40 protein-coding genes, 1 tRNA gene and 1 pseudogene (1 of these 42 running past the window's edge) are annotated in these 43114 nt (G+C 54.8%); 27 read left to right on the top strand and 15 right to left on the bottom strand.

The features are described 5' to 3' along the window. The 5 genes from GOV91_RS08815 to rfbA all read left to right on the top strand — a co-directional run. Window positions 1-816: hypothetical protein (locus GOV91_RS08815; protein ID WP_217352022.1), on the top strand; the 816-nt coding region annotated here is incomplete at its 5' end. A 337-nt stretch (window positions 817-1153) separates the two neighbouring features. After that, a complete protein-coding gene (gene rfbC / locus GOV91_RS08810; RefSeq protein WP_171235224.1) occupies window positions 1154-1723 on the top strand; it encodes a dTDP-4-dehydrorhamnose 3,5-epimerase in 570 nt (189 codons plus the stop codon). Beyond that, the gene (rfbB, locus tag GOV91_RS08805; RefSeq protein ID WP_171235211.1) at window positions 1720-2760 is read left to right on the top strand and encodes a dTDP-glucose 4,6-dehydratase; all 1041 of its coding nucleotides are present in this window, start codon (window positions 1720-1722) and stop codon (window positions 2758-2760) included. The genes rfbC and rfbB overlap by 4 nt, the downstream gene beginning before the upstream one ends. Further along, window positions 2757-3620 (top strand): dTDP-4-dehydrorhamnose reductase, encoded by an 864-nt coding sequence (gene rfbD / locus GOV91_RS08800; RefSeq protein WP_171235210.1) that lies wholly within the window; start codon window positions 2757-2759, stop codon window positions 3618-3620. Before rfbB ends, rfbD begins: the two co-directional genes overlap by 4 nt. A gap of 18 nt (window positions 3621-3638) precedes the next feature. After that, complete coding sequence (rfbA, locus tag GOV91_RS08795) at window positions 3639-4505, top strand: glucose-1-phosphate thymidylyltransferase RfbA (RefSeq protein WP_171235209.1); 867 nt, start codon at window positions 3639-3641, stop codon at window positions 4503-4505. Between the two features lie 33 nt (window positions 4506-4538). Here rfbA and GOV91_RS08790 read toward each other — a convergent pair whose 3' ends face one another. Further along, window positions 4539-5402, bottom strand: coding sequence for a glycosyltransferase family 2 protein (locus GOV91_RS08790; protein WP_171235208.1), 864 nt, complete (start codon window positions 5400-5402; stop codon window positions 4539-4541). Between the two features lie 650 nt (window positions 5403-6052). Here GOV91_RS08790 and GOV91_RS08785 point away from each other — a divergent pair. Together GOV91_RS08785 and GOV91_RS08780 are read left to right on the top strand one after the other, a co-directional pair. Further along, window positions 6053-7318, top strand: a complete 1266-nt coding sequence (locus tag GOV91_RS08785; protein ID WP_171235207.1) for a glycoside hydrolase family 99-like domain-containing protein — start codon at window positions 6053-6055, stop codon at window positions 7316-7318. Window positions 7319-7453: 135 nt separating this feature from the next. After that, window positions 7454-8731, top strand: a complete 1278-nt coding sequence (locus GOV91_RS08780; protein WP_217352021.1) for a glycoside hydrolase family 99-like domain-containing protein — start codon at window positions 7454-7456, stop codon at window positions 8729-8731. Between the two features lie 209 nt (window positions 8732-8940). Here the strand turns inward: GOV91_RS08780 and GOV91_RS22695 are convergent, their stop codons facing one another. Both GOV91_RS22695 and GOV91_RS22885 read right to left on the bottom strand, forming a co-directional pair. Then, complete coding sequence (locus tag GOV91_RS22695) at window positions 8941-9093, bottom strand: hypothetical protein (protein ID WP_254440631.1); 153 nt, start codon at window positions 9091-9093, stop codon at window positions 8941-8943. An 86-nt stretch (window positions 9094-9179) separates the two neighbouring features. Next, window positions 9180-9254, bottom strand: a pseudogene (locus tag GOV91_RS22885) (hypothetical protein); the annotation flags it as partial. A gap of 43 nt (window positions 9255-9297) precedes the next feature. On the opposite strand from GOV91_RS22885, the gene GOV91_RS22880 reads away from it, so the two are divergent. Further along, window positions 9298-9837 carry an ATP-binding cassette domain-containing protein gene (locus GOV91_RS22880; protein ID WP_171235205.1) on the top strand — a complete coding sequence of 180 codons (540 nt, stop codon included), beginning with the start codon at window positions 9298-9300 and terminating at the stop codon, window positions 9835-9837. A 351-nt stretch (window positions 9838-10188) separates the two neighbouring features. On the opposite strand, the gene GOV91_RS08765 is transcribed toward GOV91_RS22880, so the two are convergent. The 3 genes from GOV91_RS08765 to GOV91_RS08755 all read right to left on the bottom strand — a co-directional run bounded on the left by GOV91_RS08765 (window position 10189) and on the right by GOV91_RS08755 (window position 12061). Beyond that, window positions 10189-10374 (bottom strand): hypothetical protein, encoded by a 186-nt coding sequence (locus GOV91_RS08765; RefSeq protein ID WP_171235204.1) that lies wholly within the window; start codon window positions 10372-10374, stop codon window positions 10189-10191. A 386-nt stretch (window positions 10375-10760) separates the two neighbouring features. Then, window positions 10761-10837: transfer RNA gene (locus tag GOV91_RS08760), tRNA-Pro, on the bottom strand. A gap of 108 nt (window positions 10838-10945) precedes the next feature. After that, window positions 10946-12061: a class I SAM-dependent RNA methyltransferase gene (locus GOV91_RS08755; protein WP_171235203.1), complete on the bottom strand. Its 1116-nt coding sequence runs from the start codon at window positions 12059-12061 to the stop codon at window positions 10946-10948. A 297-nt stretch (window positions 12062-12358) separates the two neighbouring features. Between GOV91_RS08755 and GOV91_RS08750 the strand changes: the two genes are divergently transcribed. From GOV91_RS08750 to nqrF, 6 genes are read left to right on the top strand one after another with little or no spacing between them, the layout of a single operon-like run. Next, window positions 12359-13702: a Na(+)-translocating NADH-quinone reductase subunit A gene (locus GOV91_RS08750; RefSeq protein ID WP_171235202.1), complete on the top strand. Its 1344-nt coding sequence runs from the start codon at window positions 12359-12361 to the stop codon at window positions 13700-13702. Window positions 13703-13707: 5 nt separating this feature from the next. Beyond that, entirely contained in the window at window positions 13708-14916 is a 1209-nt protein-coding gene (locus tag GOV91_RS08745) for an NADH:ubiquinone reductase (Na(+)-transporting) subunit B (RefSeq protein ID WP_171176840.1), read from the top strand. Continuing rightward, window positions 14909-15736 (top strand): Na(+)-translocating NADH-quinone reductase subunit C, encoded by an 828-nt coding sequence (locus tag GOV91_RS08740; protein ID WP_171176842.1) that lies wholly within the window; start codon window positions 14909-14911, stop codon window positions 15734-15736. The genes GOV91_RS08745 and GOV91_RS08740 overlap by 8 nt, the downstream gene beginning before the upstream one ends. Then, the gene (locus GOV91_RS08735) at window positions 15736-16389 is read left to right on the top strand and encodes an NADH:ubiquinone reductase (Na(+)-transporting) subunit D (protein WP_152460184.1); all 654 of its coding nucleotides are present in this window, start codon (window positions 15736-15738) and stop codon (window positions 16387-16389) included. The genes GOV91_RS08740 and GOV91_RS08735 overlap by 1 nt, the downstream gene beginning before the upstream one ends. Further along, complete coding sequence (gene nqrE / locus GOV91_RS08730; RefSeq protein ID WP_050603817.1) at window positions 16389-16997, top strand: NADH:ubiquinone reductase (Na(+)-transporting) subunit E; 609 nt, start codon at window positions 16389-16391, stop codon at window positions 16995-16997. Before GOV91_RS08735 ends, nqrE begins: the two co-directional genes overlap by 1 nt. Window positions 16998-17007: 10 nt before the next feature. Continuing rightward, on the top strand, window positions 17008-18231 hold the full coding sequence (nqrF, locus tag GOV91_RS08725; RefSeq protein ID WP_171176844.1) for an NADH:ubiquinone reductase (Na(+)-transporting) subunit F: 1224 nt from the start codon (window positions 17008-17010) through the stop codon (window positions 18229-18231). 56 nt (window positions 18232-18287) lie between these two features. Here nqrF and GOV91_RS08720 read toward each other — a convergent pair whose 3' ends face one another. Further along, window positions 18288-19301: an NAD-dependent epimerase/dehydratase family protein gene (locus GOV91_RS08720; RefSeq protein WP_171176846.1), complete on the bottom strand. Its 1014-nt coding sequence runs from the start codon at window positions 19299-19301 to the stop codon at window positions 18288-18290. A gap of 184 nt (window positions 19302-19485) precedes the next feature. Between GOV91_RS08720 and GOV91_RS08715 the strand changes: the two genes are divergently transcribed. Further along, window positions 19486-20250 carry a metallophosphoesterase family protein gene (locus tag GOV91_RS08715; protein WP_171176848.1) on the top strand — a complete coding sequence of 255 codons (765 nt, stop codon included), beginning with the start codon at window positions 19486-19488 and terminating at the stop codon, window positions 20248-20250. A 2-nt stretch (window positions 20251-20252) separates the two neighbouring features. Here GOV91_RS08715 and GOV91_RS08710 read toward each other — a convergent pair whose 3' ends face one another. Then, complete coding sequence (locus GOV91_RS08710; protein ID WP_171235201.1) at window positions 20253-20777, bottom strand: CBS domain-containing protein; 525 nt, start codon at window positions 20775-20777, stop codon at window positions 20253-20255. A 124-nt stretch (window positions 20778-20901) separates the two neighbouring features. Here GOV91_RS08710 and GOV91_RS08705 point away from each other — a divergent pair, with 124 nt between their 5' ends. The 7 genes from GOV91_RS08705 (at window position 20902) to GOV91_RS08675 (ending at window position 28265) form a co-directional block, all read left to right on the top strand. Then, window positions 20902-21087: a hypothetical protein gene (locus GOV91_RS08705; protein WP_171235200.1), complete on the top strand. Its 186-nt coding sequence runs from the start codon at window positions 20902-20904 to the stop codon at window positions 21085-21087. Window positions 21088-21153: 66 nt separating this feature from the next. Continuing rightward, window positions 21154-22179, top strand: coding sequence for an FAD:protein FMN transferase (locus GOV91_RS08700; protein WP_254440624.1), 1026 nt, complete (start codon window positions 21154-21156; stop codon window positions 22177-22179). A gap of 14 nt (window positions 22180-22193) precedes the next feature. Next, window positions 22194-22430 (top strand): (Na+)-NQR maturation NqrM, encoded by a 237-nt coding sequence (nqrM, locus tag GOV91_RS08695; RefSeq protein ID WP_171094920.1) that lies wholly within the window; start codon window positions 22194-22196, stop codon window positions 22428-22430. A 70-nt stretch (window positions 22431-22500) separates the two neighbouring features. Continuing rightward, the gene (locus tag GOV91_RS08690; protein WP_171235198.1) at window positions 22501-24171 is read left to right on the top strand and encodes a sulfatase-like hydrolase/transferase; all 1671 of its coding nucleotides are present in this window, start codon (window positions 22501-22503) and stop codon (window positions 24169-24171) included. Window positions 24172-24273: 102 nt separating this feature from the next. Next, entirely contained in the window at window positions 24274-25791 is a 1518-nt protein-coding gene (gene gpmI, locus GOV91_RS08685) for a 2,3-bisphosphoglycerate-independent phosphoglycerate mutase (RefSeq protein ID WP_171176857.1), read from the top strand. After that, window positions 25788-26918 carry a murein hydrolase activator EnvC gene (locus GOV91_RS08680; protein WP_171235197.1) on the top strand — a complete coding sequence of 377 codons (1131 nt, stop codon included), beginning with the start codon at window positions 25788-25790 and terminating at the stop codon, window positions 26916-26918. The genes gpmI and GOV91_RS08680 overlap by 4 nt, the downstream gene beginning before the upstream one ends. 6 nt (window positions 26919-26924) lie before the next feature. Continuing rightward, window positions 26925-28265, top strand: a complete 1341-nt coding sequence (locus GOV91_RS08675; protein WP_171176860.1) for a S41 family peptidase — start codon at window positions 26925-26927, stop codon at window positions 28263-28265. A 111-nt stretch (window positions 28266-28376) separates the two neighbouring features. Here GOV91_RS08675 and GOV91_RS08670 read toward each other — a convergent pair whose 3' ends face one another. From GOV91_RS08670 to GOV91_RS08660, 3 genes are all read right to left on the bottom strand, one after another. Then, window positions 28377-29903: an MFS transporter gene (locus GOV91_RS08670; protein WP_171235196.1), complete on the bottom strand. Its 1527-nt coding sequence runs from the start codon at window positions 29901-29903 to the stop codon at window positions 28377-28379. A 77-nt stretch (window positions 29904-29980) separates the two neighbouring features. Further along, entirely contained in the window at window positions 29981-30340 is a 360-nt protein-coding gene (locus tag GOV91_RS08665) for a hypothetical protein (protein ID WP_171235195.1), read from the bottom strand. A gap of 11 nt (window positions 30341-30351) precedes the next feature. After that, window positions 30352-31128 carry a DUF6478 family protein gene (locus tag GOV91_RS08660; protein ID WP_371732290.1) on the bottom strand — a complete coding sequence of 259 codons (777 nt, stop codon included), beginning with the start codon at window positions 31126-31128 and terminating at the stop codon, window positions 30352-30354. A gap of 232 nt (window positions 31129-31360) precedes the next feature. Here GOV91_RS08660 and GOV91_RS08655 point away from each other — a divergent pair, with 232 nt between their 5' ends. The 4 genes from GOV91_RS08655 to GOV91_RS08640 are packed head-to-tail and all read left to right on the top strand — an operon-like array spanning window position 31361 to window position 37606. Beyond that, a complete protein-coding gene (locus GOV91_RS08655; RefSeq protein WP_171235194.1) occupies window positions 31361-34468 on the top strand; it encodes an ABC transporter transmembrane domain-containing protein in 3108 nt (1035 codons plus the stop codon). Further along, window positions 34461-35345 (top strand): CPBP family intramembrane glutamic endopeptidase, encoded by an 885-nt coding sequence (locus GOV91_RS08650; protein ID WP_171235193.1) that lies wholly within the window; start codon window positions 34461-34463, stop codon window positions 35343-35345. Before GOV91_RS08655 ends, GOV91_RS08650 begins: the two co-directional genes overlap by 8 nt. Before the next feature lie 60 nt (window positions 35346-35405). Next, complete coding sequence (accD, locus tag GOV91_RS08645) at window positions 35406-36335, top strand: acetyl-CoA carboxylase, carboxyltransferase subunit beta (RefSeq protein WP_171235192.1); 930 nt, start codon at window positions 35406-35408, stop codon at window positions 36333-36335. Continuing rightward, a complete protein-coding gene (locus GOV91_RS08640; protein ID WP_171235191.1) occupies window positions 36332-37606 on the top strand; it encodes a folylpolyglutamate synthase/dihydrofolate synthase family protein in 1275 nt (424 codons plus the stop codon). Before accD ends, GOV91_RS08640 begins: the two co-directional genes overlap by 4 nt. A 59-nt stretch (window positions 37607-37665) precedes the next feature. On the opposite strand, the gene zapE is transcribed toward GOV91_RS08640, so the two are convergent. After that, window positions 37666-38724: a cell division protein ZapE gene (gene zapE / locus GOV91_RS08635; protein WP_171235190.1), complete on the bottom strand. Its 1059-nt coding sequence runs from the start codon at window positions 38722-38724 to the stop codon at window positions 37666-37668. Between the two features lie 149 nt (window positions 38725-38873). On the opposite strand from zapE, the gene GOV91_RS08630 reads away from it, so the two are divergent. Beyond that, window positions 38874-40109 carry an MFS transporter gene (locus tag GOV91_RS08630; RefSeq protein ID WP_171235189.1) on the top strand — a complete coding sequence of 412 codons (1236 nt, stop codon included), beginning with the start codon at window positions 38874-38876 and terminating at the stop codon, window positions 40107-40109. Window positions 40110-40187: 78 nt separating this feature from the next. Here the strand turns inward: GOV91_RS08630 and mtnA are convergent, their stop codons facing one another. The 3 genes from mtnA to sthA all read right to left on the bottom strand — a co-directional run. Further along, complete coding sequence (gene mtnA, locus GOV91_RS08625) at window positions 40188-41282, bottom strand: S-methyl-5-thioribose-1-phosphate isomerase (protein ID WP_171235188.1); 1095 nt, start codon at window positions 41280-41282, stop codon at window positions 40188-40190. Window positions 41283-41404: 122 nt separating this feature from the next. Next, on the bottom strand, window positions 41405-41860 hold the full coding sequence (locus GOV91_RS08620; RefSeq protein WP_171235187.1) for a YaiI/YqxD family protein: 456 nt from the start codon (window positions 41858-41860) through the stop codon (window positions 41405-41407). Beyond that, on the bottom strand, window positions 41857-43114 hold the 3' portion of the coding sequence (gene sthA, locus GOV91_RS08615) for a Si-specific NAD(P)(+) transhydrogenase (RefSeq protein ID WP_171235186.1). It continues 200 nt past the right edge of the window; the window shows 1258 of its 1458 coding nt (coding positions 201-1458); its start codon lies off the right edge, out of view — the gene reads right to left on this strand; its stop codon occupies window positions 41857-41859. The genes GOV91_RS08620 and sthA overlap by 4 nt, the downstream gene beginning before the upstream one ends.

Here is a 43114-nt window from a genome sequence, read left to right as displayed (position 1 = left end):
GGATGGCAGGCCCTGCAGGCCGAAGCTGATGTCAGTGGCTTCCGGGTGCTTTGGCGGAAAAACGATGGCACTTATAGTGAATGGACCGTGGACGCGACCGGTCAATACGTCAGCGGCAAAGTTGTTTCCAACGTTGTAGATGTCGAGGTGTTCTACAACGTCGATCTGAACGGTGACAACACGATCGGTCACGTGACAACAGCGATCGAGTCAAATGGCGCGACGACACTCGGCTCCTCAACACGTGGTGCCTATGTGATCGATGGCACCATCGATCTGACCCGAAACGGGGCAGACGCCGGCCCCAACAGCTATCCCGGATGGCAGGCCCTGCAGGCCGAAGCTGATGTCAGTGGCTTCCGGGTGCTTTGGCGGAAAAACGATGGCACTTATAGTGAATGGACCGTGGACGCGACCGGTCAATACGTCAGCGGCAAAGTTGTTTCCAACGTCGCGAATGTTGAAGCCTTTTACGGTGCCGACATTGATGGCAGCGGTAGCATCGGTAATGCACTGCCGAGGCTGGCAGCGCCTACTTCGCCGGAACCAAGGCTGGTTTCTATCGACAACGCAATCGATGTTTCCGACTGGGACGAGAGCTCCGACCATCTGAAGTTTATACCTGAATTAAGCATCGATGAAGACGTTGAAGACGCTTACACACTGGTCGAAATGCTCAATGCCCGTGGCCCAGGGCTTCCCGGTTTCGAGGGCCAAGATGAGTTGACATGGTTTAGTCTTCCCAAGATCGAAGACAAGGAAGACTTCGACCTGGCGCTTGCAGCCCTGTGGGAAGAGGACAGCTTCCTTCTGTAATTGGCCACTGTGCTGGAAATTGCTGAATCTCTTACGGCTCAGCGATTTCTTCCCGTTTATTTGGTATCTCCGAAGCCACGAGATGCTCGGTCAGCATGAAGACTCTGCCTGAGAGGTCGGTGCCATCTTGCAACAGCGCTATCCCCGCGACCTAATTTTTGCTGACCGTCAAACTTAGCAAACAGCGGCCTTAACTTGAGCGACGAAAAAAACGCCGCAACCAAGGCCATACAGCCAAAAATTGCCGATTATTGAATATGGCATGTGGCGAAACCAGGCCACATGTGACATAGCTCTTGAGACCTAAAGACTACTTAAAGAGAAGAAATTGGCATCGATGGAAATAGTCGCGCTTTCCATTCCGGACGTGAAGTTGATTACCCCGAGGCGCTTTGGCGATCATCGCGGGTTCTTCGAAGAAACCTACAATGTAGACAGCTTTGCCGCTGCCGGGATTACCACCCAGTTTGTTCAGGACAATCACTCGCTCTCAAGCGCGATGAACACAGTGCGGGGGCTGCATTTCCAGTCCCCACCCCGTGCCCAGGCCAAACTGGTGCGCTGCGGGCGAGGCAGGCTGTTCGATGTGGCGGTGGACATTCGAAAAGGGTCTCCAACCTTTGGTAAATGGGTTGGTGAGGAGTTGAGCTTTGAAAACGGGCGGATGCTGTTGGTCCCCGCAGGTTTTGCACATGGCTTCGTGACCTTGGAGCCGGATACCGAGATCGTCTACAAATGTTCCGACACCTATGCACCTGAGACAGAAGGTGCTGTCCTTTGGGATGATCCTGAAATCGGAATTGACTGGCCAAGCAGTAACTCAACCCCCCAGCTGTCCGAGAAAGACAAGATTGCGCCTTGCCTTCGTGATTTGGAATCCCCTTTTGTTTTTGAGGCTGCTCAATGAAAATTCTTGTCACTGGTGGGGCTGGGTTTATTGGCTCTGCCGTTATTCGACGCGCTATTGTAGACGGACATTCCGTCGTGAATGTTGATGCGCTGACCTATGCTGCCTGCCTGGATAATGTTGCTTCGGTTGCCCAATCACCGGCTTATGCTTTTGAACATGCAGATATCCGCGATGCCGCGGCAATGTCCGCTATCCTGGACAAGCACCAGCCCGATACAATCATGCATCTGGCTGCAGAAAGCCATGTGGACCGTTCAATCGATGGGCCAGCTGCCTTTATCGACACAAATATTACAGGTACTTACGTCTTGCTGGAAGCCGCGCGCGCCTATTGGCAAAACGCAGGCCGGCCAGAAGGTTTCAGGTTCCACCATATTTCAACGGATGAGGTCTTTGGGTCTCTGGGAGCGACTGGCTTTTTCACCGAAGACAGCCCATATCAACCAAATTCGCCCTATTCCGCGTCGAAAGCGGGGTCGGATCACCTTGTACGCGCCTGGCGGGAAACCTATGGCCTGCCTGTTGTTTTGACGAATTGCTCTAACAATTACGGGCCCTACCAATTCCCGGAAAAGCTGATCCCCGTGGTGATCCTGAATGCCCTGTCCGGGCAACCAATCCCGATTTACGGGAAAGGCGACAACATTCGCGACTGGCTGCATGTCGAAGATCATGCCGAAGCACTGCTGTTGGTGCTGGACAAAGGCGAACTTGGTCGCAGCTATAATATCGGCGGTGAAAACGAGATGACCAATCTCGACCTCGTTAGGATGCTGTGCAAAATCCTGGATCGGCTGAAACCGGGCTCTGCGCCCTACAGCGATCTAATCACGTTTGTCACGGATCGCCCGGGTCACGATCGCCGTTATGCCATCGACCCGACCCGTATCCGCGAGGAACTGAACTGGCGCCCGTCATACACTCCTGAAACCGGGCTTGAACAAACTGTTCAGTGGTATTTGGATAACACAGACTGGTTGCAGGCCTTACAGGCACGCAGTGGTGTAGGTGAGCGATTGGGGACCGGTCGATGAAAGCACTGGTTTTTGGCCATAGTGGTCAGGTGGCGACCGAACTGCGCCGCCGTGCACAATACCATGATGTCACGGTTGAGGCTTTAGGTCGTGCAGGGGCGGATTTGTCCAATCCTTCGCAATGTGCGGACGCTATCCGAGGTACTGATGCCGACGTCATTATCAATGCGGCGGCATACACAGCAGTGGATAAGGCCGAAGAAGACCTCGATCTTGCGCAACTTATTAACGCAGACTCGCCCGGAGCAATGGCGCGCGCAGCAACGGCACGGCGCCTGCCCTTTCTGCATATCTCAACGGATTACGTATTCGGCGGATCTGGCACAACCCCTTGGACAACCGATCACCCTACAGCACCTTTAGGCGCTTACGGCAAAACCAAGTTGGACGGAGAACGCCAGATCGCTCAAGGGGGAGGATGGCACGCCATTCTGCGAACAAGTTGGGTGTTTTCGGCCCATGGGAATAATTTTGTCAAAACCATCCTCAGACTTGCCGAAACCCGCGACATATTGACAATTGTTGCTGACCAGATCGGCGGACCAACACCCGCGGCTGACATTGCCGATGCTCTTCTTGTTATGGCGAAAAGCAAAGCAGGCACTGAAGGCGGGCTATTTCATTTTTCCGGCGCTCCTGATGCAAGCTGGGCAGATTTCGCGCGCGAGATCATTTCGCAGTCAGGCATGACCACACAGGTCGAAGATATCCCGACGGCAGACTACCCTACCCCAGCCCCTAGACCACTAAATTCGCGTCTGAACTGCGATCGACTGAACGCCGTGTTTGGAATTGGCAGGCCGGATTGGAAAGCCGGTCTGAGCGACGTATTGCGCGAGCTGAATTCAGCGACCGGCTGAACCGTGAAAGGACAGAGCATGCAAAGAAAAGGCATTATTCTAGCCGGTGGTTCCGGCACCCGGCTTTATCCGATCACCATGGCGGTTTCCAAGCAGTTGCTGCCGATCTACGACAAGCCGATGATCTTCTACCCGCTTAGCGTTCTGATGCTAGCGGAGATCCGCGAGATTGCCATCATCACAACACCTCAGGATCAGGAACAGTTCCAACGTATGTTGGGCGATGGCAGTCAGTACGGACTGTCGATCACGTGGATTGTCCAGCCATCCCCAGACGGTCTGGCGCAGGCCTATACCTTGGCCGAGGATTTTCTGGCTGGTGCCCCATCGGCACTGATTTTGGGGGACAATATATTCTTTGGTCACGGACTACCTGGGCTGCTTTTGGAAGCGGAGTCAAAGAAACAAGGCGGGACTGTTTTTGCCTATCGCGTTGCCGATCCCGAACGCTATGGAGTGGTGGATTTTGAAGGTACCAAGGCACGCGCGATCATCGAGAAACCCGAAGTTCCCCCATCGAGCTATGCGGTGACAGGGCTATATTTTCTTGATGGAGATGCTCCGGCCCGCGCTCATGAAGTTCAGCCGTCAGAGCGTGGGGAGCTGGAAATCACATCGCTTCTGGAGATGTACCTGCAGGAAGGTCTGCTGGATGTGCAGACCATGGGGCGCGGATTTGCATGGTTGGATACCGGCACGCATGGCTCTCTTTTGGATGCAGGCAACTTTGTTCGGACCATTGAAGCACGTCAGGGTATGCAGACCGGGAGCCTCGACGAAATCGCATGGGCGAATGGCTGGATCGACAATGCAGCCCTTGAAGAGCGCGCGCGTCTCTTCGCCAAATCCACCTATGGGACCTATCTGAAGAAGTTGCTCGACTAGAATGAGAATCCCGACGCGTAGTTGGGGGTACGTTCAGGTCTCCGTAGGCTTAAAGGGAACCGGATGAACGTCACGGCTCTGCCAGACGCCGCGCAAAAAAGAGCATTGCTTTGAACGTTTTCTTGCTGAAAACAAAACGACCGGAGACAGCATTTGCAAAAGAGCAGACGCAAGCGCTCGGCTGAAGGCAAAGGGAACCTTGTGTTTTCGGGCCACGTACACTCTGGACTGTCCCATAAACAAACCCTTTAACCCGGCGACCGCGGCGCTGCTGGGTGAAGACGTGCCTTGAACATGCGTCACTTGCGCATCGTGAATATAATATAAGGGCCCGCAATCCGCTTTGAGCCGAAGGCTTAGGTCGTCGTCTTCGTGGTATAGGAAGATTTCAGGATCAAACCCGCCGACAGCTTCAAAAGCAGAACGACGAACCAACAACGCTGCGCCAAGAAGAACGGGAAGTTCCAGATCACCTTCAGCTGTTTTGGAGCGCAGCGATTCACTGCGCGGTGTGATGACGCTGGAACGACGGAAACTTGGTTTTCCGGATTTACTCAAGATCCTCGGGTTAAAAGCCGATGCGGATGGATAACGATCTGCTCCTGCCTGCATGGCCTCCAACGCGCCCGGCAACAGTCTCGAATCCGGGTTCAAAAACAAAAGCAAATCGGTCTGTGCGTGTTCGGCACCCAGATTACAGGCCGTGCCAAATCCGGTGTTTTTCGCGTTCTTCAGCAAAACAGCCCCGTGCGCCTGTGCCAGTTGCTGAACTGCGTTCACATCATCTGACGCGTTGTCCACCAAGATCGTGCGCACGCCATCCGGGATGGAGCTGAGCATTTCGGGCAAAACACCACTGCTGTTAAAACAAACACTTATGATCGTAATCTGTGACAAACGCGCCTGCTGCCTTGTTTTGAAAAGGTGTACGGTTCGTGATCTTAAACACCAGTCTGGTCAACCCCATTTCTGTCCCGTCACCTTTTTAACCGCTATTTTGAGAACCCAAAACGGTCTTGAGCGAAGCCGAGTTGTATATCTACACCCGTCGTTTCCGAAATGTTGCTTGCATCGCGCCAAATTGATGAAACTGTTGGCGATAATGCGCGCAGCTAACCACTAGGGCCTTGGAATGCTGCAGTGCAGACATTGTTGCTGCTGAATATCTGTGCGAAGGTGTCGGAGGTTCTTCATGGGCATCAGGAGGCGCCAAATGGAGGCGGAAACTTACTTTCAGAGTCTGGGATTGCCGAATGAACCCAAAAGATATAGCAGCCACATTCAAATTAATATCAGCGTCACGGAAGTATTGTTGTGAGCGGAAAACACACCTACGAAAACGGTCTCTACTTGCTGATTCTACCCGTTCAGCAACTCGACAAGGACACGATAGAGCTGAGGACAAACATGAAAGCGGATCTTCTCCTTTCCGAAGATATTGACCTGCATTCTACAATCGGCGAGGTGGCCTCTAAAGCGGTAATTAGATCAGTACCTTTGACCAATAAGAAAAAGAAATCGCCTAGGCGTTTGGAGTGCATGAATTGATGGCCACGAAAACCTTCGATCGTGAGTTCGAAAACATCCGAACGATTGCTTTTTACTTACCGCAATATCATCCAATTCCGGAGAACGACCAATGGTGGGGCAAAGGCTTCACCGAGTGGACCAACGTAACGAAGGCGAAGCCGGTTTTTACCGGGCACTACCAGCCGCATTTCCCAAGCGATCTGGGCTATTATGATCTGCGGGTACGTGAGACGCGTCATGAGCAAATCGCCCTGGCCAAAGCCAACGGGATTGATGGATTCTGCTATCACTACTATTGGTTCTCGGGAAAACGCCTTCTTGAACGTCCTGTCGACGACATGCTGGCAGACCCTGAAAGCGATATACCGTTCTGTCTGTGCTGGGCAAATGAAAACTGGACCCGGCGTTGGGACGGACACGAGAACGAGATCCTCATCGCGCAAGAATACCAACCCGAGGATGACCTTGAGTTCATCAAATCGATCGAACCCTACTTTCGTGATCCACGTTACATCACTATAAACGGTGCTCCGATCCTGATCGTTTATTGCCCTCAACACCTGAAAAATGCGCGAAAGTCTGTGCAGGTTTGGCGTGAATACTGCGCGTCTGTGGGAATTCCCAAGATTCATCTGACATGTGCGCTTACTCACCGAAATTGGGACTACGCCTCTTTCGGATTTGATTCCGGCGTAGAATTCCCCCCGCATGGCATCAACGTGCCAAACCTTTCGGCAAAGGTGGATTTGCACGATGATTTCCAAGGGCTCTGCGTCGACTTCTCGGCAATTGCAGAGCAATACCTTGGTCACAACTATGGGCCGGAAAACAACGTTTACCGCTCGGTTTTCCCGTCATGGGACAATACAGCCAGACGTAAGGAAAACGCGATGGTTGTGATGAACGGGACCCCCGAAAACTATGAATTCTGGCTGTCACGCGCTTTGCGCCAAACTACTCAGGACTTTCCCGGTCAGGAGCGTTTGGTTTTTGTAAACGCGTGGAACGAGTGGGCAGAAGGCTGTCATCTGGAGCCCGATCGTGAATATGGGCATGCGTTTTTGGAGGCTACTCAGGCCGCGCTTCGTGGGTCAAACATGACGCGTTGGACCCATGTGGGCATACCTGAAAAATCACGCCGCAACAAATCCACCAAGGGATCTGCAAAACGTCTTCCTTACGGTGCGCATAAATCATTGCCCAAACGGGCGTTTCGTCTTTTGCGTGACACGGTCAGCGGTCGGTTGTTCAAAGAGTGGTTGGCGGAGGTCCGTACAAAATAACAAACACAGGAGATGAGTTTTTAAAATTCAACGACTGTGCACATGTTGCTGAGAAAGCCTGGATCGGACCAATCCGAAACATATAAGGCGCTCTCATTCACAGACGGCTAGAGGCGCTTTAGTACGAGAATATCAATGCCTATCAAAGATACTGTGCTTTTCTATCTGCTGTCCGCAGCATCAAAATTCAGCCCTCCGCTTTCATCACGTACAGCGCGGCGGTTTCGAAATTCGGCAAAGAAAAGAGACCCAAGACGAACAGATAGCTCCTATCAGCAGCGGGGACGACAGGGGTTTGAAGGTATTGGTCGGGCCGATGAGTTTGTTCCATTCGATCCACAGCCCAAGCCCGAACCAGCAGTACGGGCAATTGCGCACTATTTGCCCCAGTTTCATCCATTCAAAGAAAATAACGAATGGTGGGGCAAGGGTTTCACGGAATGGACTAATGTTGGCAAGGCCGTCCCGAACTTTCCGGGTCACTACCAACCGCATTGTCCCATTCATTTGGGTTATTACGACTTGCGGGTAGCAGAGATCATGGTCGAGCAAGCTCGGATAGCAAAAGCATACGGGATCGGCGGCTTTTCCTATTACTATTATTGGTTTGCCGGGAAGACCCTGATGGAAGACCCGTTAGAACAAATGTTGGGCAACCCTGACGTTGACATGCCCTTCTGCCTGACCTGGGCCAACGAGAACTGGACCCGGCGTTGGGACGGGCGCGAACACGACGTGCTCATTGGACAGAACCACTCGATCGAAGATTCAGTGAACCTTCTTCGGCACATCCGTAAGTATATCGAGGATCCTCGATACATCAGGATAGACGGAAAGCCCGTGTTCATTGTGTATCGTGCAAACATTATTCCAGATATCCGGGAAACGACCAATGCCTGGCGGCAAGAGGCGCAAAGCTGGGGTGAGCAGGACCTCTATCTCGTCGCGGCGCAGACCTTTGACATAGGGAACCCCGAGGACTTAGGCTTTGACGCGGCTATGGAATTCCCCCCGCATCAGGTTAAACGCACGGACATCACAGATGAAATGGGCGTTTACAATCCCGAGTTTACCGGTGCCATTTTAGATTATGACGCTGTAGTGGATGCCGAGCTTACCAAGAGCGAACCAGAGTACAAGCTGTTCCGGTCTTCTACCCTTTCATGGGATAATACTGCCCGCAACCAGGACGCACCGCGCATAATGGGCAGGTTCTCGATTGAAGCCTACAAACGCTGGACAACCCATTTGGCCAGTCAAGTTCTTGAGCAGGAAAAATATAGCGCCGATGAAAAGATCGTTTTCATAAATGCTTGGAATGAATGGGCGGAAGGAACGCATCTGGAGCCCGATCAGAGGTATGGTTTTGCGTATCTTCAAGCAACTTATGATGCGCTTCCCAAGAAACAATGAGCCTGCTGGGTTCACTCGAATGCCCAGAAAGCCTAATTCGTAACCCGCGTATCTTCGAAAGTCACAGGTGTTTGGGGTTCGAAGGACATGGCGTTCGAGACGTCCAAAGCTTGCAGCTTGTTACTCTCAATTCTCATTATTTACTTTACGATACAAGCCTAGGGCCCCGAACTTCGGTCAGGGCACATCAAAGTCTAAAACGGCCTTGCTCATCTGGGTGCTGTTAACGCGGCTTCCAGATTGCCCAGCAAAATAGACGCCATATCCACAATTATTACCCCATCTACCGCTGTGACGTTTGTACCCGTGTCGTATGTGACGTTGTCCTTGGTGATGCCGGACAAATCTGAGTTTTCATCCAAGAATACACATTGCAGATAGGGTGCTGAAGGTTGCCAACAACCACTTGAAGGATTTCAAGCGCATCTAGAGCGTTCACTGCGCCGTCTTGGTTAACATCGGCAGCAATCAGATTCTCTGCTGTTGCGGGCCAAGCTCGAATTACATATCGGAACCTAAACACGCATATGGTGGCCGAAAGCTAACGACCAGAAGGTCGTACGTGGGTGAACCGGCTGTCGTTAAAAGGGTTAATCTCTTTCAAAAACGCGCATTTCTCATATCCGGATCAAAGTGTCGCCGCACGGGGAGGCATCTGTTCTACGATTGAGCCTGGCGAAAAGGTTGCAACCCTCGGCCAAATCGGGTGCGGGAAGAGCACAATTGCACGTCTGCTTTTGGGGTTTTACACGCCCCGCGTCGGATCGGTCGCCCTTGACGGGCTGGACATCCGCCAGATCGACCCCGGTGACGTACACCGCATATCGGCTCAGTGTTACAAGTCGTTTGGCTTTTCTCGTGGTCAGTCAGGGACAACATCGCCAGCGACGCAATCCGACCGAAAGACTACGACCTTATCGAAGCTGGTCGTACATCTGGAGTTGAAGACTTCGTCATCAAGCATCCAAATGGATATGATCTTCAATTGGCTGAGTATGGAGAAGGGCAAGCCATTGCACTTGCCCGGGCTCTCGTTGGACACCCACCAGTCCTTTTGTTGGAAGAGCCGATCAGCGAAATTGATTTTCAAACCGAAGCTCAAGTAATCCAACGTTTGAAGAAGACCGCTGCTGAAACCACGATGGTAATAGTGACACCCCGGACTAGCTTGCTGGTGCTGCTTGATGGGGTCCTCATACTTGAAGACGGTGAAATTGCGGCAGATGCTTGTTGACACAACACGCGCGTCAAAGCAGGAGACACCTGAATGCTGCGGCATCCTGGTCTAGCTGCACTGGCGCGCGAAATATAAGGGCGCTCCCCTGTTCGCGGTTCACTGCTGTTGTTGGTAATCCTGTCGTGCTTGGTATCGGCCATTGTTTGGGTACATTTAACCGAGCTTGACGATGTGACACGCGTAGACAGTCGCATTGTTCCGTCTGGAGACATCCAAGTGATCAATGCAACCAGCCCTGCATCGCCTCTGCTACGAACTCGGGGCCGTTTTCGGATCGGATATACTTTGGGGAACCATGGCGCAGCAGGAGCGGATGGAGCGCTTCAAGAACAACGTCGGCACCCATCTTGGTGCGCACTGTCACCGCCAACGCCTGCTGCGTAAACTCATCGCGAACGGTCAGCATCTTGTAGGTCTGCCGTTGCTGACCTTGTCGTGTATGAAGTCGACAGCGCTGAAATGGTTCGGATGCGTGGGCCTCAAGCGGATGATTGAGCTGTCCTTGTTATTGAGGCGCTTGCGTTTCTTGTGGCGCTGCGGAAGCTGCAGCCCTTCCTCGGCCACAGCTGCTCGACTTTTCTTGTGATCGGCTCGCCAACCCTCGGCGTGGAGCAACTTCGTAATCTTGCGATAGCCACGTCGATCGTATTGCTTCGCTAACCTGATGATTGCCAACCGCACCCCATCGTCACCACTAGTAGCTGGTCGGTATTGCAGGGAGCTCCGCGCGATGCCGATTACGAGGCACGTCCGTCGCTCAGACGTCGCGAGCCTCTGGGCGCCTTGTTTCATTGGTCGGAGTGAGAGGATTCGAACCTCCGACCCCTGCCTCCCGAAGACAGTGCTCTACCAGGCTGAGCTACACTCCGACCGTGGCGGGTGATCTATACCCGGCGGTTCCGATGCGCAAGAGGATTTTGGGGCTTGGACATGGGAAATCGTTGGCGGAATAGGGCACGGCAATTTGATAATCGGAGTCAGCCGAGTGGATCCGTTTTGTACAGGCGAATTTTTGTGCCGCCATGGTCGACCACCGGGCCTGGCGCCAATAGTGGAAGACGGGTTGACCTAGCCAAGGAAGCAGAACTGGTCACTATTCCAACTCTCCAGCCCTGAAACCGGCTCATCAGGGCTTTGCCCAGTGCACCATAGACTGAACGCAGGCGCTTTTCATCCCCGATACGTGCTCCATAGGGCGGATTTACAATAACCAGGCCTTCAGGGCCTTCGGGAGGTTTGATGTCGCTGACAGATCGAGGTTGAAAGCACGTTACGTGGCTGACCTGCGCCCGGTCGGCGTTTGCGATAGCCGCTTCAACGGCACCCGCGTTCCTGTCCGAACCGCAAAAAGTCAGTACATTTTCTTTTTTGGTATCGCTTTCGCGCATCGACTGCCACTGATCGCGATCAAAGCCAGCCAGGTCTTCGAATGCGAAGCTGCGCGATCGGCCGGGCTGTAATCCTAGCGCAATTTCAGCAGCCTCAATTACAAAAGTACCCGACCCGCACATCGGGTCGAGTACAGGCTCTTCCCCTGTAAACCCACATTCTCTCAGGAACATTGCGGCCATCGTTTCTCGCATCGGGGCTTTGGCAATCGCCTCCTTGTGCCCGCGCTTATGTAAAAGCTCGCCCGAACTATCGACAGACAAAGTGCAAATGTCTTTCTCGATGCGCAGCAAGACCCTGAGACCAGCCTCAGAAGAGATTGGAGCGCCCAACGTCTCAGAGATTGCGCGCTCAATTCTTTGCCGGGCGGCCCCTGCGTGGTAAATCCGGGATTTACGGCTGGTAGCCTCTACCTTTACCGGAATGTCGGAACGCAAGAACGCGCCCCAGGGAAATTTGCGGGCGCGTTTGTCCAGCTGAGCCAGATGCACCGCTGGGAAGCTACCCAGACGCACAAGAACCTTGTTTGCGCCCCTTAAGGTCAAATTGGCGCGCCAAACTTCTGACCAGGACCCGCGACACGTCACACCACCGCGAACCGCTTTTGCTCCGGCGAATCCGTGCGCCTGCACCTCAGCGCATAGTGGTGCTTCCAGGCCGGGTGTTGCGATCAAAAAAATGTCGAGGTCTGTGTTTTTTTCCATTCGAGTTGCTTACACCGGAAGTACAGCGGGTGCGACACGCTTTTTTGCGGCTGAAATGTTTCAGTTTGCCGGGGAAATAGCGGGAATGTGTAGTCCCAAGATAACTTTTGGCGGTAACAGGTTTGCGTTTAGAGGCATCCCCGCGTAAAGGGTCCATGATCGGAATAACGCCAGCGGATTCTGGACGCATTTTGACGCTTTTGCGACGAATGGTAAGAATTTCCGCGGTATTGCATGACCCCGAAAGGGCGTCGACAATGCAGGCGCAGCAAAAAAGGCTTGGAAGAACGTAGCAACATGCAAACTTTCAAACTGAAAAAAGGGTTGGATCTGCCGGTTGAAGGCGCTCCTGACCAGACCATCCATCCGGGGCCGGAGTACAAGACTGTCGGTGTGTTGGGGGGTGACTATATCGGCCTGAAGCCAAAGATGTTGGTACAGGAAGGCGACGCGGTGCAGCGGGGGGCTCCGTTGTTCTGTCATAAAGATGCGCCAGATGCGATGATGGTTGCGCCTGTCAGCGGCAAGGTTGTCGCCATCAACCGCGGTGCCCGTCGTGTTCTGCAAAGCGTCGTGATCGAAGTGTCGGACGCAAATGACACAGGAGTGGATTTCTCTGGCGTCGGCGATGCGGATACTGCTGAGGGCGTGACTGCCAAACTGTGCGCAGCTGGTTTGTGGACCGCGTTTCGCACACGGCCTTATTCGAAAATGCCTGAGCCGGGCAGCGCACCGGCTGCGATTTTTGTCACCGCTATGGACAGTGATCCGTTGGCGGCAGATGCGGCGGCTGTTATTCAAGAAGCATCCGACGCGTTCACTGCCGGCCTGAATGCGATCAGCAGGCTGACCGAGGGTGCGACGTACCTCTGCCAAAAAGAGGGTGACGCGATCCCCGGCGCAGACGTGAACGGCGTGGAAACCGCAGCATTCTCGGGGCCCCACCCTTCGGGCCTGGCGGGAACTCATATTCATTTTCTTGAACCCCTTACGGGAGACAAGCAGGTCTGGACCATTGGCTATCAGGACGTCATTGCCATTGGCCGACTTTTGCTGACTGGTCATCTTGATCCGAACATCGTGGTCGCTCTGTCTGGTCCGGGGGCGCGTCAGCCACGTCTGGTCCGTACCGTTATGGGCGCATCCACGGATGATCTTACACGTGACGAGGTGAATGTCGACGGAACACCTCGGATCATTTCCGGCTCGATCCTGTCAGGTCAGCACGCAGATGGCCCGACGGCCTATTTGGGTCGTTTCGCACGTCAGATCAGCATTATCCGAGAAGATCACGACCAAATTCCGATGGGTTGGATTCGCCCAATGCCCTCGAAATATTCGGTCCAGCCGGTATTGGGATCGGCATTCGCCAAAAAACTGTATGCCTTCACGTCCAACTTGAACGGTGGACGTCGTGCGATGGTGCCGACCGGAGTGTTCGAAGAGTTGATGCCGCAGGATTACCTGCCCACACAGCTACTGCGCGCCTTGTTGGTGATGGATACCGACACCGCCCAAGCCTTGGGCGCATTGGAGCTGGACGAAGAGGATCTGGGTCTTGTGGGCTTTGCCTGTCCGGCAAAATATGAATACGGGCTGGCGCTGCGCGACTGCCTGACCAAGATTGAAAAGGAGGGCTGATCCAAATGGGTTTGCGCAGCTTCTTCGATCGGATCGAGCCGAACTTTACCAAGGGCGGCAAGTACGAAAAGTATTTCCCCATCTACGAGATGGTCGAAAGCTTTATCTACACTCCGAAAACTGTGACCACCGTTGCCCCTCATGCACGGTCTTACGTGGATATGAAGCGGATCATGACTTATGTCGTGATCGCAACGATCCCCTGTATTCTGTGGGGGATGTACAATACCGGCTACCAAGCCAATTCGGCTATTGCCACGCTTGGGCCTGACTCGGCCACTGGTTGGCGTATTGCCATTCTGCAGACATTTGGCATCTCGCTGAACCCGGAAAGCATTTTTGCCAACGTCATGCACGGGCTGATGTATTTCCTGCCGATCTACATCGTCACGCTGGTGGCTGGCGGCATTTTCGAGGTTATCTTCGCAACTGTGCGCGGGCATGAGGTGAACGAGGGTTTCCTCGTTACATCAATGCTCTACACGCTGATAATGCCTGCAACCACGCCGCTATGGCAGGTCGCATTGGGTATCATCTTCGGGGTCGTGATCGGTAAAGAAGTGTTTGGTGGAACAGGCAAGAACTTCCTCAACCCGGCACTAGTTGGACGCGCCTTCCTTTACTTCGCCTATCCCGCACAGATGTCAGGAGATGCGGTTTGGACCCCGGTTGACGGATTCTCGGGCGCAACTGCACTGGCGGTCTCGGCTGCGGACGGCGTTCAGGCTCTGGCCGCTGAAGGCATCACCTGGTCAAGCGCGTTCTTCGGACAGATTCAGGGCAGCTTTGGTGAGACATCGACGCTGGCGTGTATGATCGGTCTGGCCTTCCTGCTGACGACAAAGATCGCCAATTACCGCCTGATTGTAGGCTGTCTGGCCGGAACAATCGGCTTTACCCTGCTGCTGAACCTCATCGGATCGGACACGAACCCGATGTTCGCGATGCCTTGGTACTGGCACATCGTACTGGGCGGTTATGCCTTTGGTCTGGCCTTTATGGTGACCGAACCGGTTTCGGCCAGCCATACCAACGTAGGTCGCTATATCTATGGCGCGCTGATCGGTGTCATGGTTGTGATGATCCGCGTGATCAATCCGGCTTTCCCCGAAGGTATGATGCTGGCAATTCTGTTCGGAAACGTCTTTGCACCGCTGATCGACTATTTCGTTGTTCAGGCCAACATTAAACGGAGGGCGCGTCGCCATGTCTGATACGCAATCCCCTGACAACAACGACGCTCCAAAGGGCGCACTGGCCAAGTTTCTGGCAGCTTCGCCAGATTCGGTTGGCAAGACGATCTTCATCGCCGTTGCCGTTTGTCTTGTCGCCTCGATGGTTGTCTCTGCAGCCGCTGTTAGCCTGCGCCCGGTGCAGGAAACCAACCGCCTGAAGGACAAACAGGTCAACGTTCTGCAAGTTGCGGGCGTTTTTGAACCCGGCATCGATGTGACCGAAGCCTTTGCCGCCTTTGAGCCGCATGTGCTGGAACTGTCCACCGGCGACTTCGTCGATGATCAGTTCGACCCGGCCACCTTCGACGACATCGCCGCCGCCAGCGACCCTGAGCTGAGCGTTGCGCTGGACGATGACCCCGCTGGTATTGGTCGCAAGTCGAAATACCGCGTGATCTATCTGCTGCGTGACGACGCAGGCGATCTGGACAAGGTGATCCTGCCGCTGCACGGCTATGGTTTGTGGTCTACGCTCTACGGCTTTATCGCTTTGGAAAACAACGGCAACGATATCTACGGTCTGCAATTCTATCAGCACGGTGAAACCCCTGGCCTTGGGGCCGAAGTGGACAACCCACGTTGGAAAGCGCTGTGGAACGGAAAGAAGCTGCGTGATGATGCGGGTGATCTGCAAATCACCGTTGCCAAGTCCCAGCCTGCTGCCGGACCGGAATTTTATATCGATGCTCTGGCAGGGGCGACACTGACCTCAGTTGGTGTCGATAACCTGGTGAAATTCTGGATGGGCGACGCGGGCTATGCTCCGTTCCTGGCCAAGCTGCAAGCAGGAGAGTTCTAATGTCTCAGACCAAGAAAGAGATGCTGGTCGACCCGCTTGTCGACAACAACCCGATCACCTTGCAGGTGCTGGGCATCTGTTCGGCACTGGCGGTGACCTCGTCGCTGCAGGTGTCGATGGTGATGGCGCTGGCGGTTATTTTCGTGACCTCGTTCTCGTCCTTCTTCATCTCGTGCCTGCGCAACCAGATTCCCGGCTCGATCCGGATCATCGTGCAGATGGTAATCATCGCCTCGCTGGTGATCCTGGTTGACCAGATCCTCAAGGCCTACGCGTTCGAGATCTCGAAAACCCTGTCGGTCTTCGTCGGTCTGATCATCACCAACTGTATTGTGATGGGCCGCGCCGAGGCGTTTGCGATGAAGAACCCTCCGGTCGCGTCCTTCATCGACGGGATGGGCAATGGGATGGGCTATGGCCTGATCCTGCTGTTGGTTGGCTTCATTCGTGAGTTGTTCGGTGCCGGGTCGCTGTTCGGCGTTACCATACTGGAGACCGTCAACAACGGTGGCTGGTACGTGCCCAACGGCATGTTGCTACTGCCACCGTCGGCGTTCTTCATCATCGGTCTGATCATCTGGGCGTTCCGCACATGGAAGCCGAACCAGGTGGAAGAGCGTGAATACAAAATTCAGCAGGTAGAGGCCCACTGATGGAAGGTCTGATCTCACTGGCCGTAAAGGCCATCTTTGTCGAAAACCTTGCGCTCAGCTTCTTCTTGGGGATGTGTACCTTCATCGCCGTTTCGAAGAAAATCTCGACTGCGCTGGGTCTGGGTATTTCTGTCATGGTCGTGCAGGCCATCACCGTTCCCGCCAACAACCTGCTGCTGAACTATCTGCTGAAGCCGGGTGCGCTGGCGTGGGCTGGTTTCCCGGATGTGGACCTGACCTTCCTTGGCCTGATCTCGTATATCGGCGTGATTGCGGCGATGGTTCAAATCCTTGAGATGGTTTTGGATAAGTACTTCCCGCCGCTTTACAACGCGCTGGGGATCTTCCTGCCGCTGATCACCGTGAACTGCGCCATCCTGGGCGGCTCGCTGTTCATGGTGGAACGTGACTACAACTTTGCCGAGGCCGCAACCTATGGCCTGTCTTCGGGCTTTGGTTGGGCGTTGGCGATCACTGCGATGGCGGGTGTTCGCGAAAAGCTGAAATATTCGGACATTCCCGACGGCCTACAGGGTCTGGGCATCACCTTCATCACCGCAGGATTGATGGCCATGGCCTTCATGTCCTTCTCGGGCGTGAAACTGTAAGGAGGCGTCAATGGAAACCTTTACCCTAGGCGTAGCTCTTTTCACCGTCATCGTTCTGGCACTGGTGGCCGTCATCATGGCCGCCCGGTCCAAGCTGGTGTCGACCGGCAACGTGAACATCACCATCAACGGCGAGAAAACCATTTCCGTACCCGCAGGCGGCAAATTGCTGCAAACGCTGGCGGCCGAGAAGCTTTTTGTTCCTTCGGCTTGCGGCGGCGGTGGCACCTGCGCGCAATGTCGGGTGCGCGTGCATTCGGGTGGTGGGTCGATCCTGCCCACTGAGGAAAGCCATATCACCAAACGCGAAGCCTCGTGCGGTGACCGACTGTCCTGTCAGGTGGCCGTGAAACAGGATATGGACATCGAAGTCCCGGAAGAGGTCTTCGGCGTCAAGAAATGGGAATGTACCGTTCGTTCGAACGAAAACGTTGCAACCTTTATCAAAGCACTGACCCTAGACTTGCCGGAAGGCGAGGATGTGAACTTCCGCGCCGGTGGCTACATCCAGATCGAGGCCCCCGCACACCAGTTGAAATACACCGATTTCGATGTGGAAGAGGAATACCGCGAGGATTGGGATCGCTTCAATCTGTGGCAGTATGAGTCGGTTGTCGCGGAACCGATCGAACGGGCCTATTCGATGGCCAACTACCCGGATGAAAAAGGCATGATCATGCTGAACGTCCGTGTGGCTTCGCCGCCTCCGGGCTCGGAAGGCATCCCGCCGGGTCAGATGTCATCCTACATCTTCAACCTGAAACCGGGTGACAAGGTTACAATCTCGGGTCCGTTTGGCGAGTTCTTCGCGCGTGAGACCCAAAAAGAGATGGTGTTCATCGGTGGTGGTGCCGGCATGGCCCCCATGCGAAGCCACATCTTCGACCAACTCAAGCGCCTTGAAAACCGCGATCGCAAGATCAGCTTCTGGTATGGCGCGCGGTCGAAGAAAGAGATGTTCTTTGTCGAGGATTTCGACCAACTGGCCGAAGAGTTCGACAATTTCGAATGGCATGTCGCGCTTTCGGATGCGCAGCCCGAGGATGACTGGAAAGGCTATACCGGATTCATCCATAACGTCCTGTTCGAAGAATACCTCAAGAACCATCCCGCGCCAGAAGACTGCGAGTTCTACATGTGTGGTCCGCCCATCATGAACCAGTCGGTCATCAACATGCTGCTGGATCTGGGCGTGGATCGTGAAGACATCATGCTGGACGATTTCGGCGGTTAATAATAGAAAAACCGGCGCAGCCAGCGCCGGTTTTTTCATTCAACTTTTAGCCAACGCTATTTTCCGTAGTAATCCCGATACCAGGAAACGAACTGGGCTATGCCATCTTTCAGGTCCGTCTGTGGACGGTAATTGGTCAACCGCTGCAACAGGCGGTTGTCAGCCCATGTCGCATGAACGTCGCCCATCTGCATCGGCATAAAGTTCTTGATGGCCGTCTGTCCAACCGCCTCTTCGATGGCTTCGATGAAGTCCATCAGACGCACTTTGTCACCATTTCCGATATTGACGATGCGATAGGGCGCAACCGTTGAAAGGCTATCGCCATCCTCGATGTCTTCACGGCTGGCAGGCCGGACCGGGGGTACATCGATCAGCAATCTGATCCCGCGCACCAAATCTTCAACATGGGTGAAGTCCCGATACATGTCTCCGTGATTGTAAATGTCAATCGGACGGCCTTCGAGAATGGCGGCCACAAACTTGAAATAGGCCAGGTCGGGCCGACCCCAGGTGCCATAGACCGTAAAAAACCGAAACATCGTGGTCGGCAGATTCCACAGATGCGCATAGGAATGCCCCATCGCCTCATTCGCCTTTTTGGTGGCAGAGTAGATGGTCAATTGCGTGTCCGCTTTTTCCGTTTCGGTAAACGGCATCTCTTCGTTGGCACCATAGATGGACGAGGTCGAAGCCATCAACAGATGTCCGACCTCATGCTGGCGCGCGATTTCCATCACGTTGAACGTGCCAACGACATTAGATTCGATATAGCTGCGGGGGTATTCGAGGCTGTGCCGAACACCGGCTTGGGCCGCCAAGTGGACGATGACATCGGGATGGAATTCCTCCGCCACCTGCACCAGCCGGTCATAGTTTTCCAATCGATCCTCGGTCGCGGTAAAGCCCGGGGTTTGTAGCAGGATCTGATGCCTACGCTGTTTAAGCGTCACATCGTAATAGTCGGTCATCCCGTCATAGCCATGCACCTGAAACCCTTCTGAAAGAAGCAGCTTGGCCAGATGGAACCCGATGAACCCCGCAGAGCCCGTAATCAAAACCCGTTTCATAAAACCCTCAGAACGCACCACGAAATCACCGTTGACCGAAAGACTTTGTTTCGCGCCTGAGATCAACGTTTTTCGACCACTTTGAAGGTCATATCGGACAACACGAGGGTGTTGGTCAACACTTTGCCGGTTCAATCAGATGTTCATTGCCGCCATTTGCTCGGAAGGGTAGGGATCAGGGCGCATGGTTACGAAATGGATCAAATCACGGTTCAACCGTTCGGCGCGTCCAGCGACCGAAACAGTGTCTTGCGACATCTCCCCCGGCACGCGCGTGACAGCGGTGGGTGATATTCATGGCCGCCTGGATCTGCTGCACGCGCTTTTGCCTCGTCTAGACGATCAAGATCCATTGGTTTTTGTTGGCGACTATATCGATCGTGGTCCGAACAGTGCTCATGTTTTGCGCCATTTGCTTTATCTGAGCCAAGCGTCAGGTGGACGAGTTCATTGCCTTCTTGGCAACCACGAAGAGATGCTGTTGCGTTTTGTAGATGCCCCAGAGGAATACGCCCCGATTTGGTTTCGAAATGGAGGCGTACAAACGCTTGCCTCATTCGGCCTCAAGCTGACCCCAGACAAAGAAGACACTCAGCAAGCGAAAGAATTGGCAGATGGCCTGCGTCAAGCGATGGGTCAAACTCTGCTTAACTGGCTGTCCGACCGACCGCTGACCTGGACTAGTGGAAACGCTACATTTGTTCACGCAGCGTTGGACCCACGCCAATCGCTCGAAGCCCAGGATCGCCAGATTTGTCTTTGGGGACATCCAATGTTCCCAAGACTGCCGCGCAGCGACGGGCAATGGGTGGTGCACGGCCACACAATCGTAGATCACCCCCGTGTCAGAAATAGGGTATTGTCAATTGACACGGGCGCTTTTGCCTCGGGCCGACTCACGGCAGCTGAAATTCAGGACGGCAGTATCAGGTTCCTTTCGACTGGCTGACCTTAGCCGACGATCATCTGCTTCATGCGCAAGGCTTCATATTCCAGTTCTTTCAGGCGGAAATGAACGACGTCTCCGATAGTGATAACGCCACACAATTTGCCGTCACGCAGCACGGGCATATGACGAAAACGACCTTCGGTCATGGTCTTCAGAACATCGTTCAGCAGATCGTCGGTTGTACAGGTCTTAACCTCTTTGGTCATCAGATCTTCGACGGATTGAGGTAAGGTCTGTCCGGGTGTGTCCGCCATACGCCGCACGATGTCGCGCTCTGACAGAATGCCTTGCAACGCACCGTTCTGATCCGTCACCAAGACGGCACCGATCCGCTTTTCCTTGAGAATGTTGACGACAGAATGAATCGTCTCGTTGGGGCGGACGGAAAACACATCGCCCCCTTTGCCCTCAAGCAGTTTGTACACTGCTGTCTTTGACTGCGCAAGATTGGACCCGGTCGTTTGGCTGTACGTTGTCTTTTCCTCTTTGTCACCGCGCATCGGTGCCTGGTACGAGGTTGGGGCCATGGGCAATCTCCTTCTTCGATCTTGCAATATCTTTCCCTTTCACCTTAGCGCAGCTAAATGACCTGTATAGGGTGCAATTGCTCGAATGAGTGGATTCCGTGGTCAGCAAAGGACGATCAAGCTTGTGAGTGAACTCTATCTTACCCCTCCGGTGGCCGCTTTGATCTTCTTTGCGGTTGTCGTATGCGGTCACAACTTTCGCATGGCCTGGAAACAACAGGCCGCGGGGTGGCAGAAGCGAGCGTGGCTGTTCGGGGTTCCGGCTGGGGTTGGGCTTTTGGCATTGGGTTTTCTGCCGTTAAAGCTTTGATGCCGATTTGACTCTGACAATGGTCACTGGCATATGCCGGGCACAGAAATTCCCGGAGCTCGCCCCATGCGTCTTTTGCCTTTTGTGGCCCTTGTTGCCCTTCTTTCCGGCTGCTTTTTGGACAAGGAGCCCGAAGTGGTCCGGTTGTCCGGTGAAACGATGGGGACAACCTTCAATATCACTGCCATAGGCGAAGATCTGGACGAGACCAAACTTGCGGCCTCGGTCGATGAGACATTGGCTGAGGTAAACGCGAAGATGTCGAACTGGGACCCGAATTCCGAGGTCTCTGTCTTTTCGGCGTCGGCCAGTACAGAGCCAATGACTATCTCAAACGAATTCGCTTTGGTCATCGCTGCTGCCAACGACGTGCACGAAAAAACCGGTGGAACTTTCGATGTGACCCTTGGCCCACTGATCGAATTATGGGGGTTTGGCCCTCGTAAGCCCGAAGATCCGGTGCCATCTGATGCTGACATCCAAGCCGCGTTAAACGGCGTCGGCCAAAGCCGTCTGCTGACGCTGGATACCGAAGCCGGAACTCTTGCGAAATCTGACGCCAGCGTCGGTATCAATCTGTCTGCAATTGCCAAGGGATATGGCATCGATGCGGTTGCCGAAACCTTAAGGGACGCCGGAATCGAGAATTACCTGGTTGAAATTGGTGGTGATCTGGTCGCCATGGGTCAGAACGAAAAGGGCGAAGCCTGGCGCATCGGCATCGAAAAACCGGAAACGGGCAGTCAGAGCATTCAGCTGATCGTGTCAGTGAATGACCTGGGCATGGCCAGCTCGGGCGATTACAAGAATTTCTTCGAACAGGGCGGCGTGCGCTATTCGCATATCATCGATCCGACGACGGGACGCCCGATTACGCACCGGACAACCTCTGTCACTGTTTTGGCCGAAAACGCGATGATGGCCGATGCCTGGGCCACCGCGATGCTGGCTTTGGGTCAGGAAAAGGGCCTGAAACTGGCGGAAGAGCATGAACTTGCCGTGTATTTCATCTCGCGGGATGTGACAGGCGGTGAAGAAGCTTATATTACTGCCCATAGCACCGCGTTCAAAGACGCGCTGGAATCGAACTGACTGGTGGAGCTGAGATGAGCACTTTTATTCTGGCTTTTATTCTTCTCGCCCTCGTCATGGTGGGTATGTCACTCGGCGTCATGCTGATGGGCAAGACCATCAAAGGCAGCTGTGGTGGTCTGAATGCAATCTCGGGTGCTGATAAATGCGTTGTCTGCCAAAAGGACGTGGATCCCAACAGCCCGCTGCGCGATCAGCTGCAATGCAAGCGCGCCAAGAAGATGCTGGAGCAGATGGAGCGTCAGGCCTGAAGCAAAGTTTTGCTTCGCACTGCGGACGGAAATGGCTAACTAGGTCTCCATAAGGTTTGGGGGCGTGGTATTGGCTAAGGCAAAAAACATCCTGTTCATCATGTTCGACCAGCTGCGCTGGGACTACCTGAGTTGTTACGGGCATCCACACTTGCACACCCCCAACATCGATCGTCTGGCAGCCAAAGGCGTTCGGTTTAACCGCGCTTACATACAATCCCCAATCTGCGGTAGTTCGCGCATGTCGACCTATACCGGGCGCTACGTGCATTCGCATGGGGCGTCTTGGAACGGTATTCCGCTCAAAGTCGGCGAGATCACGATGGGCGATCATCTGCGCAAGGCGGGAATGGACTGCTGGCTGGTCGGCAAAACTCATATGCGGGCGGACGCAGAAGGCATGGCGCGGTTGGGGCTGGAACCTGACAGCCTGATCGGTGCCCGGGTTGCCGAATGCGGCTTTGACGTGTTCGAACGCGATGACGGTATGTTGCCCGAGGGTCCCGACGGGTTTTACGATCCGGACGGAGCGAAGGAGTACAACAAGTTCCTCAAGGCCAAGGGGTACGAGAGCGACAATCCCTGGCATGATTTTGCCAACTCAGGTCTGGATGATGATGGTAATGTTCTGTCCGGCTGGTTTTTGAAAAACGCGCCAGAACCCGCAAATATCGCCGAAGAAGACAGTGAAACGCCTTATCTGACAGGGCGCGGTATCGAGTTTATGGAAACGCATGATGGCCCGTGGTGCTGCCACCTGAGCTTTATCAAACCGCATTGGCCTTACATCGTGCCGGAACCTTATGCCTCGATGTATGGTCCAGAGCATGTTTTGCCCGTGGTGCGATCCGAGGCTGAACGGCAAAACGCGCATCCGGTGCTCAAGGCTTTCATGGACACAAAGATTGGTCAGACCTTTTCCCGACAGGATGTGCGTGAGGCGGTGATCCCAGCCTATATGGGCTTGATCAAACAAGCCGACGACCAGGTGGGGCGTCTGTTCGACTGGATGGAAAAAACCGGGCAGATGGACGACACGATGATCGTTCTAACCTCGGATCACGGTGACTTTCTTGGTGATCATTGGATGGGTGAGAAGACGTTTTTTCACGATGCTTCAACTAAAATGCCGCTGATCATTTATGATCCATCGCCCGAGGCTGATGCGACACGCGGGACGGTCAGTGATGCGCTGGTCGAGTCCATCGATTTGGCTCCAACCTTTGTTGATGTGGCAGGCGGTGACGTTGCCACTCACATCCTTGAAGGTCATTCGTTGCTGCCCATCCTGCATGGGACAGCAGAAGAGGTGCCCCGTGACTTTGTCATCTGCGAATACGATTACTCAGGCTCACCGATCGCTGATATCGTGGGAGTGTCCGTTCGCGAAGCCGTGATGTTCATGGTGGCCAACAAAAAGTGGAAACTGATCCATTGCGAGGGCGGGCACAGACCGATCCTGTTTGATCTGGAAAGCGATCCGCAAGAGCTGAACGATTTGGGCAACTGCGCAGAGCATGCAAACGTAATCGCTGAGATGTACGATCACCTTTTCGCATGGTCGCGACGACCGTCACAACGCACCACGCGGTCGGAACAGCAATTGATGGACATGCGCACCAAAAGCAGAGGCCGAGGCATTGTCTTGGGTGTGTACGACGAAAACGACGCGCCTCTGGACCTGACTGTGAAGTACCGCAATCGAAAGGCACGTCCATACAAGAGCTACCTTAAAGAATAGCGCCTCTGCGTCTATTAAATCTTTTTCACCTGCCCAAAGGTGGTTCACCCGCCGAGGGCAAGGCGATAGAAGAAGCGCACGAGCAGTAATCGGAGAAATTCTATGGCCGCGCCCAAACCTGTTGTATTGTGCATTCTCGATGGGTGGGGGCTGTCCGAAGACACCAAAGCCAACGCGCCGTATCTTGCGTGCACCCCGACCTTTGACGCGATCATGGCCAAAGGCCCTCATGCAACGCTGATCACCCACGGACCCGATGTTGGACTGCCCAGCGGGCAGATGGGCAATTCAGAGGTTGGCCACACCAATATCGGCGCAGGCCGCGTTGTCGCCATGGATTTGGGTCAGATCGATCTGGCTATCGAAGATGGGTCATTTTTGGAAAATGAAGCCCTGCAACAATTTATCGCCAAAGTGAAAGCGGCAGACGGGACAGCACATCTGATGGGGCTGGTCTCGGACGGGGGCGTGCATGGGCACCTGAACCATATTGTCGCCGCGGCGACCGCGATCACCGATGCTGGCGTCCCTGTTGCGCTGCACGCAGTCACCGATGGGCGGGACGTAGCGCCAAAATCGGCGCTGACCTATATCGCGGAACTGGAAGAGCGCTTGCCTGAAAACGCGCGCATAGTGACCGTCTGCGGACGCTATTTTGCCATGGACCGAGACAATCGCTGGGAGCGTGTCAGCGAAGCCTTTGACGCGATGATCAAAGGGCAGGGAAGGGCGGCGCAAAGCGCCCATGGTGCGGTCGATCATGCCTATAACCAGTCTGAGTCAGACGAGTTCATCACCCCGACCGTTCTTGATGGTTACACGGGCGTTCAAGACGGCGACGGGTTTTTCTGCCTCAATTTTCGAGCTGATCGGGCGCGGGAAATCCTGCGCGCCATTGGAGAGCCGGGATTTTCTGACTTTGATACAGGGCTGCAGCCCAATCTCTCGGCGCTGCTGGGCATGGTCGAATATTCGGACGGCCACAACGCCTATATGACCACGGTTTTTCCAAAGCGGGCCATCGTGAATACTCTGGGTGAATGGGTGGCCAAACAGGGGTTGCGCCAGTTCCGGTTGGCCGAAACCGAGAAATACCCGCATGTAACCTTCTTCCTGAACGGCGGCAAAGAGACGCCTGAGCAGGGTGAAGATCGTTTTATGCCTAAATCGCCAAAGGTTGCGACTTATGATCTGCAACCCGAAATGTCGGCGGCCGAGGTCACGGCTAAATTTGTTGAGGCTATCGAAGACGGATATGACCTGATTGTCACAAACTATGCCAATCCTGACATGGTGGGCCATACCGGTGATCTGAAGGCGGCGATCAAAGCGTGTGAGGCTGTGGATCAGGGTCTGGCGCAAGTTGTTGCTGCACTGGAAAAGGCCGGCGGTGCGATGATTGTCACCGCAGATCATGGCAATTGCGAAATGATGCTTGATCCCGAGACGGGTGGTCCGCATACCGCCCACACACTGAACCCGGTGCCGGTGGCGCTGGTCGGTGGGCCTGAAGGGGCGCAATTACGGCAGGGGCGTTTGTCGGATCTGGCTCCAACCTTACTTGAATTGATGGGCCTGCCAAAACCACCAGAGATGACCGGAGAAAGCCTTTTGTCATGAAACTGGCGACCCTTGCGGCTTTCCTGATTTCAGCCGTTCCGGCGCTGGCCCAGTCGGACTCATCGCTGGCGGCATTGAAAGCCGCAGAGATGTTGGAGGACGCCTCAATCTCGCTAAGCGAGGCTGACGGTGCCCGAGACCGCGTACGTGCGCTTACCCAAACGATCCAAGCCTATGAGGCGGGGTTGAGCGCGATGCGGGAAGGGCTGCGCCAGGCCGCAACCCGCGAGGCGCAGCTGAGCGCCGAGTTGCAGGCGCGCGAAAAGGACGTCCGGCAGTTGATCGGCGTTTTGCAAACCATTGAAACAACGGCGCCTCCGGTTTTGATGTTGCATCCATCGGGCCCATTGGGCGCGGCGCGGGCCGGTATGATGCTGTCCGAGGTCACTCCGGGCTTGAACGCCAAAGCGCAGGCTCTGGCAGATGATCTGAACGAGGTACAGACACTGCGCCTGCTGCAACAAAGCGCGTCGGAAACCCTGACTAAGGGCCTTAGCGGCGTTCAGGATGCACGCGCGCGCCTGAGCGAAGCCATCGCCGATCGCACAGATCTGCCCAGACGATTTGTCGAGGACCCAGTGCGCACGGCCATTCTGATTTCCTCGACCGAAACGCTGGACGGGTTTGCAAGTGGACTATCTGAAATCTCGGAAGGCGAGATCATTGAAACTGATGCGGATGTTTCGGGTCAGAAAGGGCAGATTTCTTTGCCGGTCCAGGGCGTCTTGTTGCACAAAGCTGGCGAAACGGACGCTGCGGGGGTGACACGCGCCGGTTTGGTGCTTGGAACACGTCCGCGTACGCTGGTTACTTCGCCCACGGCGGCCACGATCCGTTATCGGGGTCCCTTATTGGATCTGGGGAATCTGGTTATTCTTGAACCGCAGCCGGGGCTGCTTTTTGTGTTTTCCGGGTTGCAAGAGGTCTATGGCCACCCCGGTCAGGTGATCCCCGAGGGCACTCCGGTGGGCTTGATGCCCGGTGAAACGCCCGAAATTGGCGCAATATTGTCAACAAGCGGTGATGGCACTGGAACTGATCGCTCAGAAACGCTCTATATAGAGGTAAGAGAAGATAATAGCCCCGTGGACCCGGAAACATGGTTCCGGACCGACAAGGATGGATAAACGAGTATGAAGAGATTTGTGATGGCCGGTCTGGCCGGAACTGTGGCAGGAATTCTTGCAACGACCCAGATAGCGGGACCACTGCTGGCGCAGGAGGCCGAAAACAAGGCCAGCGTCTATGAGCAACTGGATCTGTTTGGCGACATTTTTGAGCGCATCCGCGCGCAATATGTTGAAGAGGTCGAACCCGAAGAGCTGATCGAGGCAGCCATTGATGGCATGTTGACCTCGCTTGATCCGCATTCCAGCTATCTTTCGCCCGACGATGCCGAACAGATGCGCGTGCAGACCCGGGGTGAGTTCGGCGGGCTTGGTATCGAAGTCACGCAGGAAGACGGTTTTGTCAAAGTCGTATCGCCGATTGACGATACCCCTGCAGACGCAGCCGGAATTGAGGCCGGGGACTTCATCACTCATGTCGATGGCGAAAGCATTCTGGGCCTTACGCTGGATAAGGCTGTTGACCTGATGCGTGGCCCGGTGGGTTCCGAGATTGTGATCACTGTCGTTCGCGAAGGTGAGCCGGATCCTTTCGACGTCACGATCATCCGGGACACGATCAAACTGACGGCTGTTCGTGCGCGCACCGAAGGCACCAGCGTTGTTCTGCGAGTGACCACGTTCAACGACCAGACCTTCCCGAACCTTAAAGAAGGTTTGCAGGAACAGATCGAGGAAGCCGGTGGCATCGATAAGGTCAATGGATTTGTCCTCGACCTGCGCAACAATCCGGGCGGCTTGCTGACGCAGGCAATCAAAGTCTCGGATGCGTTCCTGAACGAAGGCGAAATCGTTTCGACCCGCGGCCGTGATCCGGAAGAGGGAGAGCGCTTTAATGCTTCGCCCGGCGATCTGGCTGAAGGCAAACCAATCGTTGTTCTGATCAATGGTGGTTCGGCATCGGCGTCCGAAATTGTGGCCGGTGCATTGCAGGATCACCGCCGTGCGATTGTGGTCGGCACGAAAAGCTTCGGGAAGGGCTCTGTGCAAACGGTTATGCCTCTGCGCGGTGACGGGGCCATGCGTCTGACCACGTCACGCTATTACACACCGTCGGGTCGTTCTATTCAGGCCCTTGGTGTCAGCCCTGATATTATCGTGGAACAGCCAAGGCCGCAGCCCGAGACTGAAGAGGAAGAGGATAGCCGCTTTACCCGATCAGAGGCCGAGCTGCGTGGCAGCCTGGACAATGACAGCCTCAGCGAAGATGAAATTCGCCAGATTGAAGAAGACCGCGCCAAAGCCGAAGCCACGGCTGAACTGCGGGAAGAGGATTATCAGTTGGCATATGCCATCGACATCCTCAAAGGCCTTTCGGCGTTTAACCCCGACGGGCCGTCTCAATAACAAAACGGGGCCGCGGCGAACGCGGCCCTTTTTCTTTGTGCAAACGTCACTGATAGAATTCGGATTCAGAGGCCGCTGGCGGGGCGCGTTTCAACTGTATGTGAAATCGGGCTAACCTTCGATCTTGTGTAGCTTTTTTTCATCCAGCAGAAGCGCCAGCACGATACCCACCGATACGGACACGGTCGAAAAGACAAACGCCATGCTCATACCGCTGTTGAAAGCAGCGGACAGGGCGAAATGAACCTTTTCCAGGTCAGCTTCGCTCAGATGGCCGATCACCGCCTGGGCCGAAGGTGTATCCAGTGTACCGCCATTGATCGCCTTCAGGTCCGACCCGTTCAACTTGATCCCTGCCGCGGTCAAACCTTCACGCAATTTGCATAGGCTTACGACATACATGATGGCGGTGGCGCAAGCGACGGAAATGGCACCATACACCAGATGCGTCATGAAACTCAGCCCACCAACAAGGCCAGCGCGTTCGGGTTTGACTGCGCAGACGGCTGCCGTTCCAGATGGGCCAACGGTCAGGGTCGCGCCCAGCCCGATCATTGCCATGCCGGGCAAAATGCGAAAATACCCTAAATCGCTTGGCATAACGACAATTGTCGCGGCCCCGATTGCGGCGATAATATAACCCCAGAACAAAAGTCGCTTGGGTCCGAAATCATTATACAACGTGCCCGAGACAATCGATCCCACAGCCAGAAGCACCGTGAGTGGCGCCAGTCCCAGAGCGGACTCAAAGGCCGACCAGCCCAGAACCTTTTGCATGTATTGAGGGAAGTAGAGCAGCCCGACGAACGCGGCAGAGACGTTAAACATATTCAGGCCAAGCGTGATCCTGAATTGGCGATTCTGCATCATTTGGGGCAAAAGCAGCGGTTCTGTGACACGTTTTTCTATCCTTGGGAACAAAATGAACAGCACCGCGCTGATGAAAAACAGCATTAACAGCGGAACTGATGTCCATCCCCAATCCGCACCAACATCCAGCGCGTAAAGCAAAAACAGAACGGCAAACGCCAAGAGACCCATGCCAGCGAGGTCGAGATGTTCGTCCTTTTTGTGCTGCGTCTCGCGTTCCATCAGGATCAGCGCGGTGGCCATTGAAACACATGAGAAAACGACATTGGCTAGGAAGAAATACCTCCATTCTCCCAGATTTACGGCCAATCCGCTGATCATAGGCCCAAACACATTGCCGGTGGTCACACCCGCCAGGATCAGGCCCATAACAAGGGCCCGGTGTTCTGGTTTGGACACTTTGGTCGCGCCAAAGGCCAGTGTACAGGGCCAAACACATCCTGCGCCAATTCCCTGCAGGGCACGGGCAAGAACCAGAAAATCAAGGCTAGGCGAGACAAAGCACATGATTGAAGCGAAGAGAAAAATGCACAGTCCGATGATCATCAACTTACGATGGCCATACATGTCACCCAGTCGCCCGCCTGCAACCATAGTCATGGCAAAAAACAGGGCGTAAATGTTCAAAACCCATTGAGTGCTGGTGATGTCTGCCTCAAAGCTGTTTTCGATTGCAGGCACCAGCATCAGAGCACCGGTAAAATCGATGCCGATCCCAAATCCTGTCACCATTAATGCGATGACTTTAACAATGCTGCTGCGGTCCATGTCGGGCGCGATCCACTTTGAATGCGACCATGATGCACGGAAAATAGCTGAAAAGATAGTTTGGGAGCCTTAACGCCTCAGTCGTCGTCGCGATACATCCGACGGAACGCTCTTTTCAGCATGTCCAGTTCCGCGCGAAGCAACGCAACCTCGGCGCGAAGGTCATCCGCAGCAGGGGTACCGGCGATAATAGTAAAGTCACCTAGTGTTTCAGTCGTTGCAGCATCCGAGATGACAAAGCTATGAACCCCTTCGGACAGTGCTGACCTGGGTACCTCGATACTGAGATCCCAGCCATTTTCCGCCGGCGAAAGACTGGCAGAGTTCAGCGGTTCACCAAGGTATTGAACCTCAATTGCCGGTTCCTCGTCGATCCCTATATGGGCTTGCCAAACCCCGTTTTCGAACCGGATGAAAGTCAGTTTTGATCGCGTCATGTCCGGTCGTCTCACAAATCGGCACGATGGAAGCGGCAGAACGTCAGGTCCCGCACAACCATCCGGTTCATTTTTGGGGTCTCAAAGATCAAATCAACCCAGATCTTTTCGATCCGACGCTCGTTCAGAGGCAGATGAGCCAGGTCGAAATCTACGGCTTTTTGGGACTCTGAAGGGCTCAATTCCCGCAGTACCCGCTCAGAATTGGGGCCGTGCTGAATATTGAGGCGGGCGAACATGCCCGAGGGTTTTTCGCAATTGATCACACTCTCCATTCGTATCAGATGCTCGCGAGAAAGGTTCTGTATTGCGCCCCCTGGCAGATCGACGGACACCGAAAGGAACGAGCCTTCAAAACTGAAGACTTCAACAGCCAGACTGAACGGGGCTAAATCGCGTGCATCCCGATTTCGAATTTGCCGTACGGCAATCTCGGATAGAGGGCAGTCATGAAACAGGCTGACCTGCGCATCAAGGGATGATTTGCGCGGGGCTGAGGCTATGCCGGTTTGCGCCAAAGGGCCACGCCACAAATCCGGCCTGCAGCTCCAGTCGGTGCCGACAGGCTTTGGAAACTGCCTGGATCCGATCTTAGGACGGATCAGACGGGAATCGGCCTTTTGAATCAACTGATCGAGTTGGCCGCGCAGTACACGCGCCTGATCACGTTGTATTTTTAAGTCTGCTTGACCGACATCCTTCGCGTTTTGCACGGCCCGCCGCCAACGGTCCAGTGCCTTGCGATGAAAATAACGATCCAGAATTCTGCCCATGGCCTCGTCGTCCAATACACAGCCTCTTTAGTCAAGATGGTGCAAGCAACAAACCGCAATAACGAAATCGCGATCTTCATGCCGTGTTTTTCAGTTGGGTCAGGCGCAAAATTGGGTTAGGCGCCAACGAATGGCGCGCGCCCGTCTTGCCTTGCAATGGGCATAGTCACGGCGTACCGTCAGGCCCTGCAACATGGGTCACCCAGTTTTAGCCACACATCCGTTTAGCTATCTATAAGGCCGTGAAATGGAGCCCACATTATTTTCTTTCATTTGGAAGTACTCGAAGAAGCAGCAGTTGGTCTTGCTGTTGCTGACAGTGCTGTCATTTCCCTTCCTTTACGCCTCGTTGGAACTGCCCAAGCAGATCATCAACGATGCCATCGGCGCTCCGGCTGATACGGTCACCATCTGGGGCATCACCGTAACGCAAGTTCATTACCTGTTGATATTGTGTGTTGCCTTTCTTGGGACTGTTATTGCCAGCGGCCTGATGAAAATGCGCATCAACACGATGAAGGGTGTCCTAGCAGAACGCATGCTGCGTCGGTTGCGGTTCACGCTGATTGAACGTTCGATGCGCTTTCCAAAGTCTTATTTTGCCACCACCAGTCAGGGTGAGTTGGTTTCGATGATCACATCCGAGGCCGAGCCGATGGGTGGACTGATGGGCGATGCGATCGCTCAGCCCGTGTTCCAGTTCGGTCAGATGATGACGATCGTCACATTCCTGTTCATGCAAAGCGTGTGGTTCGGGTTGGCCAGCATTGCTTTGATCCCCTTGCAGGCATGGCTGATCCCCAAATTGCAGCGACAGATCAACCTGCTGAACAAAGACCGTATTCAGGAAGTCCGGCGCCTAAGCTCGGAAATCGGTGAAAGCGCTGCGGGGATCAGTGATCTGCGCACCAATGGCGGCTGGCGCTATCGTCTGGCCCAGTTCAGCGACAGATTGGGAAAATTGTTCGAGATCCGCTTTAAGATCTACAACAAGAAATTCTTTATGAAGTTCCTCAACAATCTGATCACTCAGATGACGCCCTTTCTGTTTTATTCCGTGGGTGGTTATCTGGCGATTACGGGTGAGGTGACGGTGGGCGCTCTGGTCGCTGCTTTGGGGGCTTACAAGGATCTGAGTGGCCCCTGGAAGGACTTGCTGACCTATTACAACCAGGTTCAGGACATGTCTTTGCGGTGGGAAATTGTGACCGAACGGTTCGCCCCTGACCACATGATCCCCAAAGAGCTGTTTTCCGGAGAACCCGAGTCAATCCCGCGCCTGGACGGCGCGATCGAGCTGCGCAATGTGACAGTCCGCGACAGCGACGGCAAAACCATTTTAGAAGATCTGGATCTAACCATCCCCCACGGCGCCCGCGTTGCCATCCAGTCAACTCACGCCTCGGAACGCAGTGCGCTAGGTCAGCTTTTAACCCGAGAAATCCTGCCTGTTCAGGGGGAAGTGATCGTTTCCGGCCACAACCTGAACGACCTGCACCAGGCTGTGATTGCGGCCCGGATCGGCTATGCGTATTCGCGCCCCTATCTGTTTGATGGAACACTGGGTGATAACCTGATGATGTCGTTACGCACGCATCCCCAGCACGATGCCGAAGCGCAGAAAGCTCCGACTCGCAAGCAGATTGAAGCTGCCCGGTCCGGTAACCCGGTCGACTCTTTGAACGATGAATGGATCGACCCTGGTTTGGCGGGTTTGGACGATATCGAAGATATCCGCGATTGGTGGTTCCAACTGGTCGAAGCCATGGGGATTGACGAGTTCATGTTCCGTCGCACGCTGCGCACGCAGTTTGACCCCGGAATTCATCCCGTTTTGGCCCGCGAAGTGGTCAATCTGCGGGAAACAATTGCCGAGCGTCTGAAAGCCAAAGGTCTGGACCGCTATGTCTATCGCTTTGATCCGGATCGGTTTAATCCGGCGGTTCCTCTGGGCGGCAACCTGCTGTTCGCGGCACCGTCGCGGGAAATCTCACCCGACTATCTGGTCGAGGATGCCCGTTTCCTGAAAATGCTCACTGTGCATGATCTGGCAGAAGAAGCCCTGAGCATTTCCAATGCGGTTCTGGACACACTCAGTAAAACCTTCGGGCGGGACGGCGCGGACCACCCCTTGTTCCTTCGGCTCGGAATGTCGAAAGACATGTTCCACAGGTTGCTCGACATCGAGGATCAGCGCAAAGCCAAAGGTGATATGGCACTCAGCCCGGAAGACCGTGCTTTGCTGTTGACGGTGCCTTTCCTTTTGACCGCCGAGCAGATCGGACCGGACTTCCCCGAGGAATATAAGGACAAAATCCTGACGATCCGAAAAAGCCACGCTGAGCGGTTACGGGGTGCAATGGACGGTTTGTTCATGCCAGTCACGCCCGATCTCTACGTGCCCCGACTAACCGTGATGGAGAATGCGATCTATGGTCGGGTTTCTCTGATGGCGGGTGCACATGCGGACGAAATCGAGGATGTGGTCGCCGAAGCCCTTAACGAAGCGGGGCTTCGTCGCAGAGCCGCTGCGATCATCTATGATCTGCCATCCGGTCTGGGCGGTAACAATCTGCCAACCGTTTTTCAGGAACGCGCCGCGTTTTCGCGCGCTGGGATCAAACGCCCAGATGTCCTGATTCTGGACAAGGCATTGGCCAGTCACGATTCAGAAAGCCGGTTGCGCACACGTTTGAAACTGCGCGAGCTTTTGCCCGACTCGATTATGATATTCATGGAAGATCACTTTGCTCATCCCGAAGCCTATGATTTGTTCATTGAAATCAAGGAGGGCCGAATTGACGGCGTTTCCCGAAGCAAATCTGAACATACGGGCAGCACATCGGATGATCTGAGCCGGAAGCTTGAAATCCTTTCGGCCACGGAGTTGTTTTCAAGTCTGGATGGGCGCAACCAGCGGCTCCTTGCATTTTCAGCCCAATGGTACGAGGTCAAAGCCGGACAAGTCATATTTTCGCGCGGGCAGGCCCCGGATGCCGCATATCTGTGCATTTCGGGCCAGGCTCGGTTGGATTGGTTCAACGATGATGGAACTAAGCGTCCGATTTCGATCATCGAGCCAGGGCGCCTCATCGGAGATTTGTCGATCATTACAGGTGAAGACCGCCAATTGGATCTGGTCGCCACAGAAGACTGTCTGTTCCTGCGCATCGGGGCCGAGGAGCTGCGTGCCGTGGTTGAAAGCGATGCAACCGTTGCTACGCAGTTGCTCAGAACCGTTGCCGGTTATCTGACAACGCTTTCCACGAGGATCTCGGCTGCCCAAAACGCCGAGGACGTGTTGCCCTCGGTGTCCCAAGACACAGAGCCAGAGAGTTCAAACAACCATGCCTGAGGCATACACCCCACACGCCTATCTGACGGAAACCGCGCGTAAGCGGCCCGAGGTTTGGCGTCTGCTTCTGGGCCTATTGTTGATCGGTATATTGGTCAGCCTCCTGAACATGGTGTTCTTTGCCGTGCTCGTAGAGATGGGCCCAGACGAATGGGCACAGGAACTTTTGGTGGGGAGCTCGCCGCTTGCATTAATTCTGCTGCTGATGAGTTTCGGGTTCATAACCTTAGCTGTGGCCATCGCCGCCCGTAAGATTCAACAAAGAACACTTTGGTCCATAATTGGAGACCGCAGCATTGCCATAGCGCAGTTTTTCAAAGTTCTAAAAGCCTTGATTATCCTCGGCGTGATCGGGTTTCTGCTGCCGCCTTACGGGATGGGTGGAGAGCTGACGCAAAAGCTGCCGCTGACAACATGGGCACTGTTGCTTCCGATTGCGGCCTGCGCCGTCCTGATTCAAATCAGTGCCGAAGAAATCCTGTTTCGCGGGTATATCCAGCAAACTCTTGCAGCGCGGTTCAGTTCACCGATCATTTGGATGGGCCTGCCATCCATTTTGTTTGCAGCAGGCCATTATTCACCAGACGCGGCGGGGGGCAATGCGCTCTTGATCGCGCTTTGGGCCTTTGTTTTTGGGCTGCTGGCGTCCGATCTGACGGCCAGAGCAGGCACTTTGGGACCTGCCATCGCCCTTCATTTTTTCAACAATGTCATCGCTTTGCTGTTCATTTCATTGCCCGACAGTCTCAGCGGGTTGGCACTTTTTGTGCTGCCCTTTGACACGTCTGACCCGGAACAGCTGCGCCCTTGGCTGTTGGTGGACTTGGCGGTTATGTTCGTTTGCTGGTTGGCCGCGCGGCTTGCGCTCAGGCGTTGATTGCATTTCCTTCCGTTGCGCCTTATTTGACGACAACACCGCAAAAGCCAAGGTTCCCACATGAACTGGATCACAAACTACGTCCGCCCCCGGATCAACTCGATCTTTTCGCGCCGCGAGGTTCCCGAAAACCTCTGGCATAAGTGCGACGAGTGCGGAACGATGCTGTTCCACCGCGAACTGGCCGAGAACCAGAATGTCTGCACCCAGTGCGGCCACCACATGGCAATTACCCCGCGTGACCGGTTCAAGCACCTGTTCGACGGCGGCGTTTTCACAGAAGTTGAGGTCCCGGCCCCCAAGGACGACCCACTACAATTCCGTGATCAGAAAAAATACCCGGACCGCATGAAGGCGGCGCAGAAAAAGACCGGTGAAAAAGAGGCTATGCTGGTGGCCGTGGGCGAAATTGGACGCACTCCGATTGTTGCTGCCGCGCAGGATTTCTCTTTCATGGGCGGCTCGATGGGCATGTATGTGGGCAACGCGATCATCGCTGCCGCCCAAGAGGCGGTAAAGCTCAAACGCCCGCTGATCCTGTTTTCGGCCGCCGGTGGAGCCCGGATGCAGGAAGGTATCCTAAGCCTGATGCAAATGCCGCGTACCACTGTTGCGGTTGAGATGCTGAAAGAAGCGAACCTGCCCTATATCGTCGTTCTGACCCATCCCACTACTGGGGGTGTAACTGCTTCTTACGCGATGCTGGGCGATGTGCATATCTCGGAACCCAACGCGTTGATCTGCTTTGCCGGCCCCCGTGTGATTGAACAAACGATTCGGGAAAAGCTGCCTGAAGGGTTCCAGCGCGCCGAATATCTGCTGGATCACGGTATGCTGGACCGAGTCACCAAGCGTACCGAAATGCGTGATGAGCTGATTACCATTACCCGGATGCTTACGAACCAGCCTCCGGCAATTGTTGGCGAACTGCCCGCACCAGAACCGGAAGAAGCAGCTGAGGCACCAGCCGAAGAGACCAGCCAGAAATGACCGCACAAACATCTGACGCCATTCTTGACCGGATGATGGCGCTACATCCCAAGATCATTGATCTGACCTTGGACCGCGTTTGGCGTTTGCTGGCTGCGCTGGATCATCCACAGCTCAAGCTGCCCCCGGTTGTCCATATTGCCGGAACCAATGGCAAAGGCTCGACCCAAGCCATGATCCGCGCGGGGCTTGAGGGGGCAGGGCACTCGGCACATGCCTATACCTCGCCCCATTTGGCGCGGTTTCACGAACGCATCCGGCTGGCTGGAGAATTGATCTCGGAATCCGATCTGACGGCGGTTTTGGACGAGTGCTATGCCGCCAACAAAGGTGAAGACATCACCTATTTCGAAATCACCACCTGCGCGGCTCTGTTGGCCTTTGCCCGTACAAAAGCAGACTATACTCTTCTTGAGGTTGGTCTGGGCGGACGACTGGACGCCACTAACGTAATCGATAATCCTGTAGTAACAGTGATTACGCCGGTATCGATCGATCATGAGCAGTTTTTGGGCAACACATTGGGCAAGATCGCAGCTGAAAAGGCCGGGATCATCAAACCCGGCGTGCCCTGCATCGTTGGGCCCCAACAGGACGAAGCCCTTGAGGTCATAGAATATACAGCCGCTCGACTGGGTGCTCCGTTGTTGGTTCATGGGCAACACTGGAATGTGCATGAAGAAAACGGACGCTTGATCTATCAGGACGAAACCGGTTTGCGGGATCTTCCACTGCCCAACCTGCTGGGTGCGCACCAAATTCAGAACGCGGGTGCGGCCGTGGCCGTTTTGCGCCATCTGGACATGGGCGATGACGCCTATGAGGCTGCCGTGACCAAAGCCGAATGGCCCGCCCGTATGCAGCGCCTGAAAACCGGCCCGTTGATCGAACAGGCACCACAGGCCGAGCTTTGGCTGGATGGCGGTCACAACGCGGCAGCAGGAATTGCTCTGGCTGATGTACTGGCCAAACTGCCGCAGAAACCGACGCACATGATCTGCGGTATGCTCAACACAAAAGATGTAACCGGGTATCTCTCACCTTTGGCCGGGCAGGCCACAAGCCTAACCGCCGTTTCAATTCCGGGTGAAGCCGCGACACTCAGTGCAGAAGAAACTGCAGCTGCAGCGACCAAAGTCGACTTGCCTGCGTCTACGGCAAACAATGTATCGGAAGCGTTGGCGGCGATCACAGCCGACGACCCCCAAGCCCGTGTGTTGATCTGCGGCTCGCTTTACCTTGCGGGCAATATCCTGCGTGAAAACGGCTAGGCACGCCCCGCGCCCTTCACCTGGCTCGAAATACTTTGGGGAGGCGCGCGCAGCGCCCCCTAGGCACCCCAGTCTTTGTCCTGCATCTCCCGCAGGCGTGAGGCTGTGCGTTCAAACTCAAAGGTCCCTTCGCCTTCCACATAAAGCATTTCGGGCTCAGCTGCGGCGGAACAGATCAAGCGGACCCTGGCCTCATATAGGGAATCGATAAGGGTTACGAACCGCTTGGCTTCGTTAAAGTTGTTGCGCGACAAGCGTGGGATGTCTTCCAGCACCAGCACCTTCACAGCATCGGCAATTGCCAGGTAATCAGCAGGCCCCAACATCCGTCCACACAGGTCGTAGAATGATGCCCGCGCGACCCCGTTGCGAAAGGCAGGCAGCTCAACCGCGCGGCTATTGACTTGCAAAACAAGCGGTTCGGCGGGGCCGCCTGCAAGATCCTTCCAAACCTCTCGTATGTTCTGCCGGGCTTCTGGGCCGATTGGCGAAAAATAGACCGGCGCACCTTCCAGCCGGTTTTGGCGGTAGTCGGTGGGCGAAACCAGTTCCCAAACCCGTAGCTGTTCCTTGATATGCGCAATGAACGGCAGAAACAGCTGCCTGTTCAGCCCATCCTTGTACAGATCATCTGGATGCCGGTTCGAGGTCGTCACAACCACCACGCCACCCTCATTCAACAGATCGAACAGACGTCCAACAATCATCGCATCGGTGATGTCCGTGATCTGCATCTCATCAAAAGCCAGCAGCCGGACGGATTTGACCACGTCCTTCGCCACCGGAGCCAGTGCATCTTCGACGTTCTCTTTCCGAGCCTTATGCATCCCAGCGTGGATTTCCTGCATGAAAGCGTGAAAATGGACACGTCGCGCCGGTATGTCGCCGAGCGTTTCGACAAACATATCCATCAGCATCGATTTTCCTCGCCCGACTCCTCCCCAAAGATACAATCCTTTTGGGGGTGGAGGCACTTTGCGGAAAAAACTGCGTTTAACTGGCTCTGACAGCGCGGCACGGATACGTTCGAATTGCGGAAGAACGGCCTCTTGTGCGTCGTCGCGGGTCAGAGTTCCATCCGCGACGCGGGCCTCGTATAGCGATATTAGATCCGTCATAATTCCGAGCCTTACCCGCCCGACCGCCCGTTGAAAAGAAACCATTTTTTTTGGCACATCAAATTTGCTTATCCGTGACTGCAAATCTGCTGAATTGACGTCGCCCGCAAAAGCGATACGGTCCTGCAGACAAAACGCCCGAGGTCTCAATGCCCCAATCCGCCCGCCTGCTGAATCCGATTCTGATTGTCGGGTGCATCATCATCACGGTCAGCTTCGCCGTGCGTGCTTCGTTTGGCGTGTTCCAGATCCCTATCGCCGATGAGTTCGGTTGGCTGCGCACTGACTTTTCAATGGCGATTGCAATTCAAAACCTGGCGTGGGGCATCGGGCAGCCCATCTTTGGTGCAATTGCCGAGAAGATTGGCGACCGCAAGGCGATCATTCTGGGTGCTTTGACCTATGCTGCAGGAATGGTGCTCTCTGCATGGTCCGTCACTCCATTTGAGCATCAGATGTATGCGTGGTTAGTAGGCTTCGGCATCGCGGGTACTGGGTTTGGTGTGGTTCTTGCTGTGGTCGGTCGCGCATCTTCAGACGAAAACCGCTCGATGTCGCTTGCTATCGTCACAGCCGCAGGAAGTTTCGGGCAGGTGCTGGGTGCCCCCACCGCCGAGTGGCTGCTGACCTTCCTGCCTTGGCAGCAGGTTTTTATCGTGTTTGCGGTCACGATCCTGGCGCTTGTGCTTGCTCTGCCATTCATGCGCGCGCCGCAAAGTGCCAGCAAGACGGAACTGCAAGAAAGCATGAGCGAGATTTTAGGCAAGGCGTTCCGCGATCCTTCTTATACTTTGATTTTTCTGGGGTTCTTTAGCTGCGGGTATCAGTTGGGATTCATCACCGCCCATTTCCCGGCATTTGTGACCGAAATGTGTGGCCCGATTCAGCCCGGTGGTGTTTTGCATTCCGTCGGTATCACCTCGACCTCAGCGCTTGGGGCCGTGTCAATTTCGCTGATCGGTTTGGCCAATATCGGTGGTACGTTGCTGGCGGGATGGGCGGGGAACCACTTCCCCAAGAAATACCTTTTGGCTGGGGTCTACACAGGGCGCACATTGGCAGCGGCTTTGTTTATCCTGTTCCCGATCACTCCGCTATCAGTCATCGTATTCTCGCTGGTGATGGGATCGCTTTGGTTGGCCACTGTGCCACTCACGTCGGGCCTTGTGGCGCATCTTTACGGCTTGCGGTACATGGGAACGCTTTATGGCATCATCTTCTTCAGCCACCAGCTTGGCAGCTTTCTGGGTGTGTGGTTGGGTGGTCGCTTGTATGATCAATTCGGCGATTACAGCATGGTTTGGTGGATCGGCGTCGCGATCGGAGCATTCAGCGCAATCGTGCATCTGCCCATCCGCGAAAATCGTTCTGCCCTTCCGGCCTAAAATCTTCCTAATCAACAAACCAAAAACGACAAGCACCTGGTGCGACCCAATTTTTCAACGCGATGCCAGACCTATGTGCTAACCAGCCCTGTCTGGGAATAAGCCAGCCAATCCAGCGGCTGAGGCTTCGCAAACACCACGTTCGGTAATCAGCCCGGTGACAAGCCGATTTGGGGTGACGTCAAAGGCCGGATTGCCCCCCTCCGTTCCAACTGGGGTCACGCGCACATCCGAAATCGCGGAGTGCTCATCAACACCGAGGACATGAGTCACTTCGCGTTTATCGCGTTCTTCGATTGGAATTTCAGCTACGCCATCGCGCACGGTCCAATCTATTGTCGGAGAAGGCAGGGCAACATAAAATGGAATATTGTTGTCATGCGCTGCCAACGCCTTGAGGTAGGTGCCTATCTTATTGCAGACGTCACCCTGTGCCGTGGTGCGGTCGGTGCCAGTGATAACCATGTCAACCAACCCATGCTGCATCAGGTGCCCCCCGGCATTGTCCACGATGTAGCGATGGGGGATGCCGTGCTCGCCCAGTTCCCATGAGGTCAGCGCACCTTGATTGCGGGGCCGGGTTTCATCCACCCAAACATGCAGGGGGATGCCCTCGTTATGCGCATGATACATGGGGCTTGTGGCTGTGCCCCAATCGACTGTCGCCAACCATCCTGCGTTGCAATGGGTCAACAGCCGCACTGGTTCCCCCGCGGGTTTGCGCGCGGCAATCTCTTTGATCAACTCCAGCCCGTGGCGACCAATTGCGGCGTTGATTTCGACGTCTTCGTCAGCGATTTCCTGCGCCAAGACCCATGCGCGTTCGGCACGATCGGACACAGCCAGCGGCATCAGGGCCTCTCGGCATCTGTCCAAAGCCCAACGCAGGTTGATTGCGGTGGGCCGCGTTGCGTGCAAAACATCATACGCCGCATCAAACGACGCTTCGGAGCTATCACGGGACATCTGTTCAGCTATGCCAAAAGCGGCTGTCGCGCCAATCAAAGGTGCGCCCCTGACCCACATATCCCGAATTGCAGCTGCAAACTCATCCAACGTTTTCAAGGTTACGACCCGGAAATCATGCGGCAACCAGCGTTGATCGATAATCCGAACCTCGCCCTGTGACTTGTCCCACCAAATCGATCTGTAGTGAGTGCCCTGTACTTGCATAATGCAGTCTCCGTGTTCGAATGGTCTGATCAGAATTCAAACACAGCGTGCGTTCTTACGCGGGCCTTGTAAACGGTCGTTTCTGATTTCGTATCAGTATTTTGGATCGGCTTCCGTTATAGTCAGCCACGCGTAGCGGCGCGTATTTCCCGTTCCAATGCATCCAGAAACCGCGACCGATCTGCTTTGCCGAAGGGTCGTCCACCACCACCCGCTCCAAGTGGGTTGGCGGCGCGCAGGTCCGCCATCAAGTCGCGCATCGCGAGTTGTTGACCAATATTGGCTGCGGTGAAGGTCTCGCCGTTGGGGCGCAAGACGCGTGCGCCTGCTTCAACGCATTTGGCAGCCAGAGGGATGTCGGACGTAACAACCACATCCCCTTTACCACACCGCTCGGCGATCCACTTGTCGGCCTCATCAGCGCCTTCTGAGACGATGACAACCTGCACCAGCGGATTGGCCGATGGGCGAAGCCCCCCATTGGACACCAGCGCCACGGGCACTTTGTGCCGTGTTGCCACCCGTTCAGCTTCGGCCTTCACAGGGCAGGCGTCGCCGTCAACATAAAGTGTGGTCACGCCTTCTTAGCCTCTTTCTTGGCGGGTTCAGCTGGTTTTTTACGCACTTTGAATTCTTCAGGAATAGGCATCCGATTGAACGCATCCAGACCTGCAATCTTGTATGCTTCGGCCAGGGTTGGATAGTTGAACGTGTTCTGAACGAAATAATCCACGGTACCCTTAAGGTTCAACACGGCCTGAGCAATGTGAATCAGTTCAGTCGCGCCTTCGCCAACAATCTGCACACCCAAGACCCGGCGGGTTTTGAGCGAGAACAGCATTTTCAGCATCCCGTGCTCCAACCCCATGATATGCCCGCGCGATGTTTCGCGGAACCGGGCGACGCCGACCTCATAGGGTATACCGCGTTCCTGCAGTTCTTCTTCGGACATGCCGCAGGTTGAAATCTCGGGAACCGAGTAGATGCCGTAGGGATACCACGGGCTTTCCGGCAGTGTGGGTGTTTCAAGTGCGTGACAGGCGGCCACGCGCCCTTGTTGCAGAGACGTCGAGGCCAGAGATGGGTGACCGATCACGTCGCCGGTCGCATAGATATGCGGCACTGCTGTCTGGTATGTCTTACGATCCACCTTGATCCGGTTGCGGTGATCTGTTTCCAGCCCAACGGCATCGAGATTGAGTTTTGATGTCGCGCCCATGCGTCCGGCAGCAAACAAAAGCATTTCTGCCCGAACATGGCGGCCGTTATCCAATGTCACTTCCACATGTTCACCGGCATCTTCGATCTTTTCAACAGCCGAACCCAATCGCAGGTCAACACCATTTTCTCGGATCTGATGCGTGAAATCATGGATCAAACGGCTGTCGATGAAATCCAGAAACGTGTCGCGCGGTTCGATCAATGTCACCCTTACGTCCAGGGCCGAAAACATCGTGGCGTATTCGACCCCAATGACGCCCGCACCAATGACGACCAAGGATCGTGGAATTTCCGCCATTTCCAGAAATTCGTCACCATCGACCACGGTCTTGCCGTTGAAAGGCACATATTCCGGGCGATAGGTTTTGGTGCCAGTTGCGATCAGGAACTTGGCAGCCGTCACCCGCGTAGTCTCGCCAGCGTCGGTCGCAACTTCGACCTCATGAGGTCCAACGAACTTGGCCAGGCCATCCAGCGTATCGACATGGTTGCGGTTGAACTGGTGTTCCAACACATCGACCTCATGATCGAGCGTCATATGCAGGCGGGCCTTAAGATCTTCGGCGCGAATCTGGTCTTTGACCCGATAGGAACGGCCGTAAAAGCTGCGT

Origin of the sequence: Ruegeria sp. HKCCA6837, from assembly GCF_013034475.1 — a bacterium.
Taxonomy (GTDB): domain Bacteria; phylum Pseudomonadota; class Alphaproteobacteria; order Rhodobacterales; family Rhodobacteraceae; genus Ruegeria.
Note: the sequence above shows the minus strand (reverse complement) of the source record. Positions and strands in the feature narration are given on the sequence as shown.

Excerpts from the sequence above, each read along its gene's own strand:
- GOV91_RS08655 (WP_171235194.1), top strand. The coding sequence starts at position 31,361 with ATGGAGCCCACATTATTTTCTTTCATTTGGAAGTACTCGAAGAAGCAG.
- GOV91_RS08740 (WP_171176842.1), top strand. The coding sequence starts at position 14,909 with ATGTCTGATACGCAATCCCCTGACAACAACGACGCTCCAAAGGGCGCA.
- GOV91_RS08735 (WP_152460184.1), top strand. The coding sequence starts at position 15,736 with ATGTCTCAGACCAAGAAAGAGATGCTGGTCGACCCGCTTGTCGACAAC.
- GOV91_RS08630 (WP_171235189.1), top strand. The coding sequence starts at position 38,874 with ATGCCCCAATCCGCCCGCCTGCTGAATCCGATTCTGATTGTCGGGTGC.
- GOV91_RS08680 (WP_171235197.1), top strand. The coding sequence starts at position 25,788 with ATGAAACTGGCGACCCTTGCGGCTTTCCTGATTTCAGCCGTTCCGGCG.
- rfbC (WP_171235224.1), top strand. The coding sequence starts at position 1,154 with ATGGAAATAGTCGCGCTTTCCATTCCGGACGTGAAGTTGATTACCCCG.
- rfbD (WP_171235210.1), top strand. The coding sequence starts at position 2,757 with ATGAAAGCACTGGTTTTTGGCCATAGTGGTCAGGTGGCGACCGAACTG.
- rfbB (WP_171235211.1), top strand. The coding sequence starts at position 1,720 with ATGAAAATTCTTGTCACTGGTGGGGCTGGGTTTATTGGCTCTGCCGTT.
- GOV91_RS08640 (WP_171235191.1), top strand. The coding sequence starts at position 36,332 with ATGACCGCACAAACATCTGACGCCATTCTTGACCGGATGATGGCGCTA.
- GOV91_RS08745 (WP_171176840.1), top strand. The coding sequence starts at position 13,708 with ATGGGTTTGCGCAGCTTCTTCGATCGGATCGAGCCGAACTTTACCAAG.
- GOV91_RS08750 (WP_171235202.1), top strand. The coding sequence starts at position 12,359 with ATGCAAACTTTCAAACTGAAAAAAGGGTTGGATCTGCCGGTTGAAGGC.
- nqrF (WP_171176844.1), top strand. The coding sequence starts at position 17,008 with ATGGAAACCTTTACCCTAGGCGTAGCTCTTTTCACCGTCATCGTTCTG.
- accD (WP_171235192.1), top strand. The coding sequence starts at position 35,406 with ATGAACTGGATCACAAACTACGTCCGCCCCCGGATCAACTCGATCTTT.
- GOV91_RS08665 (WP_171235195.1), bottom strand. The coding sequence starts at position 30,340 with ATGACGCGATCAAAACTGACTTTCATCCGGTTCGAAAACGGGGTTTGG.
- GOV91_RS08720 (WP_171176846.1), bottom strand. The coding sequence starts at position 19,301 with ATGAAACGGGTTTTGATTACGGGCTCTGCGGGGTTCATCGGGTTCCAT.
- gpmI (WP_171176857.1), top strand. The coding sequence starts at position 24,274 with ATGGCCGCGCCCAAACCTGTTGTATTGTGCATTCTCGATGGGTGGGGG.
- GOV91_RS08765 (WP_171235204.1), bottom strand. The coding sequence starts at position 10,374 with ATGCTGACCGTTCGCGATGAGTTTACGCAGCAGGCGTTGGCGGTGACA.
- GOV91_RS08700 (WP_254440624.1), top strand. The coding sequence starts at position 21,154 with ATGCGTCTTTTGCCTTTTGTGGCCCTTGTTGCCCTTCTTTCCGGCTGC.
- GOV91_RS08670 (WP_171235196.1), bottom strand. The coding sequence starts at position 29,903 with ATGGACCGCAGCAGCATTGTTAAAGTCATCGCATTAATGGTGACAGGA.
- nqrE (WP_050603817.1), top strand. The coding sequence starts at position 16,389 with ATGGAAGGTCTGATCTCACTGGCCGTAAAGGCCATCTTTGTCGAAAAC.
- nqrM (WP_171094920.1), top strand. The coding sequence starts at position 22,194 with ATGAGCACTTTTATTCTGGCTTTTATTCTTCTCGCCCTCGTCATGGTG.
- GOV91_RS08710 (WP_171235201.1), bottom strand. The coding sequence starts at position 20,777 with ATGGCCCCAACCTCGTACCAGGCACCGATGCGCGGTGACAAAGAGGAA.
- zapE (WP_171235190.1), bottom strand. The coding sequence starts at position 38,724 with ATGACGGATCTAATATCGCTATACGAGGCCCGCGTCGCGGATGGAACT.
- GOV91_RS08715 (WP_171176848.1), top strand. The coding sequence starts at position 19,486 with ATGGTTACGAAATGGATCAAATCACGGTTCAACCGTTCGGCGCGTCCA.
- mtnA (WP_171235188.1), bottom strand. The coding sequence starts at position 41,282 with ATGCAAGTACAGGGCACTCACTACAGATCGATTTGGTGGGACAAGTCA.
- GOV91_RS08755 (WP_171235203.1), bottom strand. The coding sequence starts at position 12,061 with ATGGAAAAAAACACAGACCTCGACATTTTTTTGATCGCAACACCCGGC.
- GOV91_RS08780 (WP_217352021.1), top strand. The coding sequence starts at position 7,454 with ATGCCTATCAAAGATACTGTGCTTTTCTATCTGCTGTCCGCAGCATCA.
- GOV91_RS08650 (WP_171235193.1), top strand. The coding sequence starts at position 34,461 with ATGCCTGAGGCATACACCCCACACGCCTATCTGACGGAAACCGCGCGT.
- GOV91_RS08675 (WP_171176860.1), top strand. The coding sequence starts at position 26,925 with ATGAAGAGATTTGTGATGGCCGGTCTGGCCGGAACTGTGGCAGGAATT.
- rfbA (WP_171235209.1), top strand. The coding sequence starts at position 3,639 with ATGCAAAGAAAAGGCATTATTCTAGCCGGTGGTTCCGGCACCCGGCTT.
- GOV91_RS08785 (WP_171235207.1), top strand. The coding sequence starts at position 6,053 with ATGGCCACGAAAACCTTCGATCGTGAGTTCGAAAACATCCGAACGATT.